45 protein-coding genes and 1 pseudogene (1 of these 46 cut by a window edge) are annotated in these 57,671 nt (G+C 60.7%); 23 read left to right on the forward strand and 23 right to left on the reverse strand.

The annotated features are described in order from the left end of the window. Nucleotides 1–256 (reverse strand): annotated as a pseudogene (locus tag BN1118_RS08235) (methyl-accepting chemotaxis protein); the annotation flags it as partial. A gap of 264 nt (nt 257–520) precedes the next feature. Between BN1118_RS08235 and hutW the strand changes: the two are divergent. Next, nucleotides 521–1,888: a heme anaerobic degradation radical SAM methyltransferase ChuW/HutW gene (gene hutW, locus BN1118_RS08240; protein WP_043555466.1), complete on the forward strand. Its 1,368-nt coding sequence runs from the start codon at nt 521–523 to the stop codon at nt 1,886–1,888. 65 nt (nt 1,889–1,953) lie between these two features. Here the strand turns inward: hutW and xseA are convergent, their stop codons facing one another. The 6 genes from xseA to BN1118_RS08270 all read right to left on the reverse strand — a co-directional run bounded on the left by xseA (nt 1,954) and on the right by BN1118_RS08270 (nt 8,583). Next, complete coding sequence (gene xseA / locus BN1118_RS08245) at nt 1,954–3,312, reverse strand: exodeoxyribonuclease VII large subunit (protein WP_043555467.1); 1,359 nt, start codon at nt 3,310–3,312, stop codon at nt 1,954–1,956. 111 nt (nt 3,313–3,423) lie between these two features. Then, a complete protein-coding gene (locus BN1118_RS08250) occupies nt 3,424–4,338 on the reverse strand; it encodes a DMT family transporter (protein WP_043555468.1) in 915 nt (304 codons plus the stop codon). Between the two features lie 176 nt (nt 4,339–4,514). Further along, nucleotides 4,515–4,937: an ExbD/TolR family protein gene (locus tag BN1118_RS08255; protein WP_043555471.1), complete on the reverse strand. Its 423-nt coding sequence runs from the start codon at nt 4,935–4,937 to the stop codon at nt 4,515–4,517. Continuing rightward, nucleotides 4,937–5,689 carry a MotA/TolQ/ExbB proton channel family protein gene (locus BN1118_RS08260; protein WP_042871531.1) on the reverse strand — a complete coding sequence of 251 codons (753 nt, stop codon included), beginning with the start codon at nt 5,687–5,689 and terminating at the stop codon, nt 4,937–4,939. The genes BN1118_RS08255 and BN1118_RS08260 overlap by 1 nt, the downstream gene beginning before the upstream one ends. Nucleotides 5,690–5,691: 2 nt before the next feature. After that, on the reverse strand, nt 5,692–6,447 hold the full coding sequence (locus BN1118_RS08265; protein ID WP_043555474.1) for an energy transducer TonB: 756 nt from the start codon (nt 6,445–6,447) through the stop codon (nt 5,692–5,694). A 267-nt stretch (nt 6,448–6,714) separates the two neighbouring features. Then, nucleotides 6,715–8,583: a potassium transporter Kup gene (locus tag BN1118_RS08270; protein WP_043555476.1), complete on the reverse strand. Its 1,869-nt coding sequence runs from the start codon at nt 8,581–8,583 to the stop codon at nt 6,715–6,717. Between the two features lie 435 nt (nt 8,584–9,018). Here BN1118_RS08270 and guaB point away from each other — a divergent pair, with 435 nt between their 5' ends. The 4 genes from guaB to BN1118_RS21095 all read left to right on the forward strand — a co-directional run bounded on the left by guaB (nt 9,019) and on the right by BN1118_RS21095 (nt 13,916). After that, nucleotides 9,019–10,482, forward strand: a complete 1,464-nt coding sequence (gene guaB / locus BN1118_RS08275; RefSeq protein WP_043140671.1) for an IMP dehydrogenase — start codon at nt 9,019–9,021, stop codon at nt 10,480–10,482. A 68-nt stretch (nt 10,483–10,550) separates the two neighbouring features. Next, a complete protein-coding gene (gene guaA, locus BN1118_RS08280; RefSeq protein WP_043555478.1) occupies nt 10,551–12,131 on the forward strand; it encodes a glutamine-hydrolyzing GMP synthase in 1,581 nt (526 codons plus the stop codon). A gap of 383 nt (nt 12,132–12,514) precedes the next feature. After that, a complete protein-coding gene (locus BN1118_RS08285; protein ID WP_043140676.1) occupies nt 12,515–12,787 on the forward strand; it encodes a hypothetical protein in 273 nt (90 codons plus the stop codon). Nucleotides 12,788–12,959: 172 nt separating this feature from the next. Continuing rightward, a complete protein-coding gene (locus BN1118_RS21095) occupies nt 12,960–13,916 on the forward strand; it encodes a cytidine/deoxycytidylate deaminase family protein (RefSeq protein WP_156994856.1) in 957 nt (318 codons plus the stop codon). Between the two features lie 349 nt (nt 13,917–14,265). On the opposite strand, the gene BN1118_RS08295 is transcribed toward BN1118_RS21095, so the two are convergent. Both BN1118_RS08295 and BN1118_RS08300 read right to left on the reverse strand, forming a co-directional pair. Beyond that, nucleotides 14,266–15,093, reverse strand: coding sequence for a bifunctional transcriptional activator/DNA repair enzyme AdaA (locus BN1118_RS08295; RefSeq protein ID WP_043555481.1), 828 nt, complete (start codon nt 15,091–15,093; stop codon nt 14,266–14,268). Between the two features lie 51 nt (nt 15,094–15,144). Next, nucleotides 15,145–15,909 (reverse strand): SDR family oxidoreductase, encoded by a 765-nt coding sequence (locus BN1118_RS08300; protein ID WP_043555483.1) that lies wholly within the window; start codon nt 15,907–15,909, stop codon nt 15,145–15,147. 310 nt (nt 15,910–16,219) lie between these two features. Here BN1118_RS08300 and BN1118_RS08305 point away from each other — a divergent pair, with 310 nt between their 5' ends. Both BN1118_RS08305 and BN1118_RS08310 read left to right on the forward strand, forming a co-directional pair. Beyond that, the gene (locus BN1118_RS08305) at nt 16,220–17,593 is read left to right on the forward strand and encodes a leucine-rich repeat-containing protein kinase family protein (RefSeq protein WP_043555484.1); all 1,374 of its coding nucleotides are present in this window, start codon (nt 16,220–16,222) and stop codon (nt 17,591–17,593) included. 220 nt (nt 17,594–17,813) lie between these two features. Then, nucleotides 17,814–18,461, forward strand: a complete 648-nt coding sequence (locus BN1118_RS08310) for a thiopurine S-methyltransferase (protein ID WP_005315341.1) — start codon at nt 17,814–17,816, stop codon at nt 18,459–18,461. Between the two features lie 307 nt (nt 18,462–18,768). Here the strand turns inward: BN1118_RS08310 and BN1118_RS08315 are convergent, their stop codons facing one another. Beyond that, entirely contained in the window at nt 18,769–21,543 is a 2,775-nt protein-coding gene (locus BN1118_RS08315) for an insulinase family protein (RefSeq protein ID WP_043555485.1), read from the reverse strand. A 162-nt stretch (nt 21,544–21,705) separates the two neighbouring features. Between BN1118_RS08315 and sixA the strand changes: the two genes are divergently transcribed. The 3 genes from sixA (at nt 21,706) to BN1118_RS08330 (ending at nt 23,633) form a co-directional block, all read left to right on the forward strand. Then, nucleotides 21,706–22,173, forward strand: coding sequence for a phosphohistidine phosphatase SixA (gene sixA, locus BN1118_RS08320; protein ID WP_043136349.1), 468 nt, complete (start codon nt 21,706–21,708; stop codon nt 22,171–22,173). A gap of 133 nt (nt 22,174–22,306) precedes the next feature. After that, nucleotides 22,307–22,513 carry a DUF1107 domain-containing protein gene (locus BN1118_RS08325; RefSeq protein WP_042037401.1) on the forward strand — a complete coding sequence of 69 codons (207 nt, stop codon included), beginning with the start codon at nt 22,307–22,309 and terminating at the stop codon, nt 22,511–22,513. 202 nt (nt 22,514–22,715) lie between these two features. Next, nucleotides 22,716–23,633 carry a DMT family transporter gene (locus BN1118_RS08330; RefSeq protein WP_043555486.1) on the forward strand — a complete coding sequence of 306 codons (918 nt, stop codon included), beginning with the start codon at nt 22,716–22,718 and terminating at the stop codon, nt 23,631–23,633. Nucleotides 23,634–23,681: 48 nt separating this feature from the next. Here the strand turns inward: BN1118_RS08330 and BN1118_RS08335 are convergent, their stop codons facing one another. Continuing rightward, on the reverse strand, nt 23,682–25,298 hold the full coding sequence (locus tag BN1118_RS08335; RefSeq protein ID WP_043555487.1) for a peptide ABC transporter substrate-binding protein: 1,617 nt from the start codon (nt 25,296–25,298) through the stop codon (nt 23,682–23,684). Nucleotides 25,299–25,681: 383 nt separating this feature from the next. On the opposite strand from BN1118_RS08335, the gene fbp reads away from it, so the two are divergent. Further along, nucleotides 25,682–26,716 carry a class 1 fructose-bisphosphatase gene (fbp, locus tag BN1118_RS08340; protein ID WP_043555489.1) on the forward strand — a complete coding sequence of 345 codons (1,035 nt, stop codon included), beginning with the start codon at nt 25,682–25,684 and terminating at the stop codon, nt 26,714–26,716. Nucleotides 26,717–26,799: 83 nt separating this feature from the next. Here the strand turns inward: fbp and mfd are convergent, their stop codons facing one another. Both mfd and BN1118_RS08350 read right to left on the reverse strand, forming a co-directional pair. Continuing rightward, complete coding sequence (mfd, locus tag BN1118_RS08345; protein ID WP_043555490.1) at nt 26,800–30,264, reverse strand: transcription-repair coupling factor; 3,465 nt, start codon at nt 30,262–30,264, stop codon at nt 26,800–26,802. A 9-nt stretch (nt 30,265–30,273) separates the two neighbouring features. Next, entirely contained in the window at nt 30,274–30,849 is a 576-nt protein-coding gene (locus tag BN1118_RS08350) for a PilZ domain-containing protein (RefSeq protein ID WP_042871557.1), read from the reverse strand. A 76-nt stretch (nt 30,850–30,925) separates the two neighbouring features. Between BN1118_RS08350 and BN1118_RS08355 the strand changes: the two genes are divergently transcribed. The 3 genes from BN1118_RS08355 to lolE are packed head-to-tail and all read left to right on the forward strand — an operon-like array spanning nt 30,926 to nt 34,156. Further along, complete coding sequence (locus BN1118_RS08355; RefSeq protein ID WP_043555491.1) at nt 30,926–32,161, forward strand: lipoprotein-releasing ABC transporter permease subunit; 1,236 nt, start codon at nt 30,926–30,928, stop codon at nt 32,159–32,161. A 55-nt stretch (nt 32,162–32,216) separates the two neighbouring features. Next, nucleotides 32,217–32,915, forward strand: a complete 699-nt coding sequence (lolD, locus tag BN1118_RS08360; RefSeq protein ID WP_043555492.1) for a lipoprotein-releasing ABC transporter ATP-binding protein LolD — start codon at nt 32,217–32,219, stop codon at nt 32,913–32,915. Beyond that, a complete protein-coding gene (lolE, locus tag BN1118_RS08365) occupies nt 32,915–34,156 on the forward strand; it encodes a lipoprotein-releasing ABC transporter permease subunit LolE (protein WP_043555493.1) in 1,242 nt (413 codons plus the stop codon). Before lolD ends, lolE begins: the two co-directional genes overlap by 1 nt. A gap of 88 nt (nt 34,157–34,244) precedes the next feature. Here lolE and yfbR read toward each other — a convergent pair whose 3' ends face one another. After that, on the reverse strand, nt 34,245–34,835 hold the full coding sequence (yfbR, locus tag BN1118_RS08370; protein ID WP_043555495.1) for a 5'-deoxynucleotidase: 591 nt from the start codon (nt 34,833–34,835) through the stop codon (nt 34,245–34,247). Nucleotides 34,836–34,929: 94 nt separating this feature from the next. Further along, entirely contained in the window at nt 34,930–35,364 is a 435-nt protein-coding gene (locus BN1118_RS08375) for a YccF domain-containing protein (RefSeq protein ID WP_011898663.1), read from the reverse strand. 428 nt (nt 35,365–35,792) lie between these two features. Here BN1118_RS08375 and tig point away from each other — a divergent pair, with 428 nt between their 5' ends. The 6 genes from tig (at nt 35,793) to ppiD (ending at nt 44,233) form a co-directional block, all read left to right on the forward strand. Beyond that, a complete protein-coding gene (gene tig / locus BN1118_RS08380; protein WP_043555496.1) occupies nt 35,793–37,103 on the forward strand; it encodes a trigger factor in 1,311 nt (436 codons plus the stop codon). An 86-nt stretch (nt 37,104–37,189) separates the two neighbouring features. Further along, nucleotides 37,190–37,813, forward strand: a complete 624-nt coding sequence (clpP, locus tag BN1118_RS08385; protein ID WP_042871569.1) for an ATP-dependent Clp endopeptidase proteolytic subunit ClpP — start codon at nt 37,190–37,192, stop codon at nt 37,811–37,813. 70 nt (nt 37,814–37,883) lie between these two features. After that, nucleotides 37,884–39,158, forward strand: coding sequence for an ATP-dependent protease ATP-binding subunit ClpX (gene clpX / locus BN1118_RS08390; RefSeq protein WP_042037414.1), 1,275 nt, complete (start codon nt 37,884–37,886; stop codon nt 39,156–39,158). Nucleotides 39,159–39,299: 141 nt separating this feature from the next. Further along, the gene (gene lon / locus BN1118_RS08395; protein ID WP_042871570.1) at nt 39,300–41,654 is read left to right on the forward strand and encodes an endopeptidase La; all 2,355 of its coding nucleotides are present in this window, start codon (nt 39,300–39,302) and stop codon (nt 41,652–41,654) included. A gap of 240 nt (nt 41,655–41,894) precedes the next feature. Then, complete coding sequence (gene hupB / locus BN1118_RS08400; RefSeq protein WP_005315375.1) at nt 41,895–42,167, forward strand: nucleoid-associated protein HU-beta; 273 nt, start codon at nt 41,895–41,897, stop codon at nt 42,165–42,167. A 152-nt stretch (nt 42,168–42,319) separates the two neighbouring features. After that, complete coding sequence (ppiD, locus tag BN1118_RS08405; RefSeq protein WP_043555497.1) at nt 42,320–44,233, forward strand: peptidylprolyl isomerase; 1,914 nt, start codon at nt 42,320–42,322, stop codon at nt 44,231–44,233. Nucleotides 44,234–44,429: 196 nt separating this feature from the next. Here ppiD and BN1118_RS08410 read toward each other — a convergent pair whose 3' ends face one another. From BN1118_RS08410 to BN1118_RS08430, 5 genes are all read right to left on the reverse strand, one after another. After that, complete coding sequence (locus BN1118_RS08410) at nt 44,430–46,022, reverse strand: ABC-F family ATPase (RefSeq protein WP_043555498.1); 1,593 nt, start codon at nt 46,020–46,022, stop codon at nt 44,430–44,432. Between the two features lie 166 nt (nt 46,023–46,188). Then, the gene (locus tag BN1118_RS08415; RefSeq protein ID WP_043136313.1) at nt 46,189–47,844 is read right to left on the reverse strand and encodes a cation acetate symporter; all 1,656 of its coding nucleotides are present in this window, start codon (nt 47,842–47,844) and stop codon (nt 46,189–46,191) included. Next, complete coding sequence (locus tag BN1118_RS08420) at nt 47,841–48,152, reverse strand: DUF485 domain-containing protein (RefSeq protein ID WP_043136310.1); 312 nt, start codon at nt 48,150–48,152, stop codon at nt 47,841–47,843. The genes BN1118_RS08415 and BN1118_RS08420 overlap by 4 nt, the downstream gene beginning before the upstream one ends. Before the next feature lie 109 nt (nt 48,153–48,261). Further along, complete coding sequence (locus tag BN1118_RS08425; protein WP_043555500.1) at nt 48,262–48,888, reverse strand: 3'-5' exonuclease; 627 nt, start codon at nt 48,886–48,888, stop codon at nt 48,262–48,264. Between the two features lie 2 nt (nt 48,889–48,890). After that, entirely contained in the window at nt 48,891–50,678 is a 1,788-nt protein-coding gene (locus BN1118_RS08430; protein ID WP_043555502.1) for a putative nucleotidyltransferase substrate binding domain-containing protein, read from the reverse strand. Between the two features lie 185 nt (nt 50,679–50,863). Here BN1118_RS08430 and BN1118_RS08435 point away from each other — a divergent pair, with 185 nt between their 5' ends. Continuing rightward, nucleotides 50,864–51,670, forward strand: coding sequence for a crotonase/enoyl-CoA hydratase family protein (locus tag BN1118_RS08435; RefSeq protein ID WP_043555503.1), 807 nt, complete (start codon nt 50,864–50,866; stop codon nt 51,668–51,670). A gap of 78 nt (nt 51,671–51,748) precedes the next feature. Here the strand turns inward: BN1118_RS08435 and BN1118_RS08440 are convergent, their stop codons facing one another. Beyond that, nucleotides 51,749–53,242, reverse strand: coding sequence for an alanine/glycine:cation symporter family protein (locus BN1118_RS08440; protein WP_043555505.1), 1,494 nt, complete (start codon nt 53,240–53,242; stop codon nt 51,749–51,751). 302 nt (nt 53,243–53,544) lie between these two features. On the opposite strand from BN1118_RS08440, the gene BN1118_RS08445 reads away from it, so the two are divergent. After that, nucleotides 53,545–53,982: a GNAT family N-acetyltransferase gene (locus tag BN1118_RS08445; RefSeq protein WP_043555506.1), complete on the forward strand. Its 438-nt coding sequence runs from the start codon at nt 53,545–53,547 to the stop codon at nt 53,980–53,982. An 18-nt stretch (nt 53,983–54,000) separates the two neighbouring features. Then, nucleotides 54,001–54,810, forward strand: coding sequence for a M90 family metallopeptidase (locus BN1118_RS08450; RefSeq protein ID WP_043555507.1), 810 nt, complete (start codon nt 54,001–54,003; stop codon nt 54,808–54,810). A gap of 85 nt (nt 54,811–54,895) precedes the next feature. On the opposite strand, the gene BN1118_RS08455 is transcribed toward BN1118_RS08450, so the two are convergent. Next, entirely contained in the window at nt 54,896–55,492 is a 597-nt protein-coding gene (locus BN1118_RS08455; protein ID WP_043136288.1) for an acetate uptake transporter, read from the reverse strand. 612 nt (nt 55,493–56,104) lie between these two features. Beyond that, on the reverse strand, nt 56,105–57,671 hold the 3' portion of the coding sequence (locus BN1118_RS08460; RefSeq protein WP_043555851.1) for a DUF748 domain-containing protein. Its footprint extends 1,331 nt past the window's final position; only the last 1,567 of its 2,898 coding nucleotides appear in the window; its start codon lies beyond the right edge, outside the window; it ends in the stop codon at nt 56,105–56,107.

Raw genomic sequence — 57,671 nt, forward strand, 5'->3', positions numbered from 1 at the left:
GGCGAGCCTCGACGATCCCCGCCTCGCTCTTGAGCTTGGTCTGCACGATTTGCCGGTTGGCGATGGCTCCCGTCATCATCATGACGTTGAGCTGATCCATGTAGGTGTTGGCGGCGCTCTCGACCTTTTCACCGGCCAGCCGGATGGCGAGATCCCGTTGCAGCCAGGCGGAGAGTTCGAAACTGAGGGCGAAGGTACAGCCTATCACCAGGGTGAGGGGGAGGAAGATTTTCCAGTTCAGTGACAGATTTTGCATCGTTTGCAGGGTCCATGCGCAAGTGGGCGAGCGTCAATGCCGGACGACTCTCCTCACGCTCGCTCGTCAGGGCGGGGGAGATGGTTCTCTATCGGCACACCCTACCCCATCTTGAGTAAATTATCTGTTAACTGGATCCATGATGGAGGTTAAGGATGGGTAGCAAAGCTGGGTTGTCTGAGCCTGGTTTGATCCAGCACAAACTCGGCATTAATTGATAGTGGTTATCATTTGCATTATTTCCATGCGGTAACCCAGCCAGTGATGACATTACAACTGACCCCGACCATGACCGGACTCGACACGCCGGATCCCCTCAAGTTTGCCTTCGGCGCCAAAACCTCGGCCCATGCCAGCCGAGGTGGCATTCGCCCCTTCACCCTCGACCATGGGGGCTGGCAAGCCTGGTGGCAGCAAGAGAGCGAGGCCGGGGAGCGGGCGCTCTACATCCATATCCCGTTTTGCCGCAAGCGCTGCAGCTTCTGCAATTTCTTCGAAAATGGCGCCAATCCGGCGCGCATGAGCCGTTACATGGCGGCCCTGTGCGCCAGCCTGCAGCAGGCGGCGGATACCCCCTTTGGGCAGAGCAAGCCCTGCTCGGCCGTCTATGTGGGAGGCGGCACACCGACCGACATGGCGGTCGAGGATCTGGCGCGATTGGCCAGGGCTATCCAGGGTTTTCCGCTGACCGCAGATGCCGAGGTGACCCTGGAGGGGCGTCTCAACGGCTTTGATGATGCCAAGTGGCAGACAGCACTGGTGGGGGGCTTCAACCGCTTCTCGTTCGGGGTGCAGAGCTTTGATACCCAAGTGCGCCAGCAGGCGGCCCGCTTCGACGACAGGCAGAGCCTGCTGGCCCGGTTGAGCGATCTGACCCGGGATGATGCCGCCGTGATAGTGGCGGATCTCATCTTCGGCCTGCCGGGACAGGATGATGCCGTGTGGCGCCAGGATATCGCGGACGTGATGGCCTGCGGGGTGCACGGCGTGGATCTCTATCAGCTGATCGCCATGGCGGGCACCAATCTGGAACGGGCCGAGGCGAGCGGCAAACTGGGCTGGGCGGCCGATGGTCAGCAGCGAGCCGCCATGTATGCCTATGGCGCCCAGACGCTGGAGCAGGGCGGCTGGCAGCGGCTCTCCTGCAGCCACTGGCGGCGCGGTGATGCCGAGCAGAGCCGCTACAACCAGATGGCCAAGCGCGGCGCCGAGATCCTCCCCTTCGGGGCCGGGGCCGGAGGCAGCGTGCACGGCCATGGCCTCATGTATGGCCGGGATCTGGCCCTCTGGCACGAGGCGCTGGCAGGCGGTGTGCGGGCGCCCGGCATGGTGATGGGGAAGAACCCCAATGCCCTCATGGACGGCCTGCTGCGTGGCGCCCTCGACAGCGGCTGGTTGACGCTGGCGCGTCTGCCCGCATCGCTGCGGGCCCACCTGCTGCCGCTGTTTGAGACCTGGCAGCGGCACGGGTTGGCGACGCTCACGCAAGCGCGGCTTGAGCTGACCCTGGCGGGGCGTTTCTGGAACGTCAATCTGCAGGCAGGAATGTTTGAGTACTTGCAACTCAATCCGCTGGCGGGATCTGATGCGGCGCCGGCTCCGGCCGACATGGTGCGCCATTCGCTGGTGTGACGGACAGGCGGCAACGACAGGGAAGAGGATAAAACGGGGGCGCTGCAAAGCGCCCCCGTGTTCAATTATCGGTTGTGCACCTCTTCCACCCGCACCTGCAGATGCCCCTCGGCGAGCGTGGTGACCAGGGTTTGCCCGGCGTTCACCTGGGCGGCGCGGCTGATCACCTCACCGCTCTGGGTGCGGGTGATGGAGTAACCGCGACCCAGAGTGGCGAGCGGGCTTACACCATCGAGGCGGGCGGTGAGCATGGCAAGGCGGTGGCTGGCCAGATCCTGGCGTTTGGCGATCAGCGCATAGAGCCTTTCTTCGGCCAGCTGATGGCGGCGACGGCCGGCGGCCAGCAACCGCTCCGGGCTCTTGCCTTGCAGGCGCAATTCCAGGTTGGCGAGGCGCCGCTCCCCCTGATGCAACTTTTGATTCATCAGCTGCTGCAGGCGGGCAGAGAGTTCGTCGAGGCGCTGGGACTGCTGCTCCAGCCGCCGTTTGGGATCCTGATGGTCGAGTCGTTTTTGCAGCAGCGCGAAGCCGTGGCGGGCGGCAGTCTGGTGGCGGCTTATGCCCTGTGCCAGCCGTTGCCACAGATGGGCGAGGCGCTGGATGCGGGCCTGATTGTCCGGCGCCACCAGTTCGGCGGCGGCCGACGGGGTCGGGGCACGCAAGTCGGCGGCAAAGTCACTGATGGTCACGTCCACCTCGTGGCCCACAGCGCTGATGACGGGGATGCTGGAGTTGGCAATGGCGCGCGCCACCGCCTCCTCGTTGAAGCACCAGAGATCTTCCAGCGAGCCGCCGCCGCGACCGACGATCAGCACGTCCACCTCGGCGCGGCGGTTGGCCAGGGCAATGGCCGCCACTATCTGGCCGATGGCGGCGCTGCCCTGCACCTGGGTCGGGTAGATGAAGACGGGGAGATCCGGCGCTCGGCGCTTGAGCACGGTCAGCATGTCGTGCAGGGCGGCGCCGGTGGCTGAGGTAATCAGGCCCACGGCGCGCGGTTCGCGGGGCAGGGGGCGCTTGCGGCCCTCGTCAAACAGCCCTTCTGCACCGAGGCGGCGTTTGAGCTCTTCGAAGCGCAGGGCCAGCACGCCATCACCGGCGGGCTGCATGGATTCGATGATGAGCTGATAGTCGCCACGCGGCTCGTAGAGGGAGACCCGCGCCTGCACCAGCACCTGCATGCCATCCTGCGGGCGAAACGCCACCCGCCGGTTGTTGCCCTTGAACATGGCGCAGCGCACCTGGGCACCGAGATCTTTTAGCGAAAAGTACCAGTGACCCGAGCTTGGCATCGCCAGGTTGGAGAGCTCGCCGGTCAGCCACACCAGGCCGAGATCCTGCTCCAGGATCATGCGCACTGCGCTATTGAGGCGGGTGACGGTAAAGACCTGTTGTTGCTGGCTGGATGGGTTGAGGCGATTCAAGGGGGATCCTGCTGCTGTGCCCCGGGCAAGGGGAGAAAACAATGGCGCCATCTTAGCGCAGTTCGGTGCAAGAGCCGAGTCCGGGCGTGGCCCGGTGCTCCTCAAGCCGGGTCAGCGCTCCAGTTCCTGCTCTATGGGAGCCTGTCGTCTGGCGGGGCTGACCACCAGCCAGACCGCGAGGCAGACGATGGCGCCGCCGACCACAAAGCCCTCAGTGATGGTCTCCCCGAGCACCAGGTAACCCCACAAGATGCCAAAGGGAGGAATGAGAAAGGTGACCGTCAATGAGCGCAGCGGCCCGATATCTGCGATCAACCTGAAGTAGATGAGGTAGGCGAGGGCGGTACAGATGAGACCGACCGCCAGCACGCTGGCCCACACCTCGGGGATGGCCCAGTTGACGGCGGGCCCCGCCGTCACCGAGTAGCCGAAGAAGGGCAGCAGGAACACGCACGCTCCCAGCTGGCTGCCGAAGGCTACCAGTTTGGCATCGAGGCCGCCGCGCTCCGTGATCCAGCGCCGGGTCAGAAACCCGGCGCAGCCGTAGCAGGCGGTGGCGATCAGACAGGCCAGCACGCCAGTGACCAGGTTGCCGCTCACATTCACCTCGCTGGTGGTAGTGATGAGGGTGATGCCGACTATGCCCAGCATGACCCCCAGCAATTTGCGCCCGCTCAGTTGCTCGTTGAAGCAGGAGAAGCCGATCAGGGCCCCCATCAGCGGCGTCGTCGCGTTCAGGATGGCCGAGTAACCCGCCGGCAACCAGAGTGCGGCGATGGCGTACATCAGAAACGGGATGCCTGAGTTGATGATCCCGAGCAGCATGGCGGACTTGAGCTTGCCCTGGAAGAGCATGGGGGAGCGCAGCAGTAGCAGTATGACGCCAAGCCCCACCAGGCCGAAGAAGACCCGCAGGAAGGCGGTGTTGACCGAACCAAAGGCCGGTGCGGCAATGCGCATGAACAGAAAACTGGCGCCCCAGATCGCGGCCAGGAGCAGCAGTCTCACATAATCCGATGTTCTCATCTTGCTTCCTTGAAATGATGGCCGCAGGCCAACCTGATGCGGGTCAGACTCGACATCATGCCGGGTACGGGCGTGGGATGGCAACTGCGTGTATGGGGGGCGTCCTTGTGCAAAAGGCATCACCCTGGGTGATGCCTTTTGCACATTGCCAGGTGGCGGGCGCCACAAGGCCGGGGTCAGCCTGCGTCCGGCTGGCTGACAAAGGCAATCTTGTGCAATCCATGCTGGGACGCCTGCGCCATCACCCTGGCTATGATGCCGTACTCGACCCGCTTGTCGATGCGCAGCTGGATCTCGGGCAGCTCCCCCTCTGCCTTGCCGGCAGTCTCCATCTGGGCAAGCAGGGCGGCCTCATCGACCTCCTTGCCGTTCCAGTAGATCTTGCCGGTGCCATCGATGGCGAGGGTGATGTCCTCCTTCTCCGGCTGATTGAGCTGGCTGCTGGCCTCCGGCAGCTCGAGCTTGACCGCATTGGTGAGCAGGGGGGCCGTGATCATGAAGACGATGAGCAGCACCAGCATGACGTCGATCATGGGGATCATGTTGATCTCGGAGAGGGGCTGATCGTCTCCGTCGTCCGACAATTTGCCAAATGCCATTACCCGTGCCCCTTCTTGGCTTCCCGCTCGGTCAGCTGGGTTACGTTGGAGGGGGCCTGCTCAAATCCCGTCACCAGCAGGGCAAACAGATCGTAGGCAAAGGCCTCGAGCGCGGCCAGCTTGAGGCGATTGCGGCGCACGAAGAAGTTGTAGACAAGCACGGCTGGCAGGGCGACGGCGAGGCCAAAGCCGGTCATGATCAGCGCCTCGCCCACTGGGCCTGCCACCTTGTCCAGGCTGCTCTGACCGGCGGCACCTATGGCCAGCAGCGCATGATAGATACCCCAGACGGTGCCAAACAACCCGATGAAGGGGGCCGCGGAGCCCACGGAGGCGAGGAAGGCCAGGCCGTGCTCCAGCCTTACCCGCTCGTGGGTAATGGCCTGGCGCAGCGCCCGCAACAGATACTCGTCCGGTGAACCCAGCTTGAGCGATACGGTCCGCTCCCCGGCCCGGTTCAGTTGCGCCACCGTCGCCAGCGCCGTGCTGGTCACGCGACCATAGGCCTCCTGCGGCGGGAGATGGGCCAGCTGGCGTTCCATATCCTGCACGCTTTCGTGCTGCCAGAAGCGGGTCACGAATTGTGCGTTGAGGCGGCGCTCGCGCTGACCCAGCACGATTTTCAGCAGGGTGTAATAGCAGGTGCCGAGGGACATCAATACCAGCAAAATGAATGGCAGCAGCCCCACACCGGTATTTTGACTGAGCAGATGGGCGACGCCCATCCCGTTGTTTGCGATTTCCGGATCCATATTCAAGCCCTTAATTTAAAAATGATGGTGACCTTTGCCCAGGCCTCAACGGCCGCATTGTTCTGTTTGGCGGGAATAAAGCGCCAGCGACTGACCGTCTTGCGCGCCGTCATGTCCAGCCGCCGATAACCGCTGCCCTTGTCTACCTCCACCGAGGAGGCGGTGCCATCGGCCGCCACCAGTACATTCAGGATGACGCGCCCCTCCTCACCCCGTCTTCTGGATTCATAGGGGTAGGGTGGCTCAGGGTTGTTCAGCCGCGCATCGCGGGCGATGGGAGCGCTGCTGCCAGCCCCGCTGCCGCTCTGCCGGGACTTGACCGGCGCTGTGCCACTGCCGCCTTGTTGGGCATTGGTCGCCACCGGCGTGGCGGGGGCCGAGGGCGCCGCGACCGGTTCTGCCCTGGTCACCAGAGTGGCCTTGGGCGTTGGTGGCGCCGGTATCCTGGGCGCGGGTTTGGGAATGGGTTTCCTGACCGGTTTTTTAACGACCTTCTTTTGAACCGGCACCGGCTTTTTGACCACGGGCGGCGCCGGGGCGGCTGCCGGCGCCTTGGCCGGCGCGTCATTGGCGCTGGCCTCACCGACCCAGCGGGCCGACAGGGTCAGCGGCAGGGGCGGGGTGATGGGTGCAGGCTGGTGTTCATAGAGCCACCAGAAGGCGGCAAGATGCAGGACGACCGTGATGGCAAGGCAAGCGAGGCGGGCGGATCCTGGGTGTGCGGTGGGCAGTGGTGGCCTCGGGCTGCAGGCATCCATCACTGCCCTCCATTCCAAATCTTCATGTTCATACTCAAACGGCTAGTGTGGTAGAGCCAGTACAGGGCACTAGCATGCCTGATGATGCCAATCACAAACAACAACCATTATCAATCGCATTTTAATCGAGTGATGCAATAGCCAGATGCGGGTCGGGCAGCTCTCTGTCGTGCGGGATCCGGTCTGCGCTGGCCAGCCGCATCCAGCTGGCCGGGTGAACCGGGTCGAGTGCCATCCGGAGGTGTGCATCGGGCGCCGGGCTATCAGTCACAGCTCCAGCAATACCCCCAGCTCCACCACCCGGTTGGCCGGAATATGGAAGAAATCAGTCGCCTTGAGGGAGTTGCGATTCATCCAGACGAACAAGCCTTCCCGCCAGCGCGCCATGCCTGGCAGGTCGGTACTGACCAGATTTTCGTGAGAGAGGAAGAAGGAGGCATCGCGCATGGAGACCTTCAGATCTTGCTGGGCACAGGCTTGGAAGATCTCCTCTATGGAAGGGGCCTCCTTGTAACCAAAGTGCGCCACGACTTGCCAGAACCCCTCCCCAAGGTGGGTGAGAAGGATGCGCTCCTTGAAAGACAACCAGGGCTCATCCTTTATCTGTATGGTCAGAAAAATGACCCGCTCGTGCAGGATCTTGTTGTGTTTCAGGTTGTGCAACATGGCATGAGGAACCACCTGCACCGACTTGGAGAGGAACACGGCCGTACCCGGCACCTGCAGTGGTGGATGAGCCAGCATGTTGTTGACAAATCCTTTCAGCGCCAGTGACTTGTGCTCAAGCTTGTCGAGAACCAGCTCGCGACCGCGCTTCCAGGTGGTCATCACCACTATGGTCAACAGCGCAAACAGGATGGGCAACCAGCCGCCGGCCAGGAACTTGGTGGTATTGGCGGCAAAGAAGGTGACATCGACCAGCAGGAGAGGGATTCCCGCGATCACGATCAGCCAGGTTGGCCATTTCCAGCGATGGGCGGCGACCACCATCAGCAACAGGGTGGTGAGCGCCATGGTGCCTGTCACCGCTATGCCATAGGCGGCGGCCAGATTGCTGGAGCTTCTGAACCAGAATATCACCAGCACTATGCCGGCCAGCAGCAGCCAGTTCACCAGCGGCAGGTAGATCTGGCCAATCTCATGCTCGGAGGTATGGCGGATCTCCTGGCGTGGCAGATACCCGAGCAGGATCGCCTGGCGTATGACGGAGTAAGTGCCGGATATGACGGCCTGGGATGCGATGACAGTCGCCATGGTCGCCAGGACCAATAACGGTATGGCCATCCAGGTGGGGGCGAGCAGATAGAATGGGTTTTCAATGGCGTCAGGACGGCGTAGCAGCAGCGCCCCCTGGCCGAAATAGTTGAGCAACAGGGCCGGCATCACCAGAGAGCCCCATGCCAGCCGGATCGCACCTCGGCCAAAATGGCCCATGTCGGCGTAAAGCGCCTCTGTACCGGTGACGCAGAGCACGACCGCGCCCAGGGTGATGAAGGCCACTCCTGGCCGGGTGAGCAGAAAATCGAGGGCATAGAGGGGATTGATGGCTTGCAGGATGGCCGGGTTTTGCACAATTTCCTTTGCCCCGAGTCCTGCCAGCACGCCAAACCAGAGCAACATGATGGGGCCGAAGAGTCGGCCTATTCCTGCTGTGCCGTAATGCTGAATGCCAAACAGTATCACCAGCACTATGAGGGTTATGGGCAAGACGAAAGAGGCCAGTTCGGGGGCAACCACCTGCAGGCCCTCGACGGCAGACAGCACCGAAATCGCGGGTGTGATCACCGCATCCCCGATGAACAAGCCCACCCCGACCAGCCCCAGCAACATGACCAGGGAGCGGGCCTTGGGCGACAGGCGGCGTGAGGCCAGGGAAGCCAGGGTCAAGATGCCCCCTTCACCCTTGTCATCAGCCCTTAATACCAGCAAGACATATTTAAATGAGACCACGATCATGATGGTCCAAAAGAAGAGGGAGATGATCGACAGGATCTCGGCAGGGGCCGGCTGCAGGCCAATATGCCCGGCAAAGCTCTCCTTCAAGGCGTAGAGCGGGCTGGTGCCAAGGTCACCGTAGACAACGCCCAAGGCGGCCAGGGTAATCGCCATGCGCCCTTGATGATGTTCATTGATCATCATGAAATTCCATTTCAATTCATAATGTTAATTATGATACGCGAGGTTTGGTCAAAGTGAACACAGTGTCGGACACCTCGATATTCCCCATGGCATCGGATCCGGCTGATCTGCATGCCGCCATCCGTTGCCTCGGCCATGTCAGCGTAGCCTGAGTCGCGTCAATAGAGTGTCTTGGCAAGCGAGGATGTGACCTTGGGGAGCTGGTTGATGACTGAGCAGGGGGCCTCTTTGCATAAAATCGCAGTCTGGCAACTCTTCTACCCCCAAAGTGCCCTTTTAGGACTGATAATCTTGTTTTTTTGGCCTTTTGGCACGTCAAACACGGGCTACGCCATAAAAAATTCAAAAAACTTCTTTACCAGTGACCAATCGGTGAGTAAACTTCGTCGGCAATATTTTACACCCCCACTTCCTCAACGGTGAGATATTGCCATGCTCAGGATTGCCAAAGAAGCGTTAACCTTCGACGATGTACTGTTGGTTCCCGCCCACTCCGATGTTCTTCCCAATACTGCCGATCTGCGTACCAAGCTGACTTCCTCTATCAGCCTGAATATCCCAATGATTTCCGCTGCCATGGACACAGTGACCGAAGCCCGTCTGGCTATCGCACTGGCCCAGGAAGGCGGTATCGGCTTTATCCACAAGAACATGTCCATCGAGCAGCAGGCTGCAGAAGTGCGCAAGGTCAAGAAGTACGAGAGCGGCGTGGTCACCGACCCCGTCACAGTACGTCCTGACATGACCATTGCCCAGGTCAAGGAGCTGAGCCACAAGAATGGCTTCGCTGGCTACCCGGTCGTGACCGAGGGCAACCTGCTGGTCGGTATCATCACCGGCCGCGACGTGCGCTTCGTGATCGATCTCTCCCAGACAGTCGAACAGATCATGACCCAGAAAGATCGTCTGGTGACAGTGCGTGAAGGGGCTCCTCGTGAAGAGGTAGTCGCCCTGATGCAGAAGCACCGTATCGAGAAGGTGCTGGTGGTCAACGCCGATTTCAAACTCAAGGGCATGATCACCGTCAAAGACTTCCAGAAAGCCGAGCGCAAGCCGAACGCCTGTAAAGACGAGCGCGGTCGCCTGCGTGTCGGTGCGGCCGTCGGTGCCGGTGCCGGCAACGAAGAGCGCGTCGCCGCCCTGGTGGAAGCCGGTGTGGACGTGCTGCTGATTGACTCCTCCCACGGCCACTCCCAGGGCGTGCTGGATCGCATCAAGGCGACCCGCGATGCCTATCCTGAGCTGCAGATCATCGGTGGCAACGTGGCCACCGCCTCTGGTGCCCTGGCGCTGGTCGCCGCTGGCGTCAATGCGGTCAAGGTTGGTATCGGCCCTGGCTCCATCTGTACTACCCGCATCGTGACCGGTGTCGGCGTGCCCCAGATCACCGCTATTTCCGACGCTGTTGACGCGCTGGAAGGCACTGGCGTGCCCGTGATTGCCGATGGCGGCATCCGCTTCTCCGGCGACGTGGCCAAGGCCATCGCTGCTGGCGCCAGCTGCGTCATGGTGGGCTCCATGTTTGCCGGTACCGAAGAGGCGCCGGGCGACATCGAGCTCTATCAGGGTCGCTCCTTCAAGTCCTACCGTGGCATGGGTTCTCTGGGCGCCATGTCCAAGGGCTCCAGCGACCGTTACTTCCAGACCGACAACGCCGCAGACAAGCTGGTGCCGGAAGGGATCGAAGGGCGCGTACCCTACAAGGGCCGCCTCAAAGAGATCATTCACCAGCAGATGGGCGGTCTGCGCTCCTCCATGGGATTGACCGGCTGCGCCACCATAGACGACATGCGCACCAAGGCTGAGTTCGTGCGCATCTCGGGTGCCGGGATGAAAGAGTCCCACGTCCACGATGTGACCATTACCAAAGAAGCCCCCAACTATCGGATGGGCTGATAAAACGGGGCTGCGGCCCCGTTTCTCCACCAGTTTTTATCCCCACACCAGCCTGATGCAGGAATAAAATGACTAAAGACATTCACCAGCACCGTATCCTGATCCTGGACTTCGGTTCCCAGTACACCCAGCTTATCGCCCGCCGTGTCCGGGAAATCGGCGTTTACTGCGAACTGTGGGCCTGGGACGTGACCGAAGAGCAGATCCGCGAATTCAATCCGAGCGGCATCATACTCTCCGGCGGCCCGGAATCCGTGACCGAGGCCGGCAGCCCCCGTGCCCCCGCCTATGTGTTCAACGCCGGTGTGCCGGTGTTCGGTATCTGCTACGGCATGCAGACCATGGCCGAGCAGCTGGGTGGCAAGGTGCAATCCTCCACCGAACGTGAATTCGGTTATGCCCAGGTGGAAGTGCTGGGCCAGACCAATGCCCTGCTGCGCAGCATCGAAGATGCCATCGCCCCCAACGGCAATGCGCTGCTGGACGTCTGGATGAGCCACGGCGACAAGGTCACCGCCATCCCCGCCGACTTTACCACCATAGCCCAGACCGCCACCTGCCCCCATGCCGCCATGGCGTGCGAGGCCAAGGGCTTCTACGGCGTGCAGTTCCACCCGGAAGTGACCCACACCCGTCAGGGTGCCCGCATGCTGGAGCACTTCGTCAAGGACATCTGCGGCTGCGAATGCCTGTGGACTCCGGCCACCATCATCGACGACGCCGTTGCCCGCATCCGCGAGCAGGTGGGTGACGATGAAGTGATCCTGGGCCTCTCCGGCGGTGTCGACTCCTCCGTGGTCGCCATGCTGGTACATCGTGCCATCGGCGAGCGCCTGACCTGCGTCTTCGTCGACAACGGTCTGCTGCGCCTGAACGAGGGTGAGCAGGTGATGGAGATGTTTGGCGATCATTTCGGTCTCAACATCATCAAGGTCGAAGCCGAAGAGCGCTTCCTCTCCGCCCTGGCGGGCGAAGATGAGCCGGAAGCCAAGCGCAAGATCATCGGCCGCGTTTTCGTCGAAGTGTTCGACGACGAAGCCAAGAAGCTGAAAAATGCCCGCTGGCTGGCACAAGGCACCATCTATCCGGACGTGATCGAATCGGCCGCCAGCAAGACCGGCAAGGCCCACGTCATCAAGTCCCACCACAACGTCGGCGGCCTGCCGGCCGAGATGAAGATGGGTCTGGTCGAGCCGCTGCGCGAGTTGTTCAAGGACGAAGTACGTCGTGTCGGTCTGGAGCTGGGTCTGCCCTACGACATGCTTTACCGTCACCCCTTCCCGGGCCCCGGTTTGGGCGTGCGCGTGCTTGGCGAAGTGAAGAAAGAGTACTGCGATATCTTGCGCCGCGCCGACGCCGTCTTTATCGAAGAGCTGCGCAAGGCCGACCTCTACAACCAGGTCAGCCAAGCGTTCGCCGTCTTCCTGCCGGTGCGCTCCGTCGGCGTCATGGGCGATGGCCGCAAATATGACTGGGTGATTGCCCTGCGCGCCGTCGAAACCATCGACTTCATGACCGCTCACTGGGCCCATCTGCCCTATGACTTCCTGGGTCACGTGTCGAACCGCATCATCAACGAGATCAATGGCATCTCCCGCGTGGTGTACGACGTCTCCGGCAAGCCGCCCGCAACCATCGAATGGGAATAAGCGGCTCACGCCCTTCTGCCTTTCGAGCATAAAAATGCCAAAAAGACGCCCTTGCGGCGTCTTTTCTTTTTCCAATCGTTTGCGCCTCAATTTTCCGTTCGCTAGCCGCTTTCTCGCCTCCTTGCCCCTGTCAGATATGACAGGAGGTGTTTTATGGATCTCGCACTAGGCTCTGCCATGCCAATTGAGACCGGTGCTGTGAGGCGGCGGCCGTGGCAAGAGGGGAAGCAGGGTGCCAGCAGGCCTTCATTCACGCTGCCGGCACCGGACATACTGGTACATGGTCGGTATGGCCCCCGGTGGAGTCCGGACACCACTTGAATAAACGGGGCGGAACCCGAACAGCCAAACGAGTAGGGACAAGAGATCACGGAGGGTTTGTTATGTCAGAACAAGCAGTGTTGTTGGGTGGATGGACCGCATACCACAAGCTGAGCGCAAAAGATCAGGCGGTATTTGACCTGGCACTGAAAGGATTTGTCGGGGTGCAGTACCAACCCTTCGAAGTCTCCACCCAGGTCGTCGCCGGTACCAACTACCGTTTCAAATGCAAAACCACGGTGCCGCTGCCCAACCCGATCCACGGGGAAGCCGTGGTGCAGATCTTCCAGTCTCTGGATGGCTCGGCCCATATCACCTCCATCACCCCGATCTGATTGGGTAGTGGGGCAAGACGGGGAGGGGGAAACTCTCAATCGATTGGCCCCAAACCCAGCAATAAGAAAGACGCCCTTGTGGCGTCTTAAGTTGCTGAAGGTGTTCGCTGCGCTCATTGGGACACTTCAAACTGCCCCTTAGCTCGGCGTTAGAGAACTAGGAGAACTTACAGTGCCCAAACTTGACGAATACCTGAAAAAGCCAGTGTCTGATCTAGTAGCGGACTCTCCTCGAGTAATTCCTGAAGAAGAAAAGGAGCGGCACAAAATTTACTCGCTTCTTTTGATGAGCATGGTCGCATTCAATTGGAATTCAAACAAACGGGGTGTTGAAGATAGTCTAAAACCATCGCTCTCCAAAGATTATGGGGGCAACGTACTACTTTCCACTTCTGAAAAACTAGTGCCACGAGGAAGAAGCCTAAAAGGTGATTACCTCGGCCATAACATCGCTGCGTTTGCGGTTGACAGAGATGGCTTCGTTATCGATTTTGACTTCAATCACAATGAAATTTTTAATAGCTCTACTCAGCACGCGGAAGCTCGTCTATTAAATAGAGTGTTTTCTCTGAACCAAATAAACGAATCATGGAACGTGGGATCCACCTCTGAAGCCAGTAACAGCTACGGTCAGTTGCTTCAGGGCGTAACCATCTATACATCTCTTGAATCATGCGCCCAGTGTTCGGGAATAATGACTTTAGGAAATGCAAAAGAAGTTGTCTATTTGCAAGAAGACCCAGGCCAATACAAGATTGGAAACATCATGTTCAGGCTTACAGAGACAAATGACCCGAATAGAAAGGCATTGGCTCCGCGCCCGATCCCAGCAAACACATTTAGCTTTAAATACTATTCATTGCTTTCCGAAAAATTTGGCGAATACAAAAAATCCTCTGGGAGCTCTAGCATCACTTCGTTCTTATGTACCGAGGCTGCATATTTGTTATTCCTAGAGGCGGAAAGTGAGTTGCATCAACTGGTGAGAGATGGATTGCAATTTCCGAACTGGAAGGCAAAGCTATCAAATGGTGCTGAAGCCAGGATGAACAACAAAGACGTGCTAGACGAATGCATTGGATTCTATAAATATTTTGCCGAAAAGGGGCGCAGAGGCACCCCCCACTGATTATCTAAAAATTAATTCAAGCGGACTTCCAAAAAACTGCACTTTTTGCGTCCGCTTAATTCAAACGTTAGGCTACATAAACGAAAATTATGAACACACAAGGCGTTCATGATCTTGAGTCAGCCGTACTGCATTGGCTTTGCTTTCAACATCTTTGTTGTCGCGGAGCACTGATGTCCGAATGCTGCCATGCCTCGTGACCAAGCAAAGAAAGGGACGATCTTCGTCCCGATTCTTCTCATGTTCCCGTTTTATATCGCCGCACGCTGTCGGGCGCTGCCTGATTGTCTGCTGACTCACTACCAATACTCCTGTTTTCCTCATCAGGCCGGACAGAAAAAGGCCAGGTTCACTCATACCTCGCCGCTTCCCAGGCGTGTATCGCCTGTTTGCGGGTCTCGCCCCAGTGATAGCCGCCGAGCCTGCCGTTTTGCTGGATGACTCTGTGGCAGGGGATCATCAAGGCGACGGGGTTGGTGCCCACCGCCAACCCCACGGCGCGGGCAGCCTTGGGATTGCCGACGGCGCTCGCCACTTGGGCGTAGCTCACCACCTTGGCGGGTGGGATCTGCAGCAGCGCCCGCCAGACGCTGATCTGAAAGTTGGTACCGCTCACGTGCAAGGAGATGGGGCGATCCGCCTTCTTGCTGCCATCGAACATGGTGTCGATGACCCCCTGGGTGCGTGATGGCGCCTCCCGCAGCTCCGCCTCGGGCCAGCTCTGGGCGAGGGTGGTCAGCGGCGCCTCTGGAGCCTTGTCATCGAGAAACGAGAAGTTGCATACCCCCCGTGGGGTCAGGGCGACGAACGCCTGGCCGAAGGGGGTGTCGTGCACCCCGTGATCGATAACCAGCCCGGCCCCGCGCTGCTTGTACTCGCCCGGCGTCACCGCTTCGAGCTGTACGAAGTGATCGTAGAGCCGCGAGCCGCTGCTAAGGCCCAGAGTATCGGCCACTTCCAGCAGCGGGCGCGACTCCTGCAGCAGCGCCTTGGCCCGCTCCAGGGTCAGCACCTGCAGATAGCGTTTGGGCGTCACCCCGGCCCAGCGGCTGAACAGCCGCTGGAAGTGAAAGGGGCTTAAGTGAACGTGCGCCGCTATCTCGTCCAGGGTGGGTTGGCGCTCCACCTGGCTTGCGATAAAACGGATGGCATCGGCGATGCGGGCGTAATCAGACATAAGGCGCTCTCACGATAGGTGTGTAGCCACAGGATCTTGGGTGCGACAAGGTCATGTGCGACAAATAGATACCCCACCATCGGCCAGCAGGGCAATGCCGGTGGTAAAGCTCGATGCATCGGACGCCAGATAAAGGGCCGAGCGAGCGATCTCCTCCGGTTGGGCCAGCCGTTTGAGGGCATGCATATTCTGCACAAAGGCGAGACTCTCCGGTGTATTGGTAAAGGTCTGCCCCATGGGGGTGTCGGTGCCCCCCGGCAGCAGGGCGTTGACCCGCACCCCTTGCGCCCCATACTCGGCGGCCAGCACCCGGGTCAGGCCAATGAGGCCCGCCTTGCTCGCGGCATAGGCTGCCATGCCGGGCAGCCCCAGGGTATGGCCGACGAAGGTGGAGGTAAAGATAAGCGAGCCGCCCCCGCGTGCCTGCATGGCGGGGATCTGGTACTTGGCCCCCACAAAGGCGCTGGTGAGGTTGGTATCCAGAGTCTCCTGCCACTGCGCCAGTTCAAGATCCTGTACGCTGCTCGGCGTGCCTGTGGTACCGGCGTTGTTGAAGGCGATATCGAGCCCGCCGAAACGGGTCAGCGCGAGATCCACCAGATCGCGGGCGTAAGTCTCGCTTCTGACGTCCCCCGCCAGACTTACCGCCTGGCCCCCCTCATGGCGGATCTCCTCCACCAGCAGATCCAGCTCTGGCTGGCGGCGGGCACCAACGACGACGCTGGCCCCTTCGCGGGCAAACAGGATGGCGCTGGCGCGGCCGATGCCGGAGCTGGCTCCGGTGATGATGGCGACCTTGTTGGACAGTAATGACATGGCAGTTCCCTCGCAGGTGTGTTGTGCGGACGCACAGGGTTGGTAATGGGTTGGAACCTCAAGGGGGTCGGCCCCACTCTGGTTTGGCCCCACTATGGCAACCGGCCCTCGCTGGCACGACCCGGATCTTGCTCTCTTTGCTCCCATGTCGCTTTGCTACACATCGATGCAGGCCTTCGTGGCAACAAAAGGGGCGATCTGCGCCCCGAATTCTTTATAATGCCCCCCTTTAAAACCGCCGGATGCAGGTTCGGCGTGCGCTGATGGCTGGCTACGCCATCAGGCAGATGATCAGGATTGAGAAACGGTTATGCATACTCTGGAACAGCTGCGCGCGGGTGAACTGTGCGGCGCCCGCCATCTGAAGCTCTGTGAAAACCTCACAGAGTTCCCACCCGAGATCCTCAGCCTTAAAGAGACGCTGGAGGTGCTGGATCTGACCGGCAACCAGCTAAGCGCGCTCCCTGACGAGCTGGCCGGGTTTAGCAAATTGCGCATCATTTTCTGCTCCGAGAACCGCTTTACCGAGCTGCCCGAGGTGCTGGGGCGCTGCCCGGCACTCACCATGGTGGGCTTCAAGGCCAACCAGATTTCCACAGTCCCCGCCGCGTCGCTGCCGGCGGGGTTGCGCTGGCTGATCCTGACCGACAACGCCATCGAGCAGCTGCCCGATGAGCTGGGTCAGTGCGAGGCCCTGCAAAAGCTGATGCTGGCGGGCAACCGCTTGACCGCCTTGCCAGAGACACTGGCCAATTGTCATCGACTCGAACTGCTGCGCATCGCCGCCAACCGGATCGAACGCTTCCCCGACAGGCTGCTCACGCTGCCACGCCTCGCCTGGCTCGCCTATTCCGGCAACCCCTTTAGCGAAATCGAGGAGGCGCGGGCCATCGATGTGGATCATGTGGCTCATATCGCCACTGTGCCGTGGCTGGCGCTTGAGTTGGGTGAGCTGCTGGGGCAGGGGGCCTCTGGCGTGATCCACAGTGCTACCCGCATCACCTGTGACGGATTGCAGGGTGACGGGCCGCGCTCGGTGGCGGTCAAGCTGTTCAAGGGGACTGTGACCAGCGATGGCTTGCCCCATTGCGAGATGGCGGCGTCGCTGGCGGCCGGCACCCATCCCAATCTCATCAGGGTGTTGGGGCGGGTGGCTGATCACCCCTCCGGCATACCGGCGCTGGTGATGGCGCTGATAGACTCAACGTTTGCCAATCTGGCCGGGCCGCCGAGCCTGGACTCCTGCACCCGGGACGTCTATCCGGCAGGGCTGTTGTTCACCCCGGCTGCCCTGCTCGCCATGGCGCAGGGCATTGCGGCTGCCGCGGGGCATCTGCATGAGCGAGGCATCATGCACGGCGATCTCTATGGCCATAACATACTGCACTCTTTACAAGGGAAGGGCCGGGTGCTGCTCGGCGATTTTGGCGCGGCCTCTTGCTACAACCGCACGGAATGCGTGCTGGCCGAGGGGCTGGAGCGGATAGAGGTGAGAGCCTTTGGGTGCCTGCTGGACGAGCTGCTGGCCCGCTGCCAGCCACAGAGCGAGGCACTGCAGGATCTTGCCCTGCTGGCTCGGGCATGCCTCTGCGAGCAGGTGTTGCAGCGACCCTCGTTCGCGCAGATCTCGGCCAGGATAACGGCAGTGGCGGCCATGATGGAGGCCGAGCCCGTCTGTGCCTGAGCCTGAGCCTGCGAGATTAGCGGGCATCTGACTGCGAGCAGGGGCTGCACAGCACGCAGCAGACTCCCATGACACAAAGATGTCAAAAAGACGCCTTGGAGCGTCGTTTCATGTTGCAATCGTTTTTCTGGCAAAAATCACCCATAGGCCCGGCGCAAGGCTTGCGTGCGCCGGGTTAAGTTGTGATATTGAGGCATCTTCAGGTAACAGGGGTATTAGGATGGAAGCTGCGTTTTGGCATCAGCGTTGGGAAGAGAACCGGATTGGCTTTCATCAGGCAGACTTCAATCGCTGGCTGCAATCCTGGTGGTCTGCCCAGCAACAGGATGAACCCGTGCTGGTGCCCCTGTGCGGCAAATCCCGCGACATGCTCTGGCTCAATGGCCTGGGCCACCCCATCGATGGCTTCGAGCTCTCGGCGCTCGCCATCGAGCAGTTTTTCAGTGAAAACCAGCTCACCGATACCCTCAGCGAGCTGGGCCCCTATCAGTGTCATCAGCACGGTTCCCTGCGCATCCATCAGGGGGATTTTTTTGCCGCCCCCGAGCTGGGGCGTCGCTACCGGCTGGCTTATGACAGGGCGGCGCTGATCGCCTTGCCAACGGAGATGCGCCGCCAGTATGCGGAGCTGATGAGCCGCCTGATGGAAACCGGTGGTCAGATCCTGCTGGTGACCCTGGAGTATCAGCCGGAGCAGCAGAAACAGCCGCCCTTCTCGGTGGGGGAGATGGAAGTGCGCACCCTGTTCGAGCGCGATTTTCGGGTGGAGGTGCTGGGCAGGGCGGCAGAGGTGGATCACCCCAGAGTGCTCTCCGGCCAGCTCTCCTATTTCGATGAAGTGGCCTATCGCCTGATCCGCCGGGGCTGAGGCGCAGTTGAAAGTGTGATCCCGCGCGACAAAGCCGCAGGTCACGGACTCTTTGCTACCTCCTTTGACATAGATCAACGTGGCAAGGGAGGGGAGTGCCTAAGATGAGCCTGTTTCTCAATCACTGTTGGCATCGGCAGATGAGCTCTGGTTTGAACCATATGGCCGATCATCAACTCAGTGTCTGATTTTCACGCTCATGTTCACTTTTGGCGGCTTAGGTCGCAATTGATTATGGTTTTTCCAGCCGACCCCCAGGGGTCGGCTTTTTATTGGGCGGGAATTGCTGATGGACAAGTATGCCTGCTCAGGCCTCGAAGGTGCTGGCGTTGAGTCGAAACGCCTTGGGGTCGTCGATAAACTGGCCCGTGATGCGCTCGTCGTGTTCGTGACCCTGGCCATAGCTGCAGAGGATCAGCCTGTCCGAGGTGCGTGAGCGCAGCTGTATGATGAAGCGCACCAGATCGGCGCGGCTCAGTTTGCCCACCTCCTCGCACACCCTTTCCCGCTGATCGAAGCCCAGATCCTTGTTGCCTATGCTGACCCAGAGCCGCTGGCCGCGACTGCGCAGGTTGGCATCCCGTTCGCTCAGCTGGGCCTGCAGGCCCACCTTGCTGTCTTGCCACTGTTGCTCGGTCAGCTCCAGCATGGCCAGCGGGAAGAGGTCGATGAACTCTTCCACCGCATCCAGCAAGTGCTGGGGCCCTGCCACTGGCGACTGGATATAGAAGATGAGGCCGGGGTGACGGTTGAGGGGCAGGTTGCCGGCACCGACCACGTACCCCAGCTGCTGGCGGGTACGCAGCTCATGGAAGAAGGTGGACGACATTATGTGGTTGGCCAGGGTGAAGCAGGCGAGATCCCGCGCCCGGGTGGTGCGGGACTGGTAGTAGACCAGCAGCGCCGAATCTTCGTGCTCGCACCCCTGCTCGCGAATGAGGGTGCCCCTGTTTTGAATGGAGATGAGCGGGCGGCGGGTCTCGGCACTGGGCTGGCTGTGGGTGCCAAGGTGGCGCTCCAGCAGGGCGGCCAGTTCGAGCGCCTCGGCGGCATTCCAGTCACCGTGAACCAGCGCCTCTATGTGTACCTCCCCGAACAGTTGGGCGACAAACGCCGGCATCTCGTCAAGTTCCACGGTGCGCAGATGGCGCAGCAACTGCTCGAACGGCGGGTTGTTTGGTTGCAGCAAACTGGTGAGCTGGTTGAACAGCTGGGAGATGGGCCGCGCCTTGGACTGGTTGTCCCAATTGCGGATGAGCTGCTCTTTTATCTCGGCGAAGCGGCCCGGATCCGGATAGCCCAGGGTACGGTTGCCGAGGATCATGTCCAGCAGCAGGGGTTGCTTGTCGGCAAAGCCGCTCAGGTTGATGGTAAAGCCGCCCTGGTGGGCATAGATCTGGTAGCCCAGTCCCGCCAGCTCCGCCGGGTAGGTGAGGGCGTTGAGGTGATCGGTAAGCAGCTCCACCGCGAGCCGTGCCATGGCGATGTGGCGCGGACTTTTGACCGCGTGCTCGCTGTCGATGGAGATGTAGAGGTTGCCCTTGGGCACGCTGAACTGATGCTCGTGCAGATGCCAGAGTCGAAACCCTGGCCTGTCGATGAGGCAGGCGGGCATGTCGGCCTGCAGCGCCGGCTGGCGCGGATCGAGCCGGCTGCTGATAAAGGGGTTCGGCAAGGGCAGGGCGAGGGCCGGTTCAGGCTCGCTCTGCTGCCAGTGGATCTTCTCCGCCTCAGTGATGACGTCGACGCCATAGGGCGTCTGATACCAGCGGGCCAGGCGATCCGTGGCCAGCTCGGGCGCCGTGATGGTCATGCGCAGGTTGTGTGGCGTGAGCTTGGCGAGCAGGCGGCGGATCAGCGCCTCGTCGTACTCGCGCATCATGTAGTCGCCGTAGAGCAGATCCTCGGGCGTGTAGCTGAACAGGTTCAGCACCAGCCCGGAGACGGTGTCGAGTGCCCGGCCCCGCTCCTGGAAGCGGAACGCCGACTCGAGCACTGTGCGCTTCTCGTCGTAGCGCCAGCTTTCCACCCCGCCGCGCTCGATAAGCTTCAGATAGCCGAACAGGGCGGCCACTATCTCGTTGACGTGTTCGAGCCCGAGCGGCGTGAGGCCGAAACTCACCCCGAAATCCTTGAAGTTGGCACCGCTGATGCCGCCGCCGGCTGAGAGCTGGTTGACCCAGCCTTTCGCTTTCAGCAGGGAAAGCAGGCTGCCATCCCCTTCATAGCCGATGAGGTGGCTCAGGAAGGTGAGGGGTTTTTTGTCATAAAACTCGTCGACGTTGGGCAGCGGGAAGGTCAGCGCCAGCTTGCGGGTCTCCTTGACCGGATTGATGCGGATGCGGATGCCGAGATCGTCGAGGCGATAGAGGGGGGTCGTCAGGGTCGGTATTCCCAAATTGCGATTCAAAATGGGAGCGAAAAAGCGATCGCACCAAGCCATCTGGGTCTTTATGGATTCAGGCGAGATCATCACCAGCGCCATGCGATCCGCGCTGTAGTGAGACTCGTAGAACCGGATGAGATCGGCGCGCAGATCCCGACCGGGCAGATCCGCCAGGGTATCCAGGTTGCCGACCGAGAATTTGGAGAAGGGGTGGGCCGGGTTGACCGTCTCTTTATGTACCTGGTAGCTGCGGCGCACATCGTCCTGCAGCTTGAGGCGGTACTCGGAATCGACCGCGTTGCGCTCCTTGTCCACCCACTCGGGGGTGAAGGTGGGGCAGATGAAGAACTGGGAAAAACGGTCGAGCCCGGCCTCGAAGAAGCCGTTGTCTATCTCGAAAAAGAAGTTGGTGAACTCGGTGCCGGTCCAGGCATTGTTGCTGCCGCCATGACGGCTCATAAATTGCTGGTACTCACCAGGCTTGGGATAAGTACGAGTGCCAAGGAACAGCATATGCTCAAGGAAATGAGCCATCCCCTGCCGATCGGCCGGATCGTCGAAATGACCTGTGTTGACGGCCAGGGAAGCGGCAGACTTGTCGGTATCGGGATCGCAGATCAACAAGACCCTGAGCCGGTTTGCCAGCTCCAGATAGTGGTACTGCCGATGGTCATTAGGACTGGCATATGGGCTCATTGGGGCGTGACTCATGTTGGATTTATTTGAATTTAAACATGATTATCGACCCCGCTATCCAGTGAGGCAAACCCTTTTCTGAGAGGTAGCGCAATTGTTTCCCCCGGCATGGCGGGGTAAGATCCCCCCGCTATCAAAACAGGCCCCTTGGGCGAGGTTGTAATGAAAATCTACATAATGCGTCATGGCCAGGCTGGCATGAATGCGAAAACAGATGAACAGCGTCCACTGACCGAGCAGGGCATCGAAGAGTCCATTCACATGGCCAGTTGGCTGGCCCCTCAGCTGGATGGCGAACTGGATTTGGTGGTTCACAGCAATTACCTGCGTGCCAGACAAACCTGGCAGAGCATATGCAGTGAATTACCCAAGGCCGCCAGGGTCGAGGAGAGCAGCGAGATCACCCCTTATGGCGACCCGGCGTTTGTCGCGAGTTATCTCACTGCGTTGGCGGCAACACATGACAATATTTTGATGGTCAGCCACCTGCCGCTGGTGGGGTATCTGGTGCAGAGCCTCTGTCCGGCAGCGGGTGCGCCCATGTTTGCCACCTCGGGTCTGGCCTGCATCGAGTGGCAAGATGACAAGGGGGTCTTGCTCTGGCTGGAAGGACCACATACAATACGCTAAAAGTTAATAAAAAGTTATAAATTGGTTTTTTGGGGAAGAGAGTCGCGATTTTTCCGGATTTTTATATAGAATTTACGGAATTATTTCGCAGAAGCTGCTGTCATACGGATACAACTGCAAGAGGTTGCAAACGATGAGAGTGTTCAAGAAGTACCTGCCACTCATGGTGGCAAAACATGTCAAAACCTTCTTCAAGGGACGGATCTATATCCACGGCAGGGGGCGTTTTGATTTCCAGTCAGGCTTGCTGATGATGCCAACGCCAGCTGACATTCCCCACCGCCAGACCGTGGTCGAGGTCAACGCCATGATCTCCAGACTGCACATGGATGCGGCGTGATACTTTCACTATCCCATCCAGACGCTTCATGCCCGCCACCGTGCGGGCATGATTGTTTTTGGCCCTGATCTGCCCGAGTCGGCTCTGTTCGATTCCGTTTCAAACCCGCCTGCATCGGCAAGGCCGGCAAGCACTTGCTAATCCTGTTTGCCTCTCTATACTTCCCGCCGGAAATACCCGCTGCTTTCTTCTGGATATAGTGATGCCCCTTGCCTTCTTGTTTCCCTTCTCCTGCATGGCCATCTGGGCCGGCAACGCCATCGTCAGCAAGTTGGCGGTCGGGGTGCTCTCACCCGCGGCGCTGGCCTGGTCACGCTGGATGGTGGCCGCCATCATATTGACGCCTTTCCTCGCGCACCGCGCCTGGCGGGATCGCGCCAAGCTGCGGGCCGGCTTCTACCAGCTGGCGGCGCTGGCCCTGCTCGGCATGGTGTTGAACCAGACCTTCGGTTACTACGCGGCGCAAACCCTGGGGGCGACTGAAATCGGCCTGATGATGGGGCTGACCCCGCTGATGACTGTGGTGCTCAGCATCTGGCTGCTGCGCGAGCGCCCAACCTGGGGCGCCCTGCTCGGCGGCGTCATCTCCATTCTGGGGCTGGCCATCTTGCTGGGGCAGGGGGATCCCTCCCGCCTGATCACCCAGGGCATTCACATCGGCTCCGTCTATATGCTGCTGTCGGCGGGCACTTATGCGCTCTACAGCGTGCTGCTCAAGAAGTGGGATCTGGGGCTGGACAACTGGTCCATGCTCTATGGCCAGGTGCTGTGCAGCCTGCTGTTTCTCACCCCGTTCTACCTGCTGGTGGACGGGCAGTGGCCAGATGGCCGCGCACTCTGGCTCATCCTCTACGCCGGTATTCCTACCTCGGCCTTGTCACCCTGGCTCTGGATGCAAGGCATAGCCCTGTTGGGGGCGAGCCGCACCGCCATTTTCATGAACCTGTTGCCGGTGATGACGGCGGCGCTGGCCATCAGCTGGCTCGGGGAAGAGCTGACCAGCTATCACCTGATAGGGGGCGGCATGACGCTGCTCGGGGTCTTGCTGGCGCAACTGCTGGTGCAGCCAGTGGTGCTGCGCCGGCGCCGGGTGGCGCTGGCCGCCTGCCGGGAAGATTGAAAAAAAGACCGCCTTCGAGGCGGTCTTTTTATTCAGGGGGTCAGGGCGTCACTGCGCGATGAGATAGAGGTCTTTGGAGTAGACCACGTCTTGCGGGTTCTGGTAGGGATAGCCCTTGATGTTGGGCTTGAGCAGCCGCGACTTGACGTAGAAGTAGACGGGGGCGATGGGGGCCTCGTCATCGATCAGCGCCTCGGCCTGCTGATAGAGCTGGTTGCGCTCGGCCGGATCCTTGGAGTCATGGGCCTTGGCCAGCAGGGCATCATACTGCTTGTTGAACCACTTGCCGCTGTTGGCGCTGCTGCTGGAGGTCATGATGTCGAGGAAGGTTGAAGCATCGTTGTAATCCCCGTTCCAGGAGTAGCGGCTGACGCCGAAATCCCCCTCGTTGAGCACTGACACCATGGTTTTCCACTCCATGTTGTTGAGCTTGGCGCTGACCCCCAGGTTGTGCTTCCACATGGAGGAGATGGCCAGGGCTATCTTCTTGTGCCCCTCGCTGGTGTTGTAGAGGATGTCCACATCCAGCGGCTTGCCCGGGCCGTAGCCCGCCTCGCTCAGCAACGCTTTCGCCTGCTTGATCCTCTCTTCCTTGCTCAGCAGCTGGCTGGCAGGGCGCTTGAGTTCGAAGCCGTCGACGCTCGGCGGGGTCAGGCTGAAGGCGGAGATCTGACCCTGTCCCAGGATCTTCTCGGTGATGGTGTCTCTGTCGATGGCCAGCGACAATGCCTTGCGCACCTTGGGATTGTCGAACGGTTTGCGCTGGGTGTTGAACACATAGTAATAGGTGGCGAGCAGGGGGGCATTTATCAGCTCCTCCGGGCTCTGGCTCTTGAGCTGCTTGTATTGCTCCAGCGGATAGGTGGTGTAGTGCAGCTCACCGGCGCGATAGCGGTTGTAGGCGGCGGTGTCCGAGACTATCTCCAGATAGAGCACCTTGTTCAGCACTGTATGCTGGTTGTCCCAGTAATGGGGGTTGCGCTCGGAGATGAGCCGCTCGTTGGGGGTCCACTCCTTGAGCACGAAGGCGCCGTTGGAGACTATGTTACCCGGCTTGACCCACTCATGACCGAACTTCTCTATGGTCGCCTTCGGCGCCGGGAAGGTGGTGTAGTGAGAGAGGGTTTTGAGGAAGAAGGGCACAGGGTTCTTTAAGGTGATTTGCAGGGTATGCGCATCGAGCGCCTTGATGCCGAGGGTATCCGGGCTCTTCTTGCCCTGCACCACGTCGCTGGCGTTGGTGACGCCGGTCAGCTCGATGAACCAGGCGTAGTTGGAGGCATTCTTGGGATCCGCCGCCCGCTGCCAGCCATAGACATAATCCGCCGCCGTGACCGGCTCGCCGTTGGACCATTTGGCCTCGGGTCTGAGCTTGAAGGTGTAGACGGTGCCCGTGTTGTCGAGCTCGTAGCCAAGGGCGCCGGCTGCTTGCAGCTTGCCGTCGCCATCCAGGGTGTAGAGCCCCTCGAACAGATCGTTGACTATGTCGCTGCCCGCGCTCTCTTCCACCATCTGGGGATCGATGGAGGCGGGTTCAGTGCCTATGTTGCGCACGAAGGTTTGCTGATCGGCGGCTAGCAGCTTGGTGCCGGGCGGTACCTGGGCGGCCAGGGCGGGTAATGCGAACAGGGCGGCAACCGTGCCGGCAATGAGAGTCCTTTTCATTGAATATCCTTATGTTTTTTTGCTTCCAAAGCCTGGCCAGTGTGCTGGATTGATCTGGAGATCTCAAGAGGGGGACGCTGACCTTGCCGTCCGCTACCCAGATAGGGGGCCAAGTGGGCTGTTGCACCCACCATGGCGGCCTGTTCGTGACTTTTCACCACGAATTAACATGGTGAAAGTTACCGATTGGCACCGATTAAAGGGGGTTTTGACAAGGGCTTGACGGCCAGGGTGCGCATTTATCCAGCGGCTTAATTCGCTGCAAAAACAAAAAACAGGCGTTACATTAGGTTACAAAACAAGGCTGCCGAGGATCGGCACTTTTTTTGTTGACGCGTGCAAACGTTTTCAAAGCCAACGGAAACGATCTTAAAGGAACAATAATGCGAAACATGATCACCATGGGCGAGTTCATCGTCAAAAAGCAGGCGGATTATCCCACCGCGACCGGGGAGCTGACCTCATTGCTCAGTTCCATCCGCCTGGCCGCCAAGGTGGTGAACCGGGAGATCAACAAGGCGGGGCTGGCAGACATCATCGGCTCCATGGGTGCTGAAAACGTGCAGGGCGAGGTGCAGCAGAAGCTGGATGTGTACGCCAACGAGCGCTTCAAGGCGGCGCTGGAGGCACGCGGTGAAGTGTGCGGCATGGCGTCTGAAGAGGAGGAGGATTTCGTCTCCTTCGATTCCGAGCTCTCCCGTCACTCCAAATACGTGGTGCTGATCGACCCGCTCGACGGATCCTCCAACATAGATGTCAACGTCTCGGTCGGTACCATCTTCTCCATCTACCGCCGCGTCAGCACGCCCGGTGCCGGTGTTACCCTGGAAGACTTCCTGCAGCCGGGCAACCGCCAGGTCGCCGCCGGTTACGTGGTCTACGGCTCCTCCACCATGCTGGTCTACACCACCGGCTTTGGCGTCAACGGCTTCACCTACGACCCCTCCATCGGCTGCTTCTGCCTCTCCCACGAGAACATCCGCATCCCGGAGGAGGGCAAGATCTACTCCATCAACGAGGGCAACTACATCAAGTTCCCGGACGGGGTGAAAAAGTACCTCAAATATTGCCAGGAGCGGGACGAGGCGACCCACAGACCCTACACCTCCCGCTACATCGGCTCACTGGTCTCCGATTTCCATCGCAACCTGCTCAAGGGCGGCATCTACATCTATCCGTCCGGCACCAATTCTCCGAACGGCAAGCTGCGTCTGCTCTATGAGTGCAACCCCATGGCGTTTCTGGTGGAGCAGGCCGGTGGCAAGGCGTCCGACGGTTTCGGCCGGATCATGGATGTGCAGCCCACAGCACTGCACCAGCGCACCCCTTACTTCGTCGGTTCCACCAAGATGGTGGAGCGGGCCGAGGCCTTCATGCGGGAGTTTTCCGCCCATGAGGATCCTGCCAGTCAGGGTTGATGCCCGTATGCCGTGCCTGCGATGAGCAGATAAAAAACGGGAGCCAATTTGGCTCCCGTTTTGTTTGGGTGAGGTCGCTTGCCTCAGTGACTGGTATGGCTGGCAAGATCCGCCAGCAAGCCATCCACCAGTTTCAGGCGCATGGCGCGGTCTTGGGTCGGTACCTGGAAGCGCAAGCGGGTCGGCCCATCCATCTTGTAGATGCGCGGCTGTTCGGAGAGCAGCTTGACCAGATAGCCAGGGTTGACCCGGGTCTCCTGGGTGAAGTCCAGGTAACCGCCGCGCTCGCTCATCTCCACCCGGCGAATGCCAAGCGCCGTGGCGCGCTGGCGGAAGGCGGCCAGCTCCATCAGGGTTTTGGTTGCCTCCGGCAGCAGGCCGAAGCGGTCAATCAGCTCCACTTTGAGTTCGCGCAGCTCCTGCTCGTCCGCCGCGCTGGCGATGCGCTTGTACATGGAGAGGCGCATGTTGACGTCCGGTATGTAGTCGTCCGGCAGCAGGGCCGGCAGGCGCAGCTCCACTTCGGTGTGCTGGCTCATCAGCTGTTCCAGCGACGGCTCCTTGCCATTTTTCAGCGCCTCGACCGCCTGCTCCAGCATCTCCATGTAGAGGGTGAAGCCGACAGATTCGATCTGGCCGCTCTGATCGTCGCCCAGCAGCTCGCCGGCGCCGCGGATCTCCAGATCGTGGGTCGCCAGCGCAAAGCCGGCACCGAGATCTTCGAGCGAGGCGATGGCCTCGAGCCGCTTGACCGCATCCTTGCTCATCAGCTTGGGATGGGGGGTGAGCAGGTAGGCATAGGCCTGGTGGTGGGAGCGGCCAACCCGGCCCCGCAGCTGGTGCAGCTGGGCCAGCCCCAGATGATCGGCGCGGTCCATGATGATGGTGTTGGCACTCGGCACGTCTATGCCGGTCTCTATGATGGTGGTGCAGACCAGCAGGCTGAAGCGCTGGTGGTAGAAGTCCGACATGACTCGCTCGAGATCGCGCTCGCGCATCTGGCCGTGGGCGATGCCGATGCGCGCCTCGGGCACCAGCTCGGCGAGATCGCTGGCGCATTTTTCGATGCTCTCCACGTCGTTGTGCAGGTAATAGACCTGGCCGCCGCGCTTGAGTTCACGCAGCACGGCCTCGCGGGTGACCGCGGGCTCCTGTTGGCGCACGAAGGTCTTGATGGCGAGCCGCTTGGCGGGCGGGGTAGCTATGATGGAGAGATCCCGCATGCCGGCCATCGCCATGTTGAGGGTGCGCGGGATCGGCGTTGCCGTGAGGGTGAGGATATCCACGTCGGCGCGCAGCGCCTTGATCTTCTCCTTCTGGCGTACCCCGAATCTGTGCTCCTCATCGACGACCAGCAGCCCCAGATCCTTGAAGGTGAGCTCTGAACCCAAGAGTTTGTGGGTGCCTATGATGATGTCGACCTTGCCCTCGCGCAGCTCTTTCATGACGGCATTCTGCTCCTTGGCGGAGCGGAAGCGACTCAACACCTCGACCCGCACCGGCCAGTTGGCGAAGCGATCGCGGAAGTTGTCGTAGTGCTGCTGGGCCAGCAAGGTGGTCGGCACCAGCACGGCCACCTGCTTGCCGCCATGGACCGCCACGAAGGCGGCCCGCATCGCCACTTCCGTCTTGCCAAAGCCCACGTCGCCGCACACCAGCCGGTCCATGCTCTTGGCCTGACACATGTCCCCCAGCACAGCGTTGATGGCGTTGAGCTGATCTTCTGTCTCCTCGAACGGGAAACCGGCGGCAAACTGGCGGTAGGCCTCCCTGTCGTGCTGGAAGGCAAAACCGTGACGGGCCGCCCGCAGGGCGTACACATCCAGCAGCTCGGCCGCCACGTCGCGCACTTTCTCCGCCGCCTTGCGCCGCGCCTTGACCCAGGACTCGCCGCCGAGCTTGTGGCTGGGCGGGTTATCCGAACCGGTATAACGGCTGATAAGATGCAGGCTGGTCACCGGCACGAACAGCTTGTCGCCACCGGCGTATTCCAGGGTCAGGAACTCGGTGGGCAGACCGCCGGCATCTATGGTCTCGAGCCCGAGATAACGGCCGACCCCGTGATCCAGGTGCACCACAGGTTGGCCCTGGGTCAGCTCGCCGAGGTTGCGGATCACGGCGTCCGAGCTCAGGTTCTTGCTCTTCTCCCGCGCGCGTTTGCTGCGGACCTTGCCCCCCAGCAGCTCGGTTTCGGTGATGAGGGCGAGCGCGTCCTTGCCGCTCTCCTGCAGCAGGAAGCCTCGCTCCAGTGGCGCCACCAGCAGGCCGTGGCGCGCCTTGCTCGCCATGAAGGCATCGAGGGAGGCGAACTCCTTGGGTTGCAAGGATATGCGTGCCAGCAGATCGCCGAGCACTTCCCGGCGCCCTTCGGATTCCACCGCAAACAGGGTGCGACCCGTGAAGCTGTCCAGGAACTGGCCCAGCGCCAGCATGGGCTGCTCCTTGCTGTGATCGAGCTGCAGGTCGGGCAGGGGGGCTATGGGGAGATCCCGCTGGCCGGCCCCGCCGTCGGTGGCAGCCTCCTGCAACCGCACGGCGCCATAGTGGCCCAGCGCCGCAAACAGCTGCTCCACCGGCAGGTAGATCTGTTGAGGGGGCAGCAGCGGGCGGGTGTTGTCCCAGCGTCTGTCCTCATAGCGCTGGCCTATGTCGTTCCAGAACCGCTGGGCCGCGGGATAGATATCCCCCACTGTGAGCAGCAGGGTGTTGTCCGGCAGATAATCGAACAGGCTGGCGGTCTGGCTGAAGAAGAGCGGCAGATAGTATTCGATGCCGGCGGGCCAGCGACCCTTGCTTACCTCCTGATAGACGGAGCCCTCGGCGCGCGACAGCTCGAACTGTTCGCGAAATTGGCCGCGAAACAGCTCAATGGCGGCCTCGTCGGTGGGAAACTCCCGGGCCGGCAGCAGGCTGACCGTCTTGACCGGTTCGCTGGAGCGCTGGGTCTCGGGATCGAACGGGCGTATGGAGTCCACCTCGTCATCAAAAAAGTCGATGCGATAGGGGCTGTTGCTGCCCATGGGGAAGAGATCGAGCAGTGAGCCACGGGCGGCAAATTCCCCGTGCTCCAGCACCTGTTCCACCGCCACGTAGCCGGCTTCGGCCAGGCGCCCGCGCAACTGTTGCAGGTTGAGACGCTGACCGGCCTTCACCATCAGGCTGTACTTGTCGAGATAGACCCGGGGGGCGCAGCGCAGCATCAGGGTGGAGATGGGCACAATCAGCACGCCGGCGCTCATCTGCGGCAGCTTGTAGAGGGTCTCCAGGCGCTGGGAGATGATGTCCTGATGGGGGGAGAAGGTGTCGTAGGGCAGGGTCTCCCAGTCCGGGAACATCAGCACAGGCAAGCCCTGATCTGCCAGCAGGAACTGCAGCTCCTGCTCGAGGCGCAGGGCACTCGGGGTATCGGCGGTCACCAGCAGGACGGGGCGGTCGGCCTCCTGGGTGAGGCGGGCGGCAACCAGCGAGAGGCTGCTGCCTGTCAACTGGCCGAGCGTTAACTTTTGGCCCGCCTTGGCGGGCAAGGCGGGAAGCTTCATTGGCATCATTCGATTCTTTTAACGTTGACGGTCTTGAGCACGCAATTTGAGTTGCTTGGATTGGACATGCAGGCTGGCACGCACCAGCAGTTCGCGGTCATCCTCGCGGATCCGCACATAGTCGAGCACCACGTGCATGCCGTGCTCGCTCGGTTCCAGCTGCTTGACCTGGCCATAGCAGTAGATGGCAGAGGCCTCTTCCCGCAGGAAGATTTTGAGCCGCACTATCTGGTGCAGGTGCGGCGGCTCGCCATGGCCCTGGCGTGGATGCAGGTAAGTGAGCTGGCCGGCGCCAAAGCGCAGGGTGTGGAAGCGATGCTCTGGGTGATCCTGCACCGACAGCACATAGCCCATGATCATGTCGATCTTGCGGGACTGCTGATTGACTATCTCCACCAGGTCGTGCATCGACTCGTTCTGGTTGCGCATCAGGCGACTGGTCACCATGTCGATGGAGGTGATGGAGGAGGCGATGCGAAAGGGTTCGGGCAGTTCGGCTTCCAGTGCCTCCAGCGTCGGCAGATGAAAGTCACCGGGCATGGGGATCACATTGACCGGGGTGGCATGGGTGACGCTGAAGAACTGTTCCTGCATGGAGGCTATCCCTTGTTGTCATGGACGGTTTCCCTTTATTATCCGGTATCTTATTTTGTTGGCAACGTAGATATCCTTGAAGACTGGACTTTTTCAGCCGCTGTCGCTGGCCATAGGCCTTCGCTACGCAGGCTCACGACGCAGTAACCGCTTCGTTTCATTCATCTCCCTGTTCTCCACCTTTGGTATCGCCATCGGGGTCGCGGCCCTGATGGTGGTCATCTCCGTGATGAACGGCTTCGAGGGGCAGCTCAAGGGGCGCATCCTGGGGGTGATCCCCCATGTGGTGGTGACCAATCAGGCTGGCCGCATCGACGCCCAGCCCGCAGGCTTGCCCGATCTGGCCAAATTGCCCCATGTGATCGCCAGCGCCCCCATGCTCGACAGCGAAGGTATGCTGCAGAGCCCGGGTCAGCTCACCGGCGTCAGTGTGCAGGGCATAGATCCGGCCCGCTGGCCAAAGGATGACATACTGCATGCCCAGATGCAGATGGGACGCCTCGACAGCCTGCAGCGCGGTGAATACCACATAGTGCTGGGGCAGGGGGTGGCCAATCACCTCAAGGTCTCCATGGGCGATCAGGTTCGTCTGATCCTGACCGAAGGCACCCGTTTCACCCCCTTTGGCCGGGTGCCGGCCCAGCGGCTGTTTACCGTCTCCGGGATCTTCGGGGTTGGTGCCGACGTGGACAGCCAGGTCGCGCTGATCGCGCTGGGGGATGCCCAGCGCCTGCTGCGCCTGCCGACAGAAACCGTCGGCGGCATTCGGCTCTGGCTGGACGATCCCTTCGCCGCCGATCAGGTGATAAAGACGGCGCTGCCGGACGGACTGGAGTGGCAGGACTGGCGCCGCGAGCGCGGCGAGCTGTTTCAGGCTGTCGCCATGGAGAAGCGCATGATGGGGCTGATGCTGGTGCTGATCATCGCGGTCGCCACCTTCAACATCCTCTCCGCGCTGGTGATGGTGGTCACCGACAAGGAAGGGGAGGTGGCCATTTTGCGCACCATGGGCATGAGCGAGGCAGGGATAGTCAAGATCTTCATGGTGCTCGGTGCCTCCAGCGGTGTGATCGGCGCCCTGCTCGGCGGTCTGGCCGGGCTCGGCCTCTCGCTCGGCCTCAACCCTCTGCTCGATGCGGTGGGGCTCAACCTCTACATGACGGCCGGTGGCAGCGGTCTGCCGGTGATAGTGGAGCCGGCTCAGGTCATCACCATCTTGCTGGGGGCCGTGCTGCTCAGCTTCAGCGCCACTCTCTACCCTGCAGCCCGTGCGGCGCGGGTGAAACCGGCCGAGGCGCTGCGTTATGAATAATTCATCTTCTATTGTTACCTCCGGTGAGATTACCGGTGTAAGTGGAGCTCCCTTTATGAATGAACCCTTCTCCTGTGAACCTCTGCTGCGTTGCCAGGCACTGAATCATGTCTATAAAGAGGGCGAGCTGGAGACCCAGGTGCTCAAGGGGATCGACTTGTCCGTCGCCCCCGGCGAAATGCTGGCGGTGGTGGGCAGCTCGGGCTCGGGCAAGACCACCCTGCTGCACCTGATGGGGGCGCTGGACAACCCGTCGAGCGGCGCCGTGCTGTTCAAGGGGCAGGATATCCATCACTGGGACAGCCGCACCCAGGCCAGATTCCGCAATCAGGAGCTGGGCTTCGTCTACCAGTTCCACCACCTGCTCGCCGAGTTCACCGCCCTGGAGAACACCGCCATGCCGCTGCTGATCGCCGGCGAGTCTGTGGCCAGCGCCACCGACAAGGCGACGCGCATGCTGGGGCGGGTGGGGCTCTCCCATCGCCTGAATCACAGACCCTCCGAGCTCTCGGGTGGCGAACGCCAGCGGGTGGCCATCGCCCGTGCCCTGGTCAACGAGCCGAGCCTGGTGTTGGCGGACGAGCCCACCGGCAACCTGGATCACGCCAGTGCCACCGCCGTCTATGAGCTCTTGTGCGAGCTCAACCGCGAGCTGGGCACGGCATTTGTGGTGGTTACCCATGATCTCAGCCTGGCTGCCAAGCTCCATCGGCGGGTGACCCTGGTGAGCGGCATCATGGCGGAGGTCGCCTGATGTTCAAACCGCTGCCCCTGTTTCTGGGCCTGCGTTACAGCCGCTCCCGTCGTCGCAACGGCTTCATCGCCTTTATTTCCGCCTCCTCTCTCATCGGTATCGCCCTCGGGGTGATGGCGCTCATTCTGGGCTTGTCTGCCATGAACGGGTTTGAGCGGGAGCTCAAAGACAGGGTGCTCTCAGTGGTGCCTCATGGTGAGCTGATGGGGATGGAGGCGCCGCTGCCCAATTGGCCCAAGTTGCGAGACTACCTGCTGGCCCAGCCCGGCGTGGAAGCCGCCGCGCCCGTCATCCGGCTCGATGGGCTGCTGGAGCACGGCAATGCCCTCAAGGGATTGCAGGTGCGCGCCGTGCTGCCCGAGCTCGAAGCCAATCTGTCCGATGCGGGCAAGTACATGACGGGGCGCGGTCTGCGCGAGCTGCAGGCCGGCGAACACGGGCTCATTCTCGGCAAGACCATAGCCGACAAGCTGGGGGTCACGATCGGGGATACGGTCGCCCTCTTGCTGCCCCAGGCGGGCGATGCGTCCGCCATCAAGAACCCGAAACGGGAATCCCTCAAGGTGGTGGGACTGCTGGAGATCGGCGGCCAATTAGATGGCGTGCTGGGCTTCATGCACCTGGCCGATGCCCAGGCCATCACCGGCATGGGCAGCGCTGTAGAGGGCTTCAGCCTCAAGGTTAACGACGTGCTCAAGGCGCAGTCCATTACTGTGGCCGCCGCCCAGAAATTCCCGCACTACGTCTATATCAGCAGCTGGATGAGCCGCCAGGGCTATCTCTATCAGGACATCCAGATGGTGCGTACCGTCATGTACGTGGTGATGCTGATGGTGGTGGCGGTGGCCTGCTTCAACATAGTCTCCACCCTGGTGATGGCGGTGAACGAGAAGCGCAGCGAGATCGCCATCTTGAAGACCATGGGAGCGAGCCCGGGCCAGATCCGGCTCACTTTCGTCATTCAGGGCATGGTGAACGGGGTGCTCGGCGCCTTGCTCGGGGCCCTGCTCGGCGGCCTGCTCTCCAGCAAGCTGACCCAGATCCTGAGCTTCATCGAGGGGCTGATAGGCCACAGGTTCCTCAACCCCGACATCTACTTCATCGACTTCCTGCCGACCGAACTGCACATGCAGGATCTGCTGATCGTGACCGGCGCGGCCATGCTGATGAGCCTGCTGGCGACGCTTTACCCCGCCTGGCGGGCGAGTGGTCTGGTGCCGTCCCGGGAGCTGGGACACTGATGTACGACAGCTGATTGGCTGATAAAGAACGAAGGGCCCGCCGGTGCAAACCGGCGGGCCCTGCTGTTTTCTGGTCGTTTGGACTGACTTAGTGGGCGTTGAGCTCATCGAGCGGCAGCGAGAAGCTGGCCACGAAGACGTCGATGAAGTAGCGCATCTGCGGGCTCATCCTTGCCTCCAGCATGGCTTCGAGGCGTTTCCTGGCTGGCTCGAATTCCCGGTTGCCGGCATTGATCTCCTCCAGACACTTGGTGTAGGCGCAGAGGGTATCGGCATCCTTCACCAACCGGGCCAGCTCGGCATCCTGCGCGCCCGAGTCCAGCAGGGGGCGAAAATCCTCCACCAGTTCCGGCGGCAGCATGGCCAGCAGACGCTGCTCGGCGGCCAGCTCTATCTTCTTGTACTCCCGGGCAATTTCGGGATTGAAGTACTTGACCGGGGTGGGCAGATCGCCGGTCAACACCTCGCTGCTGTCGTGATAGAGCGCCATCACGGCGGCGCGATCCGCATCGATCTTGCCCCCAAACAGCCGATTGTGGATGAGCCCGAGGGCGTGGGCCACCATGGCTACCTGCAGGCTGTGCTCGGCGATGTTTTCGGGTTGTATGTTGCGCATCAGCGGCCAGCGATAGATGAGTTTCATGCGGGCGAGATTGGCGAAGAAGTGGCTGGGAAGCATGGCTGGCCTCGGACGGTGGCAATGAAAAAGGGCAGACCCTAGTCTGCCCTTTTTTTGCGGCGCAGGCAGCTTGCCTGTGCGATTTTCGTGGTGTTCAGCGAATGTAGCGACCGGATTCGGCTTCGTGGTTGGTCACCACCATCTGACCTATGGGGGCCAGGGCAATCAGCGCCAGCTTGAGGTGCTGGATGCCGAACGGAATGCCTATGATGGTCACGAAGCAGGCCAGCGCCGAGGCGATGTGGCCGATGGCCAGCCAGATCCCGATCACCAGGAACCAGAGGATGTTGCCAATCAGCCCCAGGGTGCCTGTGCCTATGTCACTCTGCCCCGTCATGCTCTTGCGGCTCACCGCCTGCTTGCCAAACGGGAAGAAGGTGAAGGTGCCGATGACGAAGCAGGCGCGCCCCCAGGGGATCCCGATCAGCGAGACAAAGCAGAGCAGCCCGGCCAGCCACCAGGCCAGCCCCATGAAGACGCCCCCCAGTACAAACCAGAGCAGGTTAAACAAGAAGCGGAAAAAGGCCATGTTGGTCACTCCAGACTCATAAATTTGGCTGTCACCATAGCGAGCAGCAGCCATGGACGCAATGGTTGATGTGATGGGGTGGACAATTTGGGTCGCAGCCTGCGAGCCGGGTGGCTTTTTAGCGGGAAATGAGGTGAAAAAGTAGGCCTTTGCGCGAAAAAAGGTGAGCAAGTGCAAATTCTTGTGCATTGCGCGCTTGAAGTCGGGCCTGGGCTTCCCCATATAAGAGTCAGATTTGCGCGAATTGTGCCATCGGCACCCCCGTTGGGGGATGTGTGGCTCGACTCGACCAAAGTGCGCCGCTATAATGTCGCGTCATATTTTCTCATCACAAAGACAGTCGTTGTCTTTATAAACAGGAAGACTCCGGGCTTTGCCCAGGGGCAATAAGGGTCAGCACACAGTGCTGAGTTGAACGAGGTAAAAGAATGCAAGTTTCTGTAGAGACAACCCAGGGTCTGGAACGCCGTCTTACCATCACTGTACCGGCTGCTACCGTTGACGCTGCCGTGCGTAAAGAATTGAATGGCCTGGCCAAAACCCGTCGCATCGACGGTTTCCGTCCTGGCAAGGCTCCGGTGACCATCATCAAGAAGATGTTCGGTGCCATGGCTCACGCTCGCGTTGCTGATGAAATGATGCAGAGCAACTTCATCAAGGCCATCATCGAAAACAAACTGAGCCCGGCCGGTGCCCCGACCATGGATCCGAAAGAGATCCAGGAAGGTCAGGACTTCGTATTCAGCGCCACTTTCGAAGTGTACCCCGAGTTTGAAGTGGCTGGCCTCGAGACCATCAAGGTCGAGAAGCCGGTTGCGACCGTCAAGGATGAAGATCTGGCCAACATGATCGACACCCTGCGCAAGCAGCACGCCACCTGGGCTGATGTTGATGCCGCCGCTGCCGATGGCATGCGTGTGACCATGGACTTCATCGGTTCCATCGACGGTGAAGAGTTCGACGGCGGCAAAGCCGAAGGCTTCAACCTGGTACTGGGTGCCGGCCGCATGATCCCTGGCTTCGAAGACGCCATCATGGGCAAGAAAGCAGGCGACGAGTTCACCATCGACGTGACCTTCCCGGCTGACTACCACGCCGAAAACCTGAAAGGCAAGGCGGCCAAGTTTGCCTCCAAGCTGAACAAGGTTGAAGAGCAGATCCTGCCTGAGCTGACCGAAGAGTTCGTCAAGCGTTTCGGCATCGAGAGCGGCAACGTTGAAGAGCTGAAAGCCGAAGTGCGCAAGAACATGGAGCGCGAACTGGCTCAAGCCCTGAAAAACAGCGTGAAAGAGCAAGTGCTGAACGGCCTGGTTGAAGCCAACCAGATCGATCTGCCGAAGGCTGCCGTTGCTCAGGAAATCGATACCCTGCGTCAACAGGCCCTGCAGCGTTTCGGTGGTTTCCAGGGCGGCAACGCACCTGAGCTGCCGGCCGAGCTGTTCCAGGCCCAGGCCGAGCGTCGTGTTCGCGTAGGTCTGCTGCTGGGTGACGTCATCCGCACCAACGAGATCAAGGCTGACGATGCCCGCGTGACCAGCATCATCGAGTCCATGGCCACTGCCTACGAAGATCCGAAGGAAGTGATCGAGTACTACCAGAAGAATGAGCAAATGCTGAATGGCGTGCGCAATCTGGCGGTTGAAGATCAAGCCATCGACCTGATCCTGTCCAAGGCGCAAGTGAGCGAGAAAGAAGTTGCCTTTGACGAAGTGATCAACAAGTCCGGTGCCGCTGCCTAAGAACATTTGACTTAAGGTCAAGACTGTTAAGTATAATGGCTCGTGTGATCTCCACTCGGGCCATTTTATTTTAGGGACAATGCCTTATGTACAAGAACTATAACGATGTGACTGAATCCCCACGCAATGCGCTCATCCCCATGGTGGTAGAGCAGACTGCAAAAGGGGAGCGTTCCTACGACATCTATTCTCGTCTGCTGAAGGAGCGGGTGATCTTCCTGACCGGTCAGGTCGAAGATCATATGGCGAATCTGGTGGTAGCTCAGCTGCTGTTTCTGGAGTCAGAGAATCCTGATCAGGACATCAGCATCTACATCAACTCTCCGGGTGGTGCCGTCACGGCCGGCATGTCCATTTATGACACCATGCAGTTCATCAAGCCGGATGTCAGCACAGTTTGCATGGGGCAGGCCTGCTCCATGGGTGCCTTCCTGCTGGCCGGTGGTGCCAAGGGCAAGCGCTTCTGCCTGCCCAATGCCCGCGTGATGATCCATCAGCCGTTGGGCGGTTTCCAGGGCCAGGCATCTGACATCCAGATCCATGCCCAGGAAATCCTGAAGATCAAGAATACCCTGAACGATCGTCTGGCCTTCCACACCGGGCAGGACATGGCCACCATAGAGCGTGATACTGACCGTGACAATTTCATGTCGGCTGATCAAGCCGTGGCCTATGGCTTGGTAGACGGTATCCTGAGCCAGCGCGGCTGAGCAGGGTGTCCCGGACTGTTGTAAACTCAACAGGACGATCCATCCTCTATTGATAAAACGAGGTTGCTGAATGACAGAAAAACGCAAGGGTGAGGGTGATAAGCTGCTCTACTGCTCTTTTTGCGGCAAAAGCCAGCATGAAGTGCGCAAGCTGATCGCTGGCCCTTCCGTCTACATATGTGATGAGTGTGTCGAGCTGTGCAACGACATCATCCGCGAAGAGATCCGTGAGATCTCTCCTAAGCGTGATGGTAGCGAGCTGCCGACCCCTCATGAAATCCGTGCTCACCTGGATGACTATGTGATCGGGCAGGAATATGCCAAGAAGGTGTTGGCCGTCGCCGTCTACAACCACTACAAGCGTCTGCGCAACAGCAGCGAAGCCGGTGGTGTGGAGCTGGGCAAGTCCAACATTCTGCTGATTGGCCCGACCGGTAGCGGCAAGACCCTGCTGGCCGAGACACTCGCTCGTCTGCTGGATGTGCCCTTCACCATGGCCGACGCCACCACCCTGACCGAAGCCGGTTATGTGGGCGAAGACGTGGAGAACATCATCCAGAAGCTGCTGCAAAAGTGTGACTACGACGTAGAGAAGGCCCAGCGTGGCATCGTCTACATCGACGAGATCGACAAGATCTCCCGCAAGTCAGACAACCCCTCCATCACCCGCGACGTGTCCGGGGAAGGGGTGCAGCAGGCCCTGCTCAAGCTGATCGAAGGCACCATTGCTTCCGTCCCGCCGCAAGGTGGACGCAAGCATCCGCAGCAGGAGTTCTTGCAGGTCGATACCTCCAAGATCCTCTTCATCTGTGGTGGCGCCTTTGCCGGTCTGGACAAGGTCATCGAGCAGCGCTCCGTCAAGGGCACCGGCATAGGGTTTGGCGCTGACGTCAAATCCAAGAATGCCAGAGCGACCCTGAGCGAGAACTTTGCCAAGGTGGAGCCGGAAGATCTGATCAAATACGGTCTGATCCCCGAGTTCATCGGTCGTCTGCCTGTGGTCGCGACCCTGACCGAGCTGGACGAGGCTGCCCTCATCCAGATCCTGAAAGAGCCGAAAAACGCGCTGACCAAGCAATATGCCGCGTTGTTCGATCTGGAAGGGGTGGAGCTGGAGTTCCGTGACGACGCCCTGAACGCCATTGCGCGCAAGGCGATGGAGCGGAAAACCGGTGCCCGTGGTCTGAGATCCATAGTGGAAGCCGTGCTGCTCGATACCATGTATGACCTGCCCTCCCTGGATGGCGTCAGCAAGGTGGTGATCGACGAGACGGTGATCAAAGGGGACTCCGCGCCCTTGATGATCTACGAAAATCCCGAGACCCAGGCCGCTGCATCAGAGTAACAGTCTGATTTTTAATCAAATGAAAGGGGCTTTTTGCCCCTTTCATGCTTTTTACGGTTTCGGCGATTGAATCTCATCTCTGCGCCCCCATATACTCAGCCAAGCGCTTTGCCAACGGTATAACAAGCCGAGAGGACATATATGAACCTAGAGCGTTCAGAACGCATCGAGATTCCCGTCCTGCCTCTTCGTGACGTGGTGGTTTACCCCCACATGGTCATTCCACTCTTTGTGGGGCGGGAAAAATCCATTCGCTGTCTGGAAGCGGCCATGGAGCAGGACAAGAAAGTTCTGCTGGTGGCCCAGAAGGATGCGTCAACCGATGAGCCAACGGTGGAGGAGATCTTCTCCGTCGGGACAGTGGCCAATATTCTACAGATGCTCAAGCTGCCGGATGGCACCGTCAAGGTGCTGGTGGAGGGTGGCCAGCGTGCCCGTCTTGAGCGGATGATCGATGACAAGGATTTCTTCGTCGGTGAGGCGCAGTACATCGCCTCCACCGCCATCGAGGAGAAGGACCAGGATGTGCTGGTACGCTCCGCCATCGGTCAGTTTGAAGGCTATATCAAGCTCAACAAGAAGATCCCGCCCGAGGTGCTGACCTCGATTTCGGCGATCGACGACGCTGCGCGTCTGGCCGATACCATGGCCGCGCACATGCCGCTCAAGCTCGAAGACAAGCAGAAGGTGCTGGAAATCGCCTCTGTGTCCGAGCGCATCGAGTTTCTGATGGCGATGATGGAGTCGGAGATTGACCTGCTGCAGGTCGAGAAACGCATCCGCACTCGCGTCAAGAAGCAGATGGAGAAGAGCCAGCGCGAGTACTACCTCAACGAGCAGATGAAGGCCATCCAGAAAGAGCTGGGTGAGCTGGAAGACAGCCCGGATGAATTCGAAGCCCTCAATCGCAAGATTGAAGAGGCGGGGATGCCGGAGGAGGCCCGTGACAAGGCCCAGGCCGAGCTCTCCAAGCTGAAGATGATGTCCCCCATGTCTGCCGAAGCCACCGTCGTGCGCAGCTACGTGGACTGGATGGTGCAGGTGCCGTGGAAGGCGCGCTCCAAGGTCAAGAAAGACCTTGGCAAGGCGCAGGAGGTGCTGGACGCGGATCACTTTGGCCTGGAGAAGGTCAAGGATCGCATCCTCGAGTATCTGGCGGTGCAGGCGCGGGTGAACAAGCTCAAGGGCCCCATCCTCTGTCTGGTCGGGCCTCCCGGTGTGGGCAAGACCTCGCTGGGCCAGTCCATCGCCAAGGCGACCGGCCGCAAGTACGTGCGCATGGCGCTCGGCGGTGTGCGTGACGAGGCGGAGATCCGTGGTCACCGTCGTACCTACATAGGTTCCATGCCAGGCAAGCTTATCCAGAAGATGGCGAAGGTTGGCGTGAAGAACCCGCTGTTCCTGCTCGATGAAATCGACAAGATGAGCTCGGACATGCGCGGCGATCCCGCTTCCGCCTTGCTGGAAGTGCTGGATCCGGAACAGAACAACAGCTTCAACGATCACTACCTGGAAGTGGATTATGACCTGTCGGACGTGATGTTCGTGGCCACCTCCAACTCCATGAACATCCCGGGTCCGCTGCTGGACCGGATGGAAGTGATCCGTCTCTCCGGTTACACCGAAGATGAGAAGCTCAACATTGCCAAGCAGCATCTGGTTGCCAAGCAGATCCAGCGCAACGGCCTGAAAGAGTCCGAGATCACCATCGAAGATTCTGCCTTGGTCGGAGTGATCCGTTACTACACCCGCGAGGCGGGGGTGCGGAATCTGGAGCGCGAGATCTCCAAGATTTGTCGCAAGGCGGTCAAGCGCATCCTGCTGGACAAGAGCATCAAGCATGTTCAGGTCAATCAGGCCAACCTCAAGGAGTTCCTCGGGGTACAGCGTTTCGATTACGGCAAGGCTACCGACCAGAACCAGGTAGGTCAGGTCTGTGGTCTGGCGTGGACCGAAGTGGGCGGCGATCTGCTCACCATCGAGACCACCAATATGCCGGGCAAGGGCAAGCTCACCTACACCGGCTCGCTCGGTGACGTGATGCAGGAGTCCATCCAGGCCGCCATGACGGTGGTGCGGGCCCGTGCCGACAAGCTGCGCATCAATGCGGACTTCTACGAGAAGCGCGATATCCACGTGCACGTGCCGGAAGGAGCGACCCCGAAAGACGGTCCGAGTGCCGGTATCGCCATGTGTACCGCTTTGGTCTCCAGCTTGACCGGCAATCCGGTCCGTGCTGATGTGGCCATGACGGGGGAAATCACCTTGCGCGGCGAAGTCTTGCCCATCGGCGGTCTTAAAGAGAAGTTGCTGGCGGCGCATCGCGGTGGTATCAAGCGTGTGCTGATCCCGAAAGAGAACGAGCGGGACCTCGAGGAGATCCCGGACAACGTCAAACAAGACCTTGAAATCTATCCGGTTCGCTGGATTGACGAGGTGCTGGAACTGGCGTTGCAGGACAATCCGCAGGGGTTTGAGCGCGTTTCTGTCGTGTAAATGTTGATGCGCCGCAAATTTGGCGCATTCGGGGGGTGGTTAAGGCTTGCATGCGCCGGGTAACGGAAGTAGCCTTGACCACCGATCGGGTACTCATGATGAGTCGCAATGCGTGATGTGGCGCGGGTTTGCGCTAGATTGTCACTTGCAACTGATCAGGAGGCTTGCTATAAAACCTCCACTTGTTGTGGCCAGGGAAATCGGCGCCGCAGCGATGTTCGATAAAAGGGGAATATAAGAGTGAATAAATCTCAACTGATTGACAAGATTGCAGACGGTGCTGATATCTCCAAAGCCGCTGCTGGCCGTGCGCTGGATGCTTTCATTGACGCCGTTGGTGAAGCCCTGAAAGAGGGTGACCAGGTTGCTCTGGTGGGTTTCGGTACTTTCGCCGTGCGCGAGCGTGCTGCCCGTTCTGGCCGTAACCCGCAAACTGGCGCGACCATCGAAATCGCCGCTGGTAAAGTTCCTGCCTTCAAAGCCGGTAAGGCCCTGAAAGACGCTGTCAACTAAGTCCGGGCGCTGATATCACATCGGCCACCGTCCTTGGTCGCAGACCAGACAAGTGAGAGGGCTCTCCCTCATACTGATTGACCAAGGCGCATCGCAATCGGTGCGCCTTTTCATTATTTACGCCCATCGAGTACGGGAGCATAAGTACAAACATGATGTTGGATAAACTACGCGAAGGGGCGCAGGGCAAGGTAGCCAAGGTTATCTTGGGCCTGATCATCCTCTCCTTTGCCTTGGCCGGTGTAGGTAGCTACCTCAATGGCCCGGCACGTACCGCCCCCGCCACCGTCAACGGCAATGAGATCAGTTCGGCTGCGCTGGAAAATGCCTATCGCAACGAGCGGGCCCGCATGGAATCCCAAATGGGGGAGTCTTTCAGCCAGTTGGCCGCCAATCCCGATTACATGAAGCAGTTCCGCCGCGGTGTGCTGGACCGGCTGATCGATCAGGCCCTGTTTGACAGCAAGGCCCGCGAGCTGGGTCTGCGCGTCAGCGACGAGCAGATCAAGCAGGCCATCGTCGCCATGCCGGAGTTTGCCGAAGATGGCAAATTCAACAATGACCGCTACCTGCAGCTCATTCGTCGTGCCGGCATGACCCCCGAGATGTTCCGTGACTCCCTGCGCCAGGACATGGTGCGTCAGCAGCTGATGGGCGCCTTGCTTGGCTCCGAATTTGCACTCAAGGGTGAAGCCGAGCAGCTCGACCGGATCTACAACCAGACCCGGGATCTGCGCCTGGTACGTCTGGCTGCCGCCGCCTACATGGGGGATGTTCAAGTCTCCGATGAGGAAGTGGATCAGTACTACAAGACCAACAGCGCCCGTTTCATGAACGACGAGAAGGTCAAGGTCGACTATCTGCTGCTGGATGCCGCTACCCTCGGCAAGGATATCAAGGTCACCGAGCAGGATGCCCAGGATTACTACGATCAGCACCAGGACCTGTTCCAGCGTGCCGAGCGTCGTCACGTGGCGCATATCCTGATCCCGTTTGGCAAGGACGAGAAGGCGGCCGAGCAGAAGGCTGACGCCCTGCTGGCACAGGCCAAGGGGGGCGATGATTTTGCCGCGCTGGCCAAGGCCAACTCTTCCGACACCTTCTCCGCCAAGAAGGGCGGTGAGCTCGACTGGTTCGAGAAAGGGGTGATGGATCCGGCATTCGAGAAGGCGGCCTTCGCGCTGGCCAAGGCGGGCGATCTCTCCACCGTGGTGAAGAGCCCGTTCGGCTTCCACGTCATCAAGCTGCTGGGGGTTGAACCGGCCCAGACCAAGCCGTTTGCCGATGTGAAAGCGGAGACCATCAGCCGTCTGCAAGCTGACAAGGCCAAGGAGCTGTTCTTTGCCGAGCAGCAGAAGATGGCCGACAGCAGCTTCGAGAACCCGGATTCGCTGGACTTGACCGCCGATGCCATGGGTCTGAAGGTCATCTCCTCTGACTACTTCAGTCAGGCCGATGCGCCGGCACCGCTCAATGATCCCAAGGCGCTGTCCACGGCCTTCTCCGAGCAGCTGCGCGATGACAACACCAACTCCGACGTGATCGAGCTGGCGGATGGCAAGGCCCTGGTCATGCACATCACCGGCCATCAACCGAAAGCGGCCAAACCGCTGGCGGAGATCAAGGAGCAGGTGATTGCTGCCATCAAGCACGACAAGGCCAGTGAAGTGGCCCGTGGCAAGGCGCAGGGTCTGCTGGACAAGCTGAAGGCCGGTGAGAACATCCAGGCCGATCTGACTGCACTAGGTCTGAAGGTGGAGACGCACAAGGGCGTTGCCCGCTTCACTCAGGAGATGGATCAGAACCTGCTGGCACAGGCGTTCCGCATGCCTCATCCGCAGGATGGCAAGCCGAGCGTCGAGCTGGTGACCGAAGCCAATGGCGATCGCGTCGTGGTGGCCCTGGACAAGGTCAACGTGACCAAGGAGCCATCCCAGATGGTCAGCCTGCTGCAAGGCCAGCTTGGCCAGGGCAAGGCTCAGGTGAGCTACAAGTCGCTGATCGACGAGCTGCGCAAAGCTGCCAAGATCGAGTACTTCACCGATGTGGAAGCCACAGTCGAATAAACCCGACCGGTTGCAACCCATTGAAAACGGCCCCGTGATGGGGCCGTTTTTTTATCTGCAGGATTGGTGCTGGGGTCGTTATGTTGGCTGCGTTGGCTGCGTTGCAGTGCAGAGCAAGCTTGATCGTCAGCCCGGCCATAAAAAAACCGGCAATCGCTTGCCGGTTTTTTCTATTCAATCGCCTGGCTGGCGAGGCTTATACCACGCCCTGAGTGCGCAGGTAATCCTCGTAGGTACCGCCGAAGTCGCGGATGCCGTTCTCGGTCAGCTCCATGATGCGGGTCGCCAGGGACGACACGAACTCACGGTCGTGGGAGACGAAGATCAGGGTGCCCTGATACATCTCCAGCGCCAGGTTCAAGGATTCGATGGATTCCATGTCCAGGTGGTTGGTCGGCTCATCCATGATCAGGATGTTGGGACGCTGCATCATCAGCTTGCCGAACAGCATGCGACCCTGCTCGCCACCGGAGAGTACCTTGACTGGCTTCTTGATGTCGTCCTGGGTGAACAGCAGACGACCCAGCACAGAGCGCACCGCCTGCTCGTCTTCGTTGGCCTGTTTCCACTGGGCCATCCAGTCGAACACGTTGAGATCTGTGTCGAAGTCCTCGGCGTGATCCTGGGCGTAGTAGCCGATCTGGGCGTTTTCGGACCACTTGATGGTGCCGCTGTCCGGTGCCAGCTCGCCCATGAGGGTCTTGATCAGGGTGGATTTACCGATACCGTTGGTACCCAGAATGGCGACCTTCTCGCCCACTTCCAGCATCATGCTCAGGCCCTTGAACAGGGGCGCCTCACCATAGCCCTTGGCAACGCCTTCCACTTCCAGGATGTTGCGGTACAGCTTCTTCTCCTGCTCGAAGCGGATGAAGGGGTTCTGACGGCTGGAGACTTTCACTTCCTCAATCTTGATCTTGTCGATCTGCTTGAGGCGGGAGGTAGCCTGGCTCGACTTGGAGGCGTTGGCGCTGAAACGGGAGACGAAGGATTGCAGATCGGCGATCTGGGCCTTCTTCTTGGCGTTGTCGGAGATCAGACGCTCGCGGGCCTGGGTGGCCGCCGTCATGTAGTCGTCGTAGTTGCCGGGGTAGACGCGCAGCTCGCCGTAGTCCAGATCCGCCATGTGGGTACAGACGGAGTTCAGGAAGTGACGGTCGTGAGAGATGATGATCATGGTACTTTCACGATCGTTGAGCACCTGCTCCAGCCAGCGAATGGTGTTGATGTCCAGGTTGTTGGTCGGTTCGTCCAGCAGCAGGATGTCGGGGTTGGAGAACAGTGCCTGTGCCAGCAGCACCCGCAGCTTCCAGCCCGGCGCCACTTCGCTCATGGGGCCGTTGTGCAGCTCGATGGGAATGCCGGCACCCAGCAGCAGCTCGCCTGCGCGGGCCTCGGCGGTGTAACCGTCATACTCGGCGACCAGACCTTCCAGCTCGGCGGCCTTCATGTAGTCGTCGTCGGTGGCTTCCAGGTTGGCGTAGATGGCATCGCGCTCGGCGATGGCGGCCCACAGCTCGTTGTGGCCCATCATGACCACGTCCAGCACGCGCATCTCTTCGTAGGCGAACTGATCCTGGCGCAGCTTACCGATGCGCTCATTGACGTCCAGGCTCACATTACCGCCAGTGGGCTCAAGGTCGCCACCGAGGATCTTCATGAAGGTGGACTTGCCACAGCCGTTGGCGCCAATCAGGCCATAGCGGTTGCCGCCGCCAAACTTGACGTTGATGTTCTCGAACAGCGGCTTGGCGCCGAATTGCATGGTGATATTGTTGCTGCTTAACAAAGGATGTGTCCCGGGTTGTCTGCCAAATGGCGCGCATTATGGCACAGATCCCCCGAAAGTTTTAGCAAGAACTGTGATCCGCCCCCATTGCGCATAGGTTGCCGCTCATGATGGGCGACCATGAAAAAAGCCGGCACTGGGCCGGCTTGCAAAAGGGGATCCGCGCTTAGTGGGCGGTGGCGCTGGAGGCGCCCAGCCCGGTTTGTGAGCGGACGAACTGGGGCAGGAACTTGGCGTGCTCGTCGGCCGCATTCTGCGACTTGTCGGTGACCGAGAACAGCCAGATCCCGATGAAGGCCACTGCCATGGAGAAGAGGGCAGGGTACTCGTAGGGGAAGATGGCCTGGGCATGGCCCAGCACCTTCACCCACACGGTCGGGCCCAGGATCATCAGGCTGACCGCACTGACCAGCCCGAGCCAGCCACCGTAGACGGCGCCGCGGGTGGTCAGACGGGACCAGAACATGGAGAGGAAGAGCACAGGGAAGTTGCAGCTGGCCGCGATGGAGAAGGCCAGGCCCACCATGAAGGCGATGTTCTGCTTCTCGAACAGGATCCCCAGACCGATGGCGACCACTCCCAGCACCACTGTGGTGTACTTGGAGACGCGCAGCTCGTCGGTTTCGTTGGCCTTGCCCTTCTTGATGACGCTGGCATAGAGGTCGTGGGAAACCGCCGAGGCGCCCGCCAGGGTCAGGCCCGAGACCACCGCCAGTATGGTGGCGAAGGCGACGGCCGAGATGAAGCCGAGGAACAGGCTGCCGCCGACCGCATCGGCCAGGTGAATGGCCGCCATGTTGGTGCCGCCCAAGAGGGCGCCGGTGGCATCCTTGAAGGCCGGGTTGGTGCTGACCAGCAGGATGGCGCCAAAGCCGATGATGAAGGTCAGTATGTAGAAGTAACCGATGAAGCCGGTGGCGTAGAACACGCTCTTGCGCGCTTCCTTGGCATCGCTCACGGTGAAGAAGCGCATCAGTATGTGGGGCAGGCCGGCGGTGCCGAACATCAGGGCCAGACCGAGCGAGATGGCGGAGATGGGATCGGCCACCAGACCGCCGGGGCTCATGATGGCGATGCCCTTCTCATGCACCTTGACCGCTTCGCTGAACAGGGCGCCTATGTCGAAGTTGACGGACTTCATCACCATGATGGCCATGAAGCTGGCACCGGAGAGCAGCATCACCGCCTTGATGATCTGCACCCAGGTGGTAGCCAGCATGCCGCCAAACAGCACGTAGAGCACCATCAGTATGCCGACCAGCACCACGGCGACGTGGTATTGCAGGCCGAACAGCAGCTCGATGAGCTTGCCTGCCCCCACCATCTGGGCGATCAGGTAGAGGGCGACCACCACCAGGGAGCCGCTGGCGGAGAGGGTGCGCACCTCGGTCTGCTTGAGACGGTAGGAGGCCACGTCGGCAAAGGTATATTTACCGAGGTTGCGCAGCCGCTCCGCGATCAGGAACAGTATGATGGGCCAGCCCACCAGGAAGCCGATGGAATAGATGAGGCCATCGTAGCCCGAGGTGTAGACCAGGGCCGAGATGCCGAGGAAGGAGGCGGCGGACATGTAGTCGCCGGCGATGGCCAGCCCGTTCTGGAAGCCGGTGATGCGACCGCCCGCGGCATAGTAGTCGGAGGCCGAGCGGTTGCGCTTGGAGGCCCAGTAGGTGATGAACAGGGTGCCCGCCACGAAGATCACGAACATGACGATGGCCGAGATGTTGAGGGGTTGGCGATGGACTTCACCGGTCAGCGCGTCGGCCGCCAGCAGGGGGGAAGAGGCCAGCGAGGCCAGCAACAGCAGAGACTTGCCTTTCATGATTGCACTCCCTTGAGGATCTTCTGGTTCAACTCGTCAAACTCGCCGTTGGCACGGAACACGTAGATGCCGGTCAGCACGAAGGAGGCGAGGATCAGCCCCACCCCGACCGGGATGCCACGGGTGATGGTGGAGCCTTGGCTCAAGGGGGTGCCGAGCCAGCCGGGGGCAAAGGCGATGAGCATGATAAAGGCCAGGTAGAGCCCCAGCATCAGGATGGAGAGAGTCCAGGCGAAGCGCTGACGCTTGGCGATCAGCTCCTGGAAGTTGGGATCTTGCTGGATCCGAAGATAAGGTTGCTGTTCCATTGCAGTTCTCCATGACATTGAGTGTCAGCGGTGGATGAAGGGAGGTCCCTACCGAGCAGCAGACCTGCTCATGTAAGTGAAATGTGAATTAAATGTTATTTATGAGCAATTAGACTTTGGGATAAGCCAATGGCCCGCCTTGGGTCAGGCGCAGGTAGATGAGGGCGGCCGTGATGGCGTCACTCAGGGCGTCGTGGACGGGCAGGGGAGGCAATGCCAGGTGCTGGCAGATGGCGGCCAGATGCAAGTCGATGGCGGCGTCGGGATAGCGCCGGTAGAGGCTGTCATGATAGAGGCGGCTCACCTCTATGCCCCGCTGGGGCAGGGTCACCCCCCATAGTCTCTGGCAGGCCAGGTTGAGAATGCGCAGGTCGTAGGCGATGTGGTAGCCCACCAGTTCGCGCGGGCCGATAAAGTTGAGCAGCAGGCGCAGCGCGGCTTCCAGCGTCAATCCCTGTTGCAGATCCTGATGGCGCAGGCCGTGGATCACCACGGATTGCGCGCTCAGACTGGCGGGTGGCTGCACCTTGAGGGTGAGCGCCTCGCCGGTCAGCAGCCGGTTGCCCTGGATGCGCACGGCGCCGATGGAGACTATCTCCGCCCGCTCGGGATCCAGGCTGGTGGTCTCGAAATCGAGGGCGATCCGCTCATCGCCCGGCGGTGCGGCGAAGAGCGGGGCGAACTCTCCCTCACGGAAGGCGCGACCAAGCCAACGGCGTCGCCAGTGGTTCCACATGCCTATTGTCTCAGACGAAAGTGCAAGGTGAGCCACTGCTGGAACTTCTTCACCTGATGCAGGGCGTGGCGCAGCAGATCCCGCTCACCATGAGCGAGTTCGGCGACCTGCACCCGGCTGTCGCCATCCTTGAGCTGGCTGCGCAGCCGCAGTCGCACAAACAGCCGGAAGGCTTCCGCCAGGTTGGCGCCATAGTCGGGGCTGAGGCGCCCCGCGGCCACCAGGGCGTCGATCCGCCCCAGGGTCGAGGTCTCCAGCACTTCTGCCTCCAGGGCCAGCACGCGCAGGCCGTGCACCAGAGGGAAGAGGCCGCCGCGCTTGAGATCCAGCCCCTCGGGGGCCTGCTCCAGCCGGCCAAAGAGGGTGAGGGGGGTGTGGAAGGCGACCGCTGCCCGGGCCATCTCCGCCAGCAGATCCGGCCTGTCGGCCAGGCGCTCTCTCAGGTGGCGAGCGAGGGGGGCGAGCAGGGGGCGATCCCCCATGATGGCCTGGGCATCGGCCAGGGTGGCGAGCCACAGCAGGTCGGCCTCGCTGGCCCGCACGCATGCCTGCTCTATCTCGTCCTGCCACTGCCGGGCACCCTTGACCCACTCCGGATTGCTGACCATCACCTTCCCCGGGCAGGGGGGATAGCCGAGCCGCGCGAGCAGGGCGCTGAAGGCGGCCAGATCGGCCTGGCGGTCTGGCCAATGCAGGCCATCCGGCAGGATCAGGGCGTTGTCCTGATCGGTTTTCTGGATCTGCTCGCCGCGCCCCTCCGAGCCCAGCATCAGCAGGCATACCTGCTCCTGCACCTCGGGGGGGATCACCAGGGCGAAGGCCTTGGCGATCAGCTGCTCGTTGATGGTGGCGATGAGCTTCATCAGAAAGAGGGTATGGATCCCCTGGGCAAACAGGGTGCGAATGAGTTGCTGCTGTTCCCTGGCCACCGCCTCCAGGGCGCTCTGGCTGTCTGCCCGGGCGATGCGCAGGGTCAGCACGTGGGAGTGGGTGGAGAAGAGCCCCAGCACCTGGGTCAGTTGCAATATGCCCGCCACCTCGCCTTGTTGCCAGATGACCAGCCGCTTGATGCGATGACGGGTCATCAATAACAGGGCATCGAACAGGTAACTGCCCAGCGGCAGGCCGATGAGCGGTGTCGGGGTCAGCACGGCGAGTGGCGCCATCAGCGGCAGTCCCTTCAGGGTGAGGGCGTGCAGCAGTGTCTTGCGGGTCGCCAGGGTCAGGCTGCCATCCGGCGCCGGGTAGAGCAGGCAATCCGTGCCCTTGGCCACCATGGCCTCGGTGGCCGCCAGCAGGCTGAGCCGGTTTTCGACGACGAGCGGCGCCTGCAGATGGCCGGGTTCGATGCGGGTCAGGATAAATTCCGCCAGATTCTTCTGGCCCAGCTGTTCCCGTTGATCCTGCTGCTGCTGCCGCTCGACCAGATTGGCGGTGAAGTAGCTGGCCAGCGCCGGCGCCTGCTCGCAGAGGGCCAGAAAGGTGTGGCGGGGGATCAGCTGGCAGAGGGTATCTTCCAGCGCCGTGAAGCTGTGGCGACAGCGGCCGTCAAACTGGGCGCGCACGTCGAACAGATCATCGACCCCGTAGTCACCGAAGTGGTGGTGAGGCGCCGACTCCTCCACCGCCCCCTTGATGACGAGGTAGAGGCCGGGTGGGACATCACCGGCGTTGAGCACCACCTGGCCCGCGCGGAAATAGCAGATGGAGAGGCTCTGTGCGAGCCGCTGGCGCTCTTCGGCGCTCAGGCTGTCAAACGGCGGGCGGGCAAAGTTGAACAGGGTGGTCATGGCAATCCTTGGCCGGTGGCGTCAGGTCAGTCTGACAAAGCGGTAGCGTCTGAGCCAGCCGACTTTAGTCGCACGCCTGCGGCAGTGGGAAACTGGGCTCCTTGCTGTACCTGGCGATAACACTCTGATAACGTGGTGGTATGACCAGTGAGTCAATAACAGGGATCAAGGAGAGGACAAGGGAGATGGAAAAACCAAGGGTCAAGTGCGAGATCCGGGACGGCATCGCCGAAGTGATGCTGGCGCGGGGGGACAAGCTCAATGCGCTGGATAGAAGCATGTTCGGCGCCATCGACGAGACGCTGACGCAGCTCGCGCAGCACAAGGGGTTGCGGGCGGTGATCCTGCACGGTGAGGGGCGCGCCTTCTGCGCCGGACTGGATGTGAAATCCATGCTCAAGCAGCCGGTGGCGGCGCTCGACATCCTCAAGCGCGAGGCGGATGAGGCGACCAACCTGGCCCAGCGGGTGGCTTACGGCTGGCATCAGCTGCCGGTGCCCGTGATTGCGGTGACCCAGGGGGTCTGTTTCGGTGGCGGCCTGCAAATTGCGCTGGGGGCCGATTTTAGGTTCAGCACCCCGGATTGCCGCTTCTCGGTGATGGAGATCAAGTGGGGCATCATCCCCGACATGAGCGGCAGCGTCACCCTGCGCAACCTGATGGGGGTGGATACCGCCATGGAGCTGGCCATGAGCGGGCGTGAATGCGATGCGCTGGAGGCGAGATCCCTCGGGCTGGTGAGCAGGGTCTGCGAGGATCCGCTGGCAGAGGCGCGGGAGTTTGCCAGGACGCTCATCACCAAGTCGCCGGATGCGCTGGCGGGGATCAAGCAGCTCTACAACCAGGCCTGGGCCCGCAGCGACGAGGCGATGCTCAAGGAAGAGACCCGGCTGCAAAAGCAGATCCTGGGGCGCCCCAACCAGTGGCGCGCCACCCTCAACAGCCTGTTTCACTGGCGCTTGCCATTCGGGCCCAGGCGCAACGCGCTCTGAGCGGCCAACCGTACCCCAGACTGATGCAGAACAAATGAAAATGGCAGCCGAGGCTGCCATTTTTGCTGGGCATTGCGTTCAGGATACTTTGCGATCCGGCTCGAACGGGTGGCCGGCCTTCTCTTGCTCCAGGTTGTCTTCGGAGCGGTGGCCCATCCAGTAATCGGCGTTCTTGATGCCGAGCTTTTCCGGGTGGAACACGGGATCCAGTCCCTTGGCCTGCTGGGCTTCATAATCCCGCAGGCAGGCGAAGGCGGTCTTTTGCAGCAGCAGGATGGCGATGATGTTGAGCCAGGCCATCAGGCCGACCCCGATATCACCCAGACCCCAGGCCAGATCGGCGGTCTTGACGGTGCCGTAGACGGTGGAGGCCATCAGCGTCAACTTGAGCATGAAGGTCAGCCAGGGACGGTTCACCTTGCGATTGATGTAGGCGATGTTGGTCTCGGCTATGTAGTAGTAAGCGACGATTGTGGTGAACGCGAAGAAGAACAGCGCTATGGCCACGAACATGCTGCCAAAGCCGGGCATCATGCTCTCCATGGCGGTCTGCACATAACCAGGCCCTGCGGCTATGCCGGCTATCCCCGTGTAGAGGGCGGCACCATCCGGTCCCTGCACGTTGTAGAGGCCTGTGATGAGCAGCATGAAACCGGTGGCGGAGCAGACGAACAGGGTATCGATATAGACGGAGAACGCCTGTACCAGACCCTGCTTGGCCGGGTGGCTCACCGCCGCGGCGGAGGAGGCGTGCGGCCCTGTGCCTTGGCCTGCTTCGTTGGAGTAGACCCCGCGCTTGACCCCCCACATGATGGCCAGACCCAAAATGGCGCCAAAGCCGGCATCAAAGCCGAAGGCACTCTTCCAGATCAGCAGGATCACGCCCGGCAGGGCCGTGATGTTGAGGGCTATGATGACGCAGGCCACTATGATGTAGCCCAGCGCCATGAAGGGCACCACTGTGCTGGCGAAGCTGGCGATCCGCTTCACACCGCCGAAGATGATGAAGCCGAGCAACAGCGCCAGACCGGCGGCGGTGACGTTCGGATCGATATCAAAGGCGGTCTGCAGGCTGGAGCCGATGGAGTTGGCCTGCACCCCCGGCATCAGCACGCCGCAGGCGAAGATGGTGGCGATGGCGAAGGTCCAGGCATACCACTTCATGCCGAGCCCTTTCTCTATGTAGAAGGCCGGGCCACCGCGGTATTCGCCGTTGATCTTCTCCTTGTAGACCTGACCCAGGGTGGATTCCACGAAGGCGGAGCTGGCGCCGAGGAAGGCGACCATCCACATCCAGAACAGGGCGCCCGGGCCACCGAAGGTGATGGCGGTGGCGACCCCGGCGATGTTGCCGGTACCGACCCGGCCGGCCAGCGTCATGGCCAGCGCCTGGAAGGAGGAGACGCCGGCATCCGTGCTCTTGCCATCAAACATCAGCCGGATCATCTCCTTGATGTGACGCAGTTGCAGGAAGCGGCTGCGCAGGGAGAAGTAGAGGCCTACCCCCAGACACAGAAAGATGAGCGCTGGGCTCCAAATCACCCCATTGATGGCATTGACGATCTCATTCATGTACAACAACTCCTTTGTCGTGCTGTCTTGGCGGGGTCTGCGCCCCGCTCCCTTAAAATAGTGAGTGACCAAGGGGGCCACTCAATGGTGTGCGGAATGTTCAACTGCCAAGTCCGCGGGTTTTAACATATCCATTTGTTCATGGGCTTCCCAGTGAAATATGTTGTCGGCTTGTTAATTTGTGAATTGACATTAACAAATGGTCGATTTGACTGGACACGATACGGCGCAACCCCTTTATCATCGCCATTTGCTCCTGGATGGATTGGGGTGGCTGAGACAGAGCAAAATGGAGGCCAAAGATGAAGATGGAAAGAGAGGGGTGGCAGATCCGGCCCGCCGGGCAGGCGGATGCCGATGCCATGGCGCAGCTGTTCGGGCAGCTCGGCTATCCGGCCAGCCCGGCCGAGGTGGGAGAGCGCTGGGGCAGGCAGGATCCTGCTAGCGAGGTGCTGCTTGCCTGTGATGGGGATGAGGTGGCGGGTGTGCTGGTGTGGCACCGCCTGCGGCCCTTGCATGTTGCACCAGACTGGGGCCTGATCTCGGCGCTGGTCGTCGATGAAGGTGCAAGGGGGGCGGGTGTGGGGGCCGCCTTGCTGGCGGCGGCAGAAGCCAGCGCCCTGGCACAGGGCTGCAGCCAGCTGGAGCTCTCCAGCAGTCTCAAGCGTGAGGGGGCCCATCGCTTCTATCTGGCGCAGGGCTATCTTGAACGCCCAAAACGGTTCGTGAAATCATTCTGATCAGCAAGAGGAGTCCATGTGTTCTGGTCCAGGTTATGGAGTCTGTTTGGTGGTGCATCCCGGCAGGAAGAGAATGCCCCGGGTGCGTTGGAGTGGCAGCAGGCGCTGGCTGCCGTGCCCATTTTGCAAGGATTTACCCACAGCGATCAGTTGCGGCTGGTTGCGCTGGCGCAGCAGTTTCTGGCTCGCAAGACGCTCACCCAGATTGGCGTAGAGCTCACCTCTCGTCAGCAGGCGGTGCTGGCCCTGCAGGCCGTGCTGCCCATTTTGCATCTGGGGCTCGACTGGTATCGCGGTTTTCACGAAATCATCCTGATCCCCGAGCCAGTGACCCGTCGTCAGGAGGTGCAGGATGAGTTCGGTCTGGTGAGCGAGTGGGAAGAGGAGAACGCCGGGGAGTCCTGGCCGCAGGGGCCGCTGGTGCTGGCCTGGAGCGAGCTGCAGCAGGATGGGGACTGGGACGGTTTCAATCTGGTGATCCACGAACTGGCGCACAAGCTCGACATGCTGGGGGGGGAGGCCGACGGTGCGCCACCACTGCCGGCAGGCATGGATCCGCGCCAGTGGACCCAGGCGTTGCAGGGGGCATTCGATGCCATGAATGCCCAGCTGGCCCGCCATGAGGTGACCGCCATCGACCCTTATGCCGCCGAGCACCCGGCCGAGTTCTTTGCGGTGTGCTGCGAGAGTTTTTTTACCGATCCGCTGCGCCTGCGTGACACCTATCCCGCCGTGTATGAGCAGTTCGTGCTCTTCTTCGGCCAGCAGCCGGCGACGCGTTTCCCGGCCACCCGGCTGCTGGCAGGGGAGCCTGAACTGCAGGGTTGACACGCTCTGGCTTGCCAACGGCAGATAAACAAAAGGCACCCCTGAGGGTGCCTTTTTGCATGGGCGCGAGGGCCTGGGGCTGCGCTTACGCAGCGGCCTTGAGCTGCACGGCAGCGGCTTTCTTGTGATCGCCAATCGGCAGCACGGTACGGCCAAATTGCTCGTTGATCACGGTGGCCATGGCCAGGTAGATGGCGCTGGCGCCGCAGATGATGCCTTCGAAACCGGCGATGGTGCCGATCAGGGTGCTGCCGGTGAAGTCACGGGCGGCCAGCAGGAAGAACAGCACTGTCAGGGAGGCGAACACGAACTGCTTCACGCGCGGGTAGTTGACGGTGCCAACCAGCATGAACAGGGTGAACATGCCCCACATCAGCAGATACCAGCCCATGTAGGCGTGGGGAGTGGCTTCGGCCAGACCCATGGTCGGCATCACCAGCAGGAACACCAGGCTCCACCAGAAGGTGCCGTAGGAGATGAAGGCGGTGACACCGAAGGTGTTGCCACGCTTGAACTCCATGATACCGGCGATGATCTGGGCCAGACCGCCATAGCACAGGCCCATGGCCAGGATCATGGCGCTGATGGGGAAGAAACCTGCGTTATGTATGTTCAGCAGAATGGTGGTCATACCGAAACCCATCAGACCCAGAGGGGCAGGGTTGGCCAATTTTTCGCTCACGTGGCGTTCTCCAAAAATAGAGGTGGGGGTTGATAAAAGACGCGCGATTTTAGGCAGGCTCTTGGCCCCGAGCAAGAGGGGGAACCGCAGAAATGGTAAAAAAACTACACGAAATTTTACCCCATGGACCATTCGTGCCATTCAGGTAGATGGCAAGTGAATGAATCGCGCCGACAAGGTTGATTTTTTGTATTGAAAACGCGCTTTGTGAAAGTAAGCAACATAGGACGTGGGCATGTTTGACTGCTGCATCTTGTCCCTCTTTTTATTGCCTGAGCGGTGCTCTGTAGTTCGAAAAATAGTCTGATATGCCATCAGACAAGAGTGTGCCACTACCATATGAGGCTGGGACAGATCTCGGCTCATGTTGGGTGCAAGCCGGTTTGGCAGGGACACAGAGAAGAGAGATCATTGCTGACAACGGGACAACGGGAGTGGGGCATCCGGGGAAGGGGCCGGATCGTCGCACCGGCGCCAGCAGCCTGGCCCCCCACAGCGCCGCCATATGGTGGCGCTTGGGGGAAAATGGTCGCTGTGGGCAAGGCGGGGCGATGCGAAAAGACAACAGGCATGGTGAGCAAGGGGGGAATCCTCTCGGCCCCCCGCTGTTGGTCAATCATCCAGGGTCAGGACGACCTTGGCATCCTTGTCTGTCTCCTTGACCTGGCTGTCGAGCACGAACAGCCGCTCCGGCGCTATCCCCTGGGTATCCACCAGATACTCCTTGGTGTTCTGGGCGCGGCGCATGGCGAGGTTGCGCAGGGACTTGGCGGTGATCAGCTGCTGATCCCGCAGCAGGATCTCCGCCTGGGTGCGCAGGGCCGGGCTCGACTCATCCAGTTTCAGCCGATCGGCCAGATCCCCAAGATCCTCGTTGAAGCGCGCCTCATAGGCCTCGGACAGCGCCGCTTGCAGGGCGGGATCCTGCTCCAGCAGGGCGAGGTCGACCGGTGCACCCGTGATCTTGGCCAGCGCCCGTTCCAGCTTCTGGCGCTGCAAGATGGGGCGCTCCTCGTTGAAGTTGACCTTGCCGCGAATGTTCATGCTGAGCTTGGGCCTCTCCTTGAGGGCCTGCGCCAGCTTGGCCAGCTTCTCCTGCTGGGTGGGGGTGAGATCCGGCTCACCGGGCAGGAAGGGCAGTTCGTCCAGATCTTCGGTGCCGCCGGCCAGGGAGGCGAGCAGGGAGAAGGGGGAAGTGATGGCTTTGCTCAGGGTGTTGCTCAGCACATCCCAGAAGATGTTGCCCAGGCTGAAGTCCGGCTGATCCAGATTGCCCTTCACCTTGAGGTTCATCTGGATGACGCCATTGGCGTCGCTGAGCAGGGCGATGGCCAGCCCCAGCGGCAGATCCTTGGCCTGCTCGCTCTTGATCTTCTCCCCCAGTTGCAGCTTCTTGATGGTGATGTCGTTGTCCCCCTCAAGCCGGTTGCCCTGCAGCTTGTAGTTCAACTTCATGGATAGCTGCCCCTTGTCGATGGCATAGCCCGCATAGGTGCTGGAGTAGGGGGTGAAGGTGGTGAGTTCCAGGTTGCTGAAGGTGACGGCCACGTCCAGCACCGGCTGCTCGATCAGCAGGTTGGTGCCGCCGCGAATGGTCACGGGGGCATAGCGGTCAACCTTGCCGTTGAAGGCGAGATCCGAACGCTGGCCGGGAATGTTGCTGATATGGCGGCTCTGGCCGCTGAGGGAGGCGATGTCCACCACGAACTCCGGGCTCAGGCTGCGATCGGCAAAGCGCAGGTTGCCCTGTTCGGTGCGGATCTGATCTATGGTAATGCGGGGGGCGGGCCCGCTGGCCGGCTTGGTACTGGCGGCTTGCGGCAGCAGCAGTTGCTGCACGTTGGTCACCCTGTCCTCGTCGATCTCGATGCGGGCAAAGGGCTTGCGCAGCAAGATGTCGCCAATCTTCACCTGCTGGCTGATGCCGTCATAGTGCAGTCCGCTCAATTGCAGGTGATCTATCTGCAGCAGACGCTGATTGTCGGCCCGATCCAGCACATTGAGACGCTCGATGTCGAGCCCGCCCGTGACGTCTAGCCGGCTCAGTTCCCCCTTGGCATCGGTGGCGATGGCCAGCTTGGTGCGGCTGGCGAGCAGGCCATCGCGCACGCTGATGCGCAGCAGATCCTGCAGGTAGGGTTGGGCCCACTTGAGGGGCAGCCCTGCCTGCTTGATATCC

Origin of the sequence: Aeromonas bestiarum, assembly GCF_000819745.1 — a bacterium.
Taxonomy (GTDB): Bacteria; Pseudomonadota; Gammaproteobacteria; order Enterobacterales; family Aeromonadaceae; genus Aeromonas; species Aeromonas bestiarum.

Coding starts and splice junctions, on each gene's coding strand:
- BN1118_RS08285 (WP_043140676.1), top strand. CDS start 12,515: ATGTCAGAACAAGCAGTGTTGTTGGGTGGATGGACCGCATACCACAAG.
- lon (WP_042871570.1), top strand. CDS start 39,300: ATGAACCTAGAGCGTTCAGAACGCATCGAGATTCCCGTCCTGCCTCTT.
- BN1118_RS08270 (WP_043555476.1), bottom strand. CDS start 8,583: ATGATCAATGAACATCATCAAGGGCGCATGGCGATTACCCTGGCCGCC.
- BN1118_RS08445 (WP_043555506.1), top strand. CDS start 53,545: ATGAAGATGGAAAGAGAGGGGTGGCAGATCCGGCCCGCCGGGCAGGCG.
- BN1118_RS08375 (WP_011898663.1), bottom strand. CDS start 35,364: ATGGCCTTTTTCCGCTTCTTGTTTAACCTGCTCTGGTTTGTACTGGGG.
- BN1118_RS08415 (WP_043136313.1), bottom strand. CDS start 47,844: ATGAAAGGCAAGTCTCTGCTGTTGCTGGCCTCGCTGGCCTCTTCCCCC.
- guaA (WP_043555478.1), top strand. CDS start 10,551: ATGACTAAAGACATTCACCAGCACCGTATCCTGATCCTGGACTTCGGT.
- hutW (WP_043555466.1), top strand. CDS start 521: ATGACATTACAACTGACCCCGACCATGACCGGACTCGACACGCCGGAT.
- BN1118_RS08315 (WP_043555485.1), bottom strand. CDS start 21,543: ATGAGCCCATATGCCAGTCCTAATGACCATCGGCAGTACCACTATCTG.
- ppiD (WP_043555497.1), top strand. CDS start 42,320: ATGATGTTGGATAAACTACGCGAAGGGGCGCAGGGCAAGGTAGCCAAG.
- BN1118_RS08425 (WP_043555500.1), bottom strand. CDS start 48,888: ATGTGGAACCACTGGCGACGCCGTTGGCTTGGTCGCGCCTTCCGTGAG.
- BN1118_RS08435 (WP_043555503.1), top strand. CDS start 50,864: ATGGAAAAACCAAGGGTCAAGTGCGAGATCCGGGACGGCATCGCCGAA.
- clpX (WP_042037414.1), top strand. CDS start 37,884: ATGACAGAAAAACGCAAGGGTGAGGGTGATAAGCTGCTCTACTGCTCT.
- mfd (WP_043555490.1), bottom strand. CDS start 30,264: ATGATGCCAATGAAGCTTCCCGCCTTGCCCGCCAAGGCGGGCCAAAAG.
- BN1118_RS08255 (WP_043555471.1), bottom strand. CDS start 4,937: ATGGCATTTGGCAAATTGTCGGACGACGGAGACGATCAGCCCCTCTCC.
- yfbR (WP_043555495.1), bottom strand. CDS start 34,835: ATGCTTCCCAGCCACTTCTTCGCCAATCTCGCCCGCATGAAACTCATC.
- BN1118_RS08295 (WP_043555481.1), bottom strand. CDS start 15,093: ATGTCTGATTACGCCCGCATCGCCGATGCCATCCGTTTTATCGCAAGC.
- BN1118_RS08300 (WP_043555483.1), bottom strand. CDS start 15,909: ATGTCATTACTGTCCAACAAGGTCGCCATCATCACCGGAGCCAGCTCC.
- BN1118_RS08310 (WP_005315341.1), top strand. CDS start 17,814: ATGGAAGCTGCGTTTTGGCATCAGCGTTGGGAAGAGAACCGGATTGGC.
- BN1118_RS08335 (WP_043555487.1), bottom strand. CDS start 25,298: ATGAAAAGGACTCTCATTGCCGGCACGGTTGCCGCCCTGTTCGCATTA.
- lolD (WP_043555492.1), top strand. CDS start 32,217: ATGAATGAACCCTTCTCCTGTGAACCTCTGCTGCGTTGCCAGGCACTG.
- BN1118_RS08265 (WP_043555474.1), bottom strand. CDS start 6,447: ATGGATGCCTGCAGCCCGAGGCCACCACTGCCCACCGCACACCCAGGA.
- BN1118_RS08260 (WP_042871531.1), bottom strand. CDS start 5,689: ATGGATCCGGAAATCGCAAACAACGGGATGGGCGTCGCCCATCTGCTC.
- BN1118_RS08350 (WP_042871557.1), bottom strand. CDS start 30,849: ATGCAGGAACAGTTCTTCAGCGTCACCCATGCCACCCCGGTCAATGTG.
- BN1118_RS08250 (WP_043555468.1), bottom strand. CDS start 4,338: ATGAGAACATCGGATTATGTGAGACTGCTGCTCCTGGCCGCGATCTGG.
- tig (WP_043555496.1), top strand. CDS start 35,793: ATGCAAGTTTCTGTAGAGACAACCCAGGGTCTGGAACGCCGTCTTACC.
- BN1118_RS08440 (WP_043555505.1), bottom strand. CDS start 53,242: ATGAATGAGATCGTCAATGCCATCAATGGGGTGATTTGGAGCCCAGCG.
- lolE (WP_043555493.1), top strand. CDS start 32,915: ATGTTCAAACCGCTGCCCCTGTTTCTGGGCCTGCGTTACAGCCGCTCC.
- sixA (WP_043136349.1), top strand. CDS start 21,706: ATGAAAATCTACATAATGCGTCATGGCCAGGCTGGCATGAATGCGAAA.
- BN1118_RS08430 (WP_043555502.1), bottom strand. CDS start 50,678: ATGACCACCCTGTTCAACTTTGCCCGCCCGCCGTTTGACAGCCTGAGC.
- clpP (WP_042871569.1), top strand. CDS start 37,190: ATGTACAAGAACTATAACGATGTGACTGAATCCCCACGCAATGCGCTC.
- BN1118_RS08330 (WP_043555486.1), top strand. CDS start 22,716: ATGCCCCTTGCCTTCTTGTTTCCCTTCTCCTGCATGGCCATCTGGGCC.
- guaB (WP_043140671.1), top strand. CDS start 9,019: ATGCTCAGGATTGCCAAAGAAGCGTTAACCTTCGACGATGTACTGTTG.
- BN1118_RS08325 (WP_042037401.1), top strand. CDS start 22,307: ATGAGAGTGTTCAAGAAGTACCTGCCACTCATGGTGGCAAAACATGTC.
- fbp (WP_043555489.1), top strand. CDS start 25,682: ATGCGAAACATGATCACCATGGGCGAGTTCATCGTCAAAAAGCAGGCG.
- BN1118_RS08305 (WP_043555484.1), top strand. CDS start 16,220: ATGCATACTCTGGAACAGCTGCGCGCGGGTGAACTGTGCGGCGCCCGC.
- BN1118_RS08420 (WP_043136310.1), bottom strand. CDS start 48,152: ATGGAACAGCAACCTTATCTTCGGATCCAGCAAGATCCCAACTTCCAG.